At 66.0% G+C, this 55,383-nt stretch carries 54 protein-coding genes (1 of these 54 only partly in view); 25 read left to right on the forward strand and 29 right to left on the reverse strand.

Annotated features, from left to right (window positions below):
- On the forward strand, positions 1–1,245 hold a 1,245-nt coding region (locus tag Q0Q36_RS15835; RefSeq protein WP_293799204.1), incomplete at its 5' end, for a deoxycytidylate deaminase.
- Positions 1,245–1,757: a hypothetical protein gene (locus Q0Q36_RS15840; RefSeq protein WP_293799205.1), complete on the forward strand. Its 513-nt coding sequence runs from the start codon at positions 1,245–1,247 to the stop codon at positions 1,755–1,757. The genes Q0Q36_RS15835 and Q0Q36_RS15840, both read left to right, overlap by 1 nt.
- A gap of 139 nt (positions 1,758–1,896) precedes the next feature.
- Here the strand turns inward: Q0Q36_RS15840 and Q0Q36_RS15845 are convergent, their stop codons facing one another.
- Entirely contained in the window at positions 1,897–2,394 is a 498-nt protein-coding gene (locus Q0Q36_RS15845) for a GNAT family N-acetyltransferase (RefSeq protein WP_293799206.1), read from the reverse strand.
- Positions 2,395–3,076: 682 nt separating this feature from the next.
- Here Q0Q36_RS15845 and Q0Q36_RS15850 point away from each other — a divergent pair.
- Positions 3,077–3,409: a hypothetical protein gene (locus Q0Q36_RS15850; protein WP_293799208.1), complete on the forward strand. Its 333-nt coding sequence runs from the start codon at positions 3,077–3,079 to the stop codon at positions 3,407–3,409.
- Between the two features lie 175 nt (positions 3,410–3,584).
- Here Q0Q36_RS15850 and Q0Q36_RS15855 read toward each other — a convergent pair whose 3' ends face one another.
- The 5 genes from Q0Q36_RS15855 to Q0Q36_RS15875 all read right to left on the reverse strand — a co-directional run bounded on the left by Q0Q36_RS15855 (position 3,585) and on the right by Q0Q36_RS15875 (position 7,751).
- Positions 3,585–4,034, reverse strand: a complete 450-nt coding sequence (locus Q0Q36_RS15855) for an NUDIX hydrolase (protein ID WP_293799209.1) — start codon at positions 4,032–4,034, stop codon at positions 3,585–3,587.
- Positions 4,035–4,154: 120 nt separating this feature from the next.
- Complete coding sequence (gene nhaA, locus Q0Q36_RS15860) at positions 4,155–5,366, reverse strand: Na+/H+ antiporter NhaA (protein WP_293799210.1); 1,212 nt, start codon at positions 5,364–5,366, stop codon at positions 4,155–4,157.
- A gap of 83 nt (positions 5,367–5,449) precedes the next feature.
- Positions 5,450–5,836, reverse strand: a complete 387-nt coding sequence (locus Q0Q36_RS15865) for a cytochrome c family protein (protein ID WP_293799212.1) — start codon at positions 5,834–5,836, stop codon at positions 5,450–5,452.
- Between the two features lie 90 nt (positions 5,837–5,926).
- Positions 5,927–6,742: an alpha/beta fold hydrolase gene (locus Q0Q36_RS15870; protein ID WP_293799214.1), complete on the reverse strand. Its 816-nt coding sequence runs from the start codon at positions 6,740–6,742 to the stop codon at positions 5,927–5,929.
- Positions 6,743–7,043: 301 nt separating this feature from the next.
- A complete protein-coding gene (locus Q0Q36_RS15875; protein WP_265057700.1) occupies positions 7,044–7,751 on the reverse strand; it encodes a GntR family transcriptional regulator in 708 nt (235 codons plus the stop codon).
- Between the two features lie 244 nt (positions 7,752–7,995).
- On the opposite strand from Q0Q36_RS15875, the gene Q0Q36_RS15880 reads away from it, so the two are divergent.
- The 7 genes from Q0Q36_RS15880 to Q0Q36_RS15910 all read left to right on the forward strand — a co-directional run bounded on the left by Q0Q36_RS15880 (position 7,996) and on the right by Q0Q36_RS15910 (position 16,384).
- The gene (locus Q0Q36_RS15880) at positions 7,996–9,564 is read left to right on the forward strand and encodes an ABC transporter substrate-binding protein (RefSeq protein WP_293799215.1); all 1,569 of its coding nucleotides are present in this window, start codon (positions 7,996–7,998) and stop codon (positions 9,562–9,564) included.
- 188 nt (positions 9,565–9,752) lie between these two features.
- Positions 9,753–10,745 (forward strand): ABC transporter permease, encoded by a 993-nt coding sequence (locus Q0Q36_RS15885; protein WP_293799216.1) that lies wholly within the window; start codon positions 9,753–9,755, stop codon positions 10,743–10,745.
- The gene (locus Q0Q36_RS15890; protein WP_265057703.1) at positions 10,735–11,670 is read left to right on the forward strand and encodes an ABC transporter permease; all 936 of its coding nucleotides are present in this window, start codon (positions 10,735–10,737) and stop codon (positions 11,668–11,670) included. Before Q0Q36_RS15885 ends, Q0Q36_RS15890 begins: the two co-directional genes overlap by 11 nt.
- A 32-nt stretch (positions 11,671–11,702) precedes the next feature.
- Positions 11,703–12,899 (forward strand): amidohydrolase family protein, encoded by a 1,197-nt coding sequence (locus Q0Q36_RS15895; RefSeq protein WP_293799217.1) that lies wholly within the window; start codon positions 11,703–11,705, stop codon positions 12,897–12,899.
- Between the two features lie 38 nt (positions 12,900–12,937).
- Positions 12,938–14,401, forward strand: a complete 1,464-nt coding sequence (locus Q0Q36_RS15900) for an amidohydrolase family protein (RefSeq protein ID WP_293799277.1) — start codon at positions 12,938–12,940, stop codon at positions 14,399–14,401.
- Complete coding sequence (locus Q0Q36_RS15905; protein WP_293799218.1) at positions 14,398–15,387, forward strand: ABC transporter ATP-binding protein; 990 nt, start codon at positions 14,398–14,400, stop codon at positions 15,385–15,387. The genes Q0Q36_RS15900 and Q0Q36_RS15905 overlap by 4 nt, the downstream gene beginning before the upstream one ends.
- Positions 15,380–16,384: an ABC transporter ATP-binding protein gene (locus Q0Q36_RS15910; RefSeq protein WP_293799219.1), complete on the forward strand. Its 1,005-nt coding sequence runs from the start codon at positions 15,380–15,382 to the stop codon at positions 16,382–16,384. The genes Q0Q36_RS15905 and Q0Q36_RS15910 overlap by 8 nt, the downstream gene beginning before the upstream one ends.
- A 125-nt stretch (positions 16,385–16,509) precedes the next feature.
- Here the strand turns inward: Q0Q36_RS15910 and Q0Q36_RS15915 are convergent, their stop codons facing one another.
- Complete coding sequence (locus Q0Q36_RS15915) at positions 16,510–16,941, reverse strand: OsmC family protein (protein WP_293799220.1); 432 nt, start codon at positions 16,939–16,941, stop codon at positions 16,510–16,512.
- A 159-nt stretch (positions 16,942–17,100) separates the two neighbouring features.
- On the opposite strand from Q0Q36_RS15915, the gene Q0Q36_RS15920 reads away from it, so the two are divergent.
- On the forward strand, positions 17,101–17,397 hold the full coding sequence (locus Q0Q36_RS15920) for an antibiotic biosynthesis monooxygenase (RefSeq protein WP_293799221.1): 297 nt from the start codon (positions 17,101–17,103) through the stop codon (positions 17,395–17,397).
- A gap of 94 nt (positions 17,398–17,491) precedes the next feature.
- On the opposite strand, the gene Q0Q36_RS15925 is transcribed toward Q0Q36_RS15920, so the two are convergent.
- From Q0Q36_RS15925 to Q0Q36_RS15955, 7 genes are all read right to left on the reverse strand, one after another.
- Positions 17,492–19,150, reverse strand: coding sequence for an OFA family MFS transporter (locus Q0Q36_RS15925; protein WP_293799223.1), 1,659 nt, complete (start codon positions 19,148–19,150; stop codon positions 17,492–17,494).
- Between the two features lie 95 nt (positions 19,151–19,245).
- On the reverse strand, positions 19,246–19,503 hold the full coding sequence (locus tag Q0Q36_RS15930) for a formate dehydrogenase subunit delta (protein ID WP_293799225.1): 258 nt from the start codon (positions 19,501–19,503) through the stop codon (positions 19,246–19,248).
- Positions 19,500–20,342: a formate dehydrogenase accessory sulfurtransferase FdhD gene (gene fdhD / locus Q0Q36_RS15935; RefSeq protein WP_293799227.1), complete on the reverse strand. Its 843-nt coding sequence runs from the start codon at positions 20,340–20,342 to the stop codon at positions 19,500–19,502. Before fdhD ends, Q0Q36_RS15930 begins: the two co-directional genes overlap by 4 nt.
- A complete protein-coding gene (fdhF, locus tag Q0Q36_RS15940) occupies positions 20,329–23,211 on the reverse strand; it encodes a formate dehydrogenase subunit alpha (RefSeq protein WP_293799228.1) in 2,883 nt (960 codons plus the stop codon). The genes fdhD and fdhF overlap by 14 nt, the downstream gene beginning before the upstream one ends.
- 10 nt (positions 23,212–23,221) lie before the next feature.
- On the reverse strand, positions 23,222–24,781 hold the full coding sequence (locus tag Q0Q36_RS15945; protein ID WP_293799229.1) for an NADH-quinone oxidoreductase subunit NuoF: 1,560 nt from the start codon (positions 24,779–24,781) through the stop codon (positions 23,222–23,224).
- Entirely contained in the window at positions 24,778–25,254 is a 477-nt protein-coding gene (locus tag Q0Q36_RS15950; protein ID WP_293799230.1) for an NAD(P)H-dependent oxidoreductase subunit E, read from the reverse strand. The genes Q0Q36_RS15945 and Q0Q36_RS15950 overlap by 4 nt, the downstream gene beginning before the upstream one ends.
- Before the next feature lie 228 nt (positions 25,255–25,482).
- The gene (locus Q0Q36_RS15955; RefSeq protein ID WP_293799231.1) at positions 25,483–26,397 is read right to left on the reverse strand and encodes a LysR substrate-binding domain-containing protein; all 915 of its coding nucleotides are present in this window, start codon (positions 26,395–26,397) and stop codon (positions 25,483–25,485) included.
- Between the two features lie 209 nt (positions 26,398–26,606).
- Between Q0Q36_RS15955 and Q0Q36_RS15960 the strand changes: the two genes are divergently transcribed.
- Positions 26,607–27,638 (forward strand): LLM class flavin-dependent oxidoreductase, encoded by a 1,032-nt coding sequence (locus tag Q0Q36_RS15960; protein WP_293799232.1) that lies wholly within the window; start codon positions 26,607–26,609, stop codon positions 27,636–27,638.
- Between the two features lie 116 nt (positions 27,639–27,754).
- Here Q0Q36_RS15960 and Q0Q36_RS15965 read toward each other — a convergent pair whose 3' ends face one another.
- Positions 27,755–28,252, reverse strand: a complete 498-nt coding sequence (locus tag Q0Q36_RS15965; protein ID WP_293799234.1) for an Lrp/AsnC family transcriptional regulator — start codon at positions 28,250–28,252, stop codon at positions 27,755–27,757.
- A 228-nt stretch (positions 28,253–28,480) separates the two neighbouring features.
- Here Q0Q36_RS15965 and Q0Q36_RS15970 point away from each other — a divergent pair, with 228 nt between their 5' ends.
- The 5 genes from Q0Q36_RS15970 (at position 28,481) to Q0Q36_RS15990 (ending at position 34,089) form a co-directional block, all read left to right on the forward strand.
- Positions 28,481–29,740 (forward strand): 3-methyl-2-oxobutanoate dehydrogenase (2-methylpropanoyl-transferring) subunit alpha, encoded by a 1,260-nt coding sequence (locus Q0Q36_RS15970; protein WP_293799235.1) that lies wholly within the window; start codon positions 28,481–28,483, stop codon positions 29,738–29,740.
- A 4-nt stretch (positions 29,741–29,744) separates the two neighbouring features.
- Positions 29,745–30,761: an alpha-ketoacid dehydrogenase subunit beta gene (locus tag Q0Q36_RS15975; RefSeq protein ID WP_293799236.1), complete on the forward strand. Its 1,017-nt coding sequence runs from the start codon at positions 29,745–29,747 to the stop codon at positions 30,759–30,761.
- Positions 30,761–32,134 (forward strand): dihydrolipoamide acetyltransferase family protein, encoded by a 1,374-nt coding sequence (locus Q0Q36_RS15980; RefSeq protein ID WP_293799237.1) that lies wholly within the window; start codon positions 30,761–30,763, stop codon positions 32,132–32,134. Before Q0Q36_RS15975 ends, Q0Q36_RS15980 begins: the two co-directional genes overlap by 1 nt.
- Positions 32,135–32,143: 9 nt before the next feature.
- On the forward strand, positions 32,144–33,556 hold the full coding sequence (lpdA, locus tag Q0Q36_RS15985; RefSeq protein WP_293799238.1) for a dihydrolipoyl dehydrogenase: 1,413 nt from the start codon (positions 32,144–32,146) through the stop codon (positions 33,554–33,556).
- A gap of 125 nt (positions 33,557–33,681) precedes the next feature.
- Positions 33,682–34,089: a DUF983 domain-containing protein gene (locus Q0Q36_RS15990; protein WP_293799239.1), complete on the forward strand. Its 408-nt coding sequence runs from the start codon at positions 33,682–33,684 to the stop codon at positions 34,087–34,089.
- 14 nt (positions 34,090–34,103) lie between these two features.
- Here the strand turns inward: Q0Q36_RS15990 and Q0Q36_RS15995 are convergent, their stop codons facing one another.
- Positions 34,104–35,465, reverse strand: a complete 1,362-nt coding sequence (locus tag Q0Q36_RS15995) for a PLP-dependent aminotransferase family protein (protein ID WP_293799240.1) — start codon at positions 35,463–35,465, stop codon at positions 34,104–34,106.
- Positions 35,466–35,634: 169 nt separating this feature from the next.
- Here Q0Q36_RS15995 and Q0Q36_RS16000 point away from each other — a divergent pair, with 169 nt between their 5' ends.
- Positions 35,635–36,123 (forward strand): Lrp/AsnC family transcriptional regulator, encoded by a 489-nt coding sequence (locus tag Q0Q36_RS16000; protein WP_113587173.1) that lies wholly within the window; start codon positions 35,635–35,637, stop codon positions 36,121–36,123.
- A 12-nt stretch (positions 36,124–36,135) separates the two neighbouring features.
- On the opposite strand, the gene mgrA is transcribed toward Q0Q36_RS16000, so the two are convergent.
- From mgrA to Q0Q36_RS16015, 3 genes are all read right to left on the reverse strand, one after another.
- Positions 36,136–37,158 carry an L-glyceraldehyde 3-phosphate reductase gene (gene mgrA, locus Q0Q36_RS16005; protein WP_293799241.1) on the reverse strand — a complete coding sequence of 341 codons (1,023 nt, stop codon included), beginning with the start codon at positions 37,156–37,158 and terminating at the stop codon, positions 36,136–36,138.
- Between the two features lie 198 nt (positions 37,159–37,356).
- Positions 37,357–38,787 carry an aldehyde dehydrogenase family protein gene (locus Q0Q36_RS16010; protein ID WP_293799243.1) on the reverse strand — a complete coding sequence of 477 codons (1,431 nt, stop codon included), beginning with the start codon at positions 38,785–38,787 and terminating at the stop codon, positions 37,357–37,359.
- Between the two features lie 251 nt (positions 38,788–39,038).
- Entirely contained in the window at positions 39,039–39,476 is a 438-nt protein-coding gene (locus Q0Q36_RS16015) for an Lrp/AsnC family transcriptional regulator (RefSeq protein WP_293799244.1), read from the reverse strand.
- A gap of 128 nt (positions 39,477–39,604) precedes the next feature.
- Here Q0Q36_RS16015 and Q0Q36_RS16020 point away from each other — a divergent pair, with 128 nt between their 5' ends.
- Entirely contained in the window at positions 39,605–40,663 is a 1,059-nt protein-coding gene (locus Q0Q36_RS16020; protein WP_293799246.1) for an ornithine cyclodeaminase, read from the forward strand.
- Between the two features lie 3 nt (positions 40,664–40,666).
- Here Q0Q36_RS16020 and Q0Q36_RS16025 read toward each other — a convergent pair whose 3' ends face one another.
- Positions 40,667–41,545, reverse strand: coding sequence for a LysR family transcriptional regulator (locus Q0Q36_RS16025; RefSeq protein WP_293799247.1), 879 nt, complete (start codon positions 41,543–41,545; stop codon positions 40,667–40,669).
- Between the two features lie 19 nt (positions 41,546–41,564).
- On the reverse strand, positions 41,565–43,091 hold the full coding sequence (gene ilvA / locus Q0Q36_RS16030) for a threonine ammonia-lyase, biosynthetic (protein WP_293799248.1): 1,527 nt from the start codon (positions 43,089–43,091) through the stop codon (positions 41,565–41,567).
- Positions 43,092–43,282: 191 nt separating this feature from the next.
- On the opposite strand from ilvA, the gene ggt reads away from it, so the two are divergent.
- On the forward strand, positions 43,283–44,878 hold the full coding sequence (gene ggt / locus Q0Q36_RS16035) for a gamma-glutamyltransferase (protein ID WP_293799249.1): 1,596 nt from the start codon (positions 43,283–43,285) through the stop codon (positions 44,876–44,878).
- 173 nt (positions 44,879–45,051) lie between these two features.
- Here ggt and Q0Q36_RS16040 read toward each other — a convergent pair whose 3' ends face one another.
- From Q0Q36_RS16040 to pdxH, 5 genes are all read right to left on the reverse strand, one after another.
- Positions 45,052–45,297, reverse strand: a complete 246-nt coding sequence (locus Q0Q36_RS16040) for a hypothetical protein (RefSeq protein ID WP_291654587.1) — start codon at positions 45,295–45,297, stop codon at positions 45,052–45,054.
- A gap of 206 nt (positions 45,298–45,503) precedes the next feature.
- The gene (locus tag Q0Q36_RS16045; RefSeq protein ID WP_293799250.1) at positions 45,504–45,950 is read right to left on the reverse strand and encodes a TIGR02301 family protein; all 447 of its coding nucleotides are present in this window, start codon (positions 45,948–45,950) and stop codon (positions 45,504–45,506) included.
- Positions 45,947–46,426: an NUDIX domain-containing protein gene (locus tag Q0Q36_RS16050; protein ID WP_293799251.1), complete on the reverse strand. Its 480-nt coding sequence runs from the start codon at positions 46,424–46,426 to the stop codon at positions 45,947–45,949. Before Q0Q36_RS16050 ends, Q0Q36_RS16045 begins: the two co-directional genes overlap by 4 nt.
- Before the next feature lie 16 nt (positions 46,427–46,442).
- Entirely contained in the window at positions 46,443–47,213 is a 771-nt protein-coding gene (locus Q0Q36_RS16055; RefSeq protein ID WP_293799278.1) for an SDR family NAD(P)-dependent oxidoreductase, read from the reverse strand.
- A 19-nt stretch (positions 47,214–47,232) separates the two neighbouring features.
- On the reverse strand, positions 47,233–47,847 hold the full coding sequence (gene pdxH / locus Q0Q36_RS16060) for a pyridoxamine 5'-phosphate oxidase (RefSeq protein ID WP_293799252.1): 615 nt from the start codon (positions 47,845–47,847) through the stop codon (positions 47,233–47,235).
- 124 nt (positions 47,848–47,971) lie between these two features.
- On the opposite strand from pdxH, the gene Q0Q36_RS16065 reads away from it, so the two are divergent.
- From Q0Q36_RS16065 to fabI, 3 genes are all read left to right on the forward strand, one after another.
- Entirely contained in the window at positions 47,972–48,442 is a 471-nt protein-coding gene (locus Q0Q36_RS16065; protein WP_293799253.1) for an RT0821/Lpp0805 family surface protein, read from the forward strand.
- Positions 48,443–48,594: 152 nt separating this feature from the next.
- Complete coding sequence (locus Q0Q36_RS16070; protein ID WP_293799254.1) at positions 48,595–49,530, forward strand: DnaJ C-terminal domain-containing protein; 936 nt, start codon at positions 48,595–48,597, stop codon at positions 49,528–49,530.
- Between the two features lie 155 nt (positions 49,531–49,685).
- Positions 49,686–50,525: an enoyl-ACP reductase FabI gene (gene fabI, locus Q0Q36_RS16075; protein ID WP_293799255.1), complete on the forward strand. Its 840-nt coding sequence runs from the start codon at positions 49,686–49,688 to the stop codon at positions 50,523–50,525.
- 376 nt (positions 50,526–50,901) lie between these two features.
- Here fabI and folK read toward each other — a convergent pair whose 3' ends face one another.
- From folK to folP, 3 genes are read right to left on the reverse strand one after another with little or no spacing between them, the layout of a single operon-like run.
- Positions 50,902–51,417, reverse strand: coding sequence for a 2-amino-4-hydroxy-6-hydroxymethyldihydropteridine diphosphokinase (folK, locus tag Q0Q36_RS16080; RefSeq protein WP_293799257.1), 516 nt, complete (start codon positions 51,415–51,417; stop codon positions 50,902–50,904).
- Complete coding sequence (gene folB, locus Q0Q36_RS16085) at positions 51,407–51,781, reverse strand: dihydroneopterin aldolase (protein ID WP_293799259.1); 375 nt, start codon at positions 51,779–51,781, stop codon at positions 51,407–51,409. Before folB ends, folK begins: the two co-directional genes overlap by 11 nt.
- Entirely contained in the window at positions 51,778–52,620 is an 843-nt protein-coding gene (gene folP / locus Q0Q36_RS16090) for a dihydropteroate synthase (protein WP_293799260.1), read from the reverse strand. The genes folB and folP overlap by 4 nt, the downstream gene beginning before the upstream one ends.
- 140 nt (positions 52,621–52,760) lie before the next feature.
- Here folP and Q0Q36_RS16095 point away from each other — a divergent pair, with 140 nt between their 5' ends.
- Positions 52,761–53,357: a histidine phosphatase family protein gene (locus tag Q0Q36_RS16095; RefSeq protein WP_265057739.1), complete on the forward strand. Its 597-nt coding sequence runs from the start codon at positions 52,761–52,763 to the stop codon at positions 53,355–53,357.
- A 235-nt stretch (positions 53,358–53,592) separates the two neighbouring features.
- Positions 53,593–55,383, forward strand: partial view of a Pls/PosA family non-ribosomal peptide synthetase gene (locus Q0Q36_RS16100; RefSeq protein WP_293799263.1) — the 5' portion only. It continues 2,229 nt past the right edge of the window; only the first 1,791 of its 4,020 coding nucleotides appear in the window; it begins with the start codon at positions 53,593–53,595; its stop codon lies beyond the right edge, outside the window.

Genomic DNA, 55,383 nt, shown 5'->3' on the forward strand with positions numbered 1-55,383 from the left:
GCGCCGGCACAAACGCAGGCGCTCCACTGGATGGTTTTCTCACCGCCGTGCACAGAGATTGATGGGAAGCCAAGAGCTTACATTATTGACGCGCTTCGACACCCGGCAGAAGTGAAGCTTTTAAGAAAATTATATCAAGATGCTTTCTTTTTGGTGGGTGTCGTTTGCGATCCAGATGTAAGGGAAGCTAGGTTAATCAACGAGCTTTACGAATTTTCGGAAAGAGGTCAGACAGCCACAAAAGACGCTGTAGTCTCTTTCATGGAGAGGGACGCTGATGCACCCGAGAAACACGGGCAGCACGTTCTTGACACATTTCATGAGGCTGATTTTTTCGTAGATAATTCTGAGAACTCTTCTGGAGGAGCTCAGAATACACATATGAACGAATCTTTGAGGAGGTTTGTGGATTTAATTATATCTGATCGTGTTATTCGTCCCAGCGTTTCTGAGACTGCAATGTATCACGCACATGCGGCAAAACTTCAGAGCGCCTGTCTTTCTCGTCAAGTCGGCGCTGCACTTATTGACGATGGTGGCAATATTATCGCCGCCGGAACAAATGAGGTCCCTAAAGCTGGGGGTGGGGTCTATGGCGAAGTTGACGATCTGTCCGGCGATGATGAGCGGTGTGTGTTTAGGGCAAGCAAATATTGCAGTAACAATAGAGAGCAAAATGATATTATAACCGATCTTTTTGATAAGTTTCCATCCATGCTGGATGGGAAGACGAGGGAAGACGCATTCGCTGCGGTTCGAAGCACTAAAATCGGTGGTCTCATCGAGTTTAGTCGAGCGGTTCACGCTGAGATGGATGCTATTATATCTGCTGGGCGTATTGGGGTTTCGACTGTAGGTTCTCGGCTCTATGTTAGTACGTTTCCGTGCCATTATTGTGCGCGACACATAGTAACGGCTGGTGTTTTTGAGGTTCATTATATCGAGCCATATCCTAAAAGCCGCGCGTTGGCCCTTCATTCAGATTCCATAACTGTTGATCGTAAGGAGTATGAGGATATAAATCAGAAGTCTAACGAGAAAAAAATTGGAAAAAGGAAGGTTTTATTTACTCCATTTGTTGGAGTTTCGCCCCGAATGTATGCGGTAATGTTTCTGAAGGATCGCGATTATAAAAATAAACTTACGGGAGAATATTTCCTTGGCAAGCCGGACTGGGGTGGTCAGGCCGAGGTTTTTCAGGTACACTACTCAGAGTTGGAAGAACAATTGGCGGCGGTCGAGTAATGGGGCGAGAATCTATTGGTATAGTAGATTTTTCTACTACATTTAACGACCGAGATCTTGATTCTGCTGAAGCTTTGCCTCAGCAGCTTTCGTTGTTCGACTGCTTTCCGCAGAAGGTTGTGACTTTTATGTCGATGCATGAAATGCATGGATCGACTTTTTTTCGTGTTCTCGACCAGGCTGATCGACCAATTATTATCGATATTCGTGGTTATCCTTTTTTTGATATGGGCGGTGTGAGGCGAGATATAGTATCGTCTTATTTTGCCAGAAATAATTATCCGTATAAACATGCTCCGATTAGCATGATTAGAGGAAATGATAGTAGGGATAGGTGGAATATGAGAAGTAAGGTTGTAGATATATTTAAGGATATGGATAGATTTTTTGATATCGAAAGTAAATTTGCTTTGATGCTGGTTGATAATTTTGAAGATGCGCTCATGATGATCAGTTATGCAAAAAGTATAGACTCAATTTCTAGGGATTATCGATTTTCTGTTGTGCGTTAATTTCTCTGATCTAGAGAAGGGTAAGGATTTCCACGACCGCCCCTTCCGCTCTAGCTTACGCCTTGCGCGATTTCGATCGCTTCCTGCTCGATGCGCGGTGAAGATCGGAGCGGTTCGGGAGCCTTTGGCTGGTCTGCCCTCAACCCCCGTCGAAAGCCGCGTGGTAGCGCACCGTGCCGGCCGGTAGCGCTGCGCCGAAACCGAGGCGCATGAAGTACTCCTGCGGCACGCCCTCCAGCACCAGCGCGGGATCGTTGGCGAAGCCGAAGCGGCCGTAATAGGCGGGGTTGCCGAGCAGGACGCAGCCGGCGGCGCCCATTTCGCGCAGGCGCCGCAGGCCCTCGCGGATCAGGCCCGAGCCGATGCCGCCGCGCTGCCGGCCCGGCTTCACCGAGACCGGCCCGAGCCCGAACCAATCGCATTCCGCCCCGTCGATCGTCACCGGCGAGAAGGCGACATGGCCGACGATCTCTCCATCTTCGACGGCGACGAGCGAGAGCGTCAGTGCTCCGGCCGCGCGCAGGCCGTCGACGATCGCCGCTTCGGTACCGCTGCTATGCGGCGCCGTCGCGAAAGCCTCCGTGGTCAAGGCGCGGATTGCATCGGTATCGGCGGGCTGTTCGGGTCGGATCGACATGCTGTCTCCTCTGGCGACGTTATGCCATGCCGATGTCCCGGCGGGGAGCTGCATGGGATCTGCCGTCATGCTCGGGCTTGTCCCGAGCATCCACGTCTGGATACGCCTTGGATGCGCGAAGACGTGGATGGTCGCCACAAGGGCGACCATGACGGGCAGCGCTCCCTCAGCGAAAACTTATCCCCGCCTCTTCAACCACGCCTATCCTGGGCTCACCTCACCCCGAGGGGCGGCCATCCGGAGGCATGCTGCATGGCGGGGTGGGGGCGGCGCCCTGCGGCCGGGTTTGCACCCCGGACTCGGGAGGCTGCGGGAACCGCCCTGGGGGTACTATGGCCCCTGCGCGAGGAGCCTCGCTAGGAGAGGCGGCGCGGCGGTGGCAAGGCGGCAGGCTCGCGACGACCCGTTGAGGGAAGCTGGCGCGTCCTGTCCGTCCGCGATCGACGCTCCGCCCAACGGAAGCGCGGCCCGCAGCTTTCAAGAACGCCGACAAGCGGAGCGCCACGGGGCGTGCGGATGGTGGCTCAATCCATCCGCGCCGCATCCTGGCTCAACGGAAGCGGCCGATACCCCGCGCCTCGCGGCGCTCCGCTGCCCCTCGTCATCCACCAACGCCCGCGCGCGAGCCGGGCGGTCGAACACCCATGAGCTTTCACGCAGGCGCGCGATGCAGGAGCGGATCATGGCGAGGCTGAACTGGCAGACGCCGGAGCAGGCGCAGTGGCAGGCGGATTACGAGGCCCGGCGGGCCCGGCAATATCGCAGCCTGGTGGACCGGCTGGAGATCTGGGCGTTCTGCCCGCGCAAGGGCTGCCAGCGGCAGAACAGCTGCGGCAACGAGCGGCCGTCGCTCTGTCTGAGCGCCTTCTTCGTGACGATGCCCGAAGATCTCAAGCAATATGTCCGGCTCGTGATCACCGCCCGGAGCGCCGGCGCGAGCCCCGCCGACGCCGATCGGATCGCCTGCGAGCGCATGATCGCTGTCGACGGCTGCACGCCCTTCGACGGGCTCTGATACGCGGGCGCTGAGAGTGTTCTGGAAACCTCCACAGCCCTCATCCTGAGGAGCCATTTCGTCAGAAATGGCGTCTCGAAGGAGGTTCCAGGAGGCTCGGATGCCCACTGGAATATCCTTCGAGACGCCGCTATCGCGGCTCCTCAGGATGAGGGCTGTGTTTCCACGCGGTCGCTCAGGCCGCGACGGCGAGCTGCGTGTCGAGCTTGCGGATGGCGGTGCTGAGCTCGGGCTCGTCGACGAGATCGGCGGCATCGGCGAGCTTGAACCAGTGCAGGTCGCGCTGGTGCTGCTCGGCCCAGCTGTCGAGCTGCCTCTCGACCTCGAGCAGGTAGAGCTTCACCTCGCAGAGCGCGAAATGGTCGCTCATCCGCTTCCAGTAGGTGTAGCGCCCGGCCGGCTTCTCGCTGACGCGGCCGACGACGCCGGCCTCCTCATAGGCCTCGCGCGCGGCGGCGTCGCGGTCCTTGACGCCCTTCATCGGCCAGCCCTTGGGCACGATCCAGCGGCGCGTGGTGCGCGAGGTCACGAGCAGGATCTCGGTCGAGCCGTCGGCGGCCTGGCGGATCGGCATGGCGGCGATCTGCGACCGCTTCTCCCCCGGTTTCCGCTTGGCCTTCTTCATCGCCGCTGAACGCTCCTGTTCCCCTGCACATTCGTCCGGACTCGAATCACAGATGTTCGCCGGAGCGAATAAATATTGCATCGATTTGCCGAAATGGAAGAGGCGTTCCGCGGAATCGCATCAGGTCTTCGTTTCGCGCATGCCTTGGTTGTGGACATCTTCCGGTTGCGCGAGCCGCAGCAGCAGCCAGCCACCGATGCCGGAGAGCAATGAGCCGGCGAGCACGCCGATCTTGGTCTGGTCCTGCAGCGCCTCCGAGGCGGGGAAGGCGAGCAGCCCGATGAACAGGCTCATGGTGAAGCCGATGCCGCAGAGCAGGGCGATGCCGTAGAACTGCGTCCAGGAGGCTTTCGCAGGGAGGTCGGCGAGCCCGGCGCGGATCGCGAGCCAGCCGAAGCCGAAGACGCCGATCTGCTTGCCGAGGAACAGCCCGAGCATGATGCCGAGCGGCACGGACTGGCCGAGCGTCGCGAGGCCTAGCCCGGCGAAGGAGACGCCGGCATTGGCGAAGCCGAAGATCGGGATGATCAGGAAGGCGACATAGGGGTGCAGGCCGTGCTCCAGCCGGTGCAGCGGCGAGGAAGCGCTGTCGGGCTTGGCGGGCGAGGGCGTGAGCGGGATTGTCAGTGCCAGAGCGACGCCGGCCAAGGTGGCATGCACGCCGGATTTCAGCGTGAAGTACCAGAGCGCCGCGCCCAGCAGCAGATAGGGCGCAAGCCTGGCCACGCCGAGCCGATTGAGTGCGACGAGCGCGGCGAGCGTCGCGGCGGCAAGGCCGAGACACAGGCCGGAAAGCTCGGCGGTGTAGAAGATCGCGATGATGATCACCGCGCCGAGATCGTCGAGGATGGCCAGCGCCGTGAGGAAGATCTTGAGCGAGGCCGGCACGCGCGAACCCAGCAGCGAGAGCACGCCGAGCGCGAAGGCGATGTCGGTGGCGGCGGGGATCGCCCAGCCGCGCAAGGTCTCCGGCGAGCCGAGATTGAAGCCGACATAGACCAGCGCCGGCGCGATCATGCCGCCGAGCGCAGCGAAACCGGGCAGCACGCGGCGGCTCCAGCTCGAGAGCTGGCCGTCGAGCATCTCGCGCTTGATCTCGAGGCCGACGAGCAGGAAGAACACCGCCATCAGCGCGTCGTTGATCCAGTGCAGGACCGAAAGCCCGAGCACATAGCTCTTGAGAAGGCCGAAATAGAGCGGTGCCGCCGGCGAGTTGGCGACGAGGAGGGCGAGCGCCGCGACGACCATCAGGACGATGCCGCCCGCCGCTTCGCCGTGCAGGAAGTCCCGCAAGGCGGAAAGGGGTTTCGTCCGGGTCGCGGGCGCGGCCATCAAGCTCTCCTTCGTCGATCAGACGCAAAGAGATACGACAGGCCGCCGCCGAGGACCAAGTTTGCCGGTGACGCAGCCCGGATTCAGAGCTTCTTGCCGTCCTTGTCGAACTGCTTGAGGAAGGCGGTCAGGTCCTTGATCTCCTTCTCGCCCTTGATACCGGCGAAGATCATCTTGGTGCCCGGGATCTTGGCCTTGGGGTCCTTGATGTACTCGGCGAAGGTCGCCTCGTCCCAGGTCAGGCCGGAGCCCTTGTTGGCGGCCGAGTAGCTATAGCCCTCGACGGCGCCGGAATGCCGGCCGATCAAGCCGTTGAGCTCGGGCCCGACGAGATTGCGCGCGCCCTCGCCGATCTGGTGGCAGGCACGGCATTTGGCGAAGGAGCGCTCGCCCGCGGCGGCGTCCTGCGCCGCGGCCGGCTGCGCGAGGAGGGGAAGGAGGAGGACAAGGCCGGAGAGAATGGCTCGCATGATCACGTCTTTCGACTTGGAGGCATTCTCAGCTTAGCGTCGAGTCGCATGGCGATGGCATGAGCCATTTCGCCGCGCCGGCGAGCTCTTTCAGAGTTCGCCGATCCATTCCGCCACGGTCGCGGTGAAGGCGTCCGGCCGCGAGATCGGGAAGAGATGTCCGCCGGTTTCCATGATCGCGCGGCGGCAGCCGGGCAGGGCGGCGGCGAGCGCCTCCTGGTGGTAGACGGGTACGACCATGTCGTCGCGCGTACCGAGGATCAGCACCGGCATCATCAGCGAGTCGATATCGGCCGTGCCATCGAAGGCGAGCAGGGCGTCGAGGCGCTCGCGGGCGATCGTCCGGGCATGCTCGCTCACCGGCGCGGCCTCGATCGCGGCGTCGTAGATGTGCCAGTTGGCTTCGATCCAGCGCGGCTGGTAGCCGCTGAGCACCGAGGTCGCGGCATAGGCATGGGGGTCGCAGCCGAGGATGGCGCGCCGCGCACCGAAGACGGCGTTGAGATAGCGGCCGGATTTCAGCCAACTCGCGCTCAGGATCAGGCCGTCGAGCCGGCCGGGCGCGAGTTTGGCGATCGCCTGCGCGATACAGCCGCCGGTCGAGTGGCCGAGCACGACAGCCCGTGAGACGCCGGCCGCGTCGAGCACCGCGAGGCTGTCCTGCGCCAGCGTTTCGATGGTGCAGGGCGCTTCGCCGCGCGTGCTGGCGCCGATGCCGCGCTGGTCGAAGCGGATGACCTCGAAGGAGCGCGAGAGCGTCGCGGCGATGTCGCTCCAGAAGGCGGCGCTGCCGCTCAGCCCGCTGACGAGCAGCAGCGGCTGGCCGTGCCCTTCCTTGAAGGCGTGCAGCGTGGCGCCGTCCGGCGTCTCGATCTTGAAATCGACGATGTCAGTAGTAGCCGTCATGCATCACCTTGCGGATGGAGATGCCGAATGCCGTGCTGCCGGCGCGTGATCCCGCACATGGCCCCATCCTCCCTTACATTGGGTCGCCCACCCGATCGTTCGGTCTTGATGTGGCCGATCTGATTGCTTCGTGGCAGGATGGCGCATCGGCACCGCCCTCGCCATGGTCTGAGCGCAGGGGGAGCAATGTTCTTGACGCAGATCAAATAGACCAAAGACTAATTGGCCTGCGTCTGGTGCATGTCTTTGCGTGCCGTTTGGCTGGCCGTCCCGCTATCGTCTTGTGCGGTCACGCAGGTTGTCAGGACGGGTTGAGGCCTTCGCTGAGGGCATAAGGCGCGAGCACGTCGCGGATGTCGCGTTCCACGCGCGGGGTCAGCAGCGCGCGGGTGACCACGGCCCGCAGATGGTGGTCCATGAGGTCGGCGGCGCGGGCGGCGTCGCCGGCACGCAGCGCGTCGATCAGCTGGCGATGTTCGGAGACGGCGCATTCGCTCGAATGCGGGCGTCCATAGATCGCCAGGATCAGCGAGCAGCGCGAGGAAGCCTCCTGCACATAGCGCAGCAGCAGCGCATTGCCGGTCATCTTGGCGAGCTTGATGTGGAATTCGCCGGACAGGCGGATCGATTCCGGCCCGTCCTGCTCATGCGCCTTCTCCTCCTGGCGGACATGGGCTTCCAGCTCCGTGAGCTGGGCGGAGGTGATGCGCCCGGCCAGGCTTTCGGCGACGAGCCGCTCGAGGCCGCGTCGGACCTCGAACACGTCGCGCGCCTCTTCCAGTGTCGGATAGGCCACCGAAGCACCGCGATTGGGCTTGAGCTCGACGAGGCCCTCGACGGCCAGTCGTCCGAAGGCTTCGCGGACCAGGGTGCGACTGACGCCGAGTTGTTCGCCGATCGAATCCTCGGGCAGCTTCATGCCCGGCTTCAGGGCCTGTTCGATGATGGCGCGTCGCAGCGCCCGATAGACGGATTCGGCGCGCAGAACCGGGGCTCGCTTCTCACCCATCGTGGCTTTCCCTCGTGCAGGGACGGTGTTGTCCGGAGGTGTCAATGTCACGATAGCGGTCTCCGCGCCAGTTTCCCCTTGTGTTCAATAATCGCATACAATACGATTGTTATATCGTATGCAAGTATGCCTTATAATCGCACACGAAAGTGGCGCGCAAAGCGCCAGGTGCATAACGGGACGGCAAAAAGCGATCGAGACTCGGCGAGGCCCGCAGGCGCGCCAGCGAAAAGGGGAGAAGTCGATGAAGAAAGCCTGGTTGCTGGCGGCCGTTGCCGCCTTTGCGCTTACGGGCGCGGCGGAAGCCAAGACGCTGAAATGGGGCGCGCCACGCGAGATCGCTTCGCTCGATCCCTATTCTTACGGCGAGACCTTCACGCTTTCGGTTCTGAACCATGTCTATGAAGGGCTGGTGCGCTATACCGGCGACCTCAAGATCGAGCCGGCGCTGGCGGAATCCTGGGAGACGGTCTCGCCGACGGTATGGCGCTTCCATCTGCGCAAGGGCGTCAAGTTCCACAATGGCGATACGTTCTCTGCTGACGACGTCATCGCGTCGTTCGCGCGTGTCTCAGACCCGGATTCGCCGCTGAAGGGCAACCTGCCGGCCTACAAATCCTCGAAGAAGATCGACGACTACACCGTCGAAGTCGAGGTCGACGGCCCCTATCCGCTGCTGCTCAACGATCTGACCAACATCTTTATCTTCGACAAGAAGTGGCTGGAGGCGAACAACGCTCTCAAGCCGACCGATTTCGGCAAGGGCATTACCGGCTATCCGACCGATCACACCAACGGCACCGGCCCCTTCATCATCGAGAGCCGCCAGCCCGACGCCAAGACGGTTTTCGTCAAGAATCCGAATTGGTGGGACAAGCCGCAGCACAATATCGACCGCATCGAGTTCGTGCCGATCACTTCGGCAGCGACCCGCGTCGCGGCGATGCTGTCGGGTGAGATCGACTTCACCAATGTCGCGCCGCTGCAGGACCTGCCGCGCCTGAAGGCCTCGCCTGAGGTCAAGGTGTTGCAGACCAACGAGCTGCGCTCGGTGTTCTTCGCCTTCAACATGACGGACAAGCTCATCGAGAGCGACGTCAAGGACAAGAACCCCTTCAAGGACCTTCGTGTCCGCGAGGCGCTCTATCGCGCCATCGACATCGATGCGGTGCAGAAGCGCGCCATGCGCGGCCTCTCGCGCAATACCGGCGCGCTCGTCGCCCCGGCGATCCCCGGCTACGATCCGTCGCAGGACGAGCGTCCGCCCTTCGATCTGCCGGGCGCCAAGAAGTTGCTCGCCGATGCCGGCTATCCCAACGGTTTCTCCTTCCAGCTGAACTGCCAGAGCGATGCGCTGGTCAATGAGGAGGAGTTCTGCCAGGCGGTCGCCTCGATGTGGTCGCGGGCTGGCTTGAAGCCCAATCTCAGCATGGCGCCGCGCAGCCAGCAGGGGCCGAAGCGCACCCGCGGCGAATATGATGTGGAATCCTTCGGCTGGGCCAACGAGCCGATGATCGACGCCTATTCCCTGCTCGTGCAGGTCATTCACACCAAGAGCGGCACGGGCGGCGTCTTCAACACGGGCGGCTGGGGCAATGCCAAGATGGACGCGCTGATCGACAAGGCCGGCGTCGAATTCGATACGGGCAAGCGTATCGAGCTGATGAAGCAGGTGCTGAAGATGGCGAAGGATGACCACATGTTCATCCCGCTGCATCAGCAGCCGATGGCCTGGGCGATGCGGACGAGCGTCGAGAACGTGGTGCAGGCCTCCGACAACAAGCCGCGCCTCTGGCTGACCAAGCTGAAGTGAGGCTGAGGCGGATGCCATCATTCCGGGGCGCTGCACGGCAGCGAGCCCGGAATCCATGAACGCAAGTGGTGCCGCCGCAGTGATGGCGGCACCGTTTCATGGATTGCGGCGGCATTCATGGCTTCCGGGCTCTTCGCTGCGCGAGGCCCCGGAATGGTGTCAAGATTTTCGAGACCGGAGAGCACCCTATGCCGGCCTTTCTCCTCAAGCGTCTTCTGAACGCTGCGGGCGTCATGCTCGCCGTGGCGTTCCTGGCCTTCCTCTGCTTCCGCTTCGTCGGCGATCCCGTCGATCTGATGCTGAACGAGCAGGCTAGCCAGCAGCAGCGCGACGAGCTGCGGACCCGCCTGGGCCTCGACAAGGGCTTCGTGCTGCAGTTCGCGACCTTCGTGAAAAACGCCGCGCAAGGTGATTTCGGCATCTCCTATCGCAATCAGAAGGACGTCTTCTCGCTGATCTCGGACCGCTTCCCGGCGACTTTCGAGCTCGTGCTGGTCGCGACCTTCCTGTCGCTCTTCGTCGGCATCCCGCTCGGGGTCTACACCGCGATCCGACGAGAAAGCCTGCCAGCCAAGGCCTTGCAGTTCATTTCGGTGCTGGGTGTCTCCCTGCCCAGCTTCGCGCTCGGCATCCTCTTCATCCTGGTCTTCTCGGTGACGCTGCAATGGCTGCCGGCCTTCGGCCGCGGCGAGGTCGTGCAGATCGGCTGGTGGAGCACGGGCCTGCTCACCGCGTCGGGCCGCAAGGCGCTGATCCTGCCCGGCATCACGCTCTCGCTCTTCCAGATCACGCTGGTGATGCGCCTCGTCCGCGCCGAGATGCTGGAGACGATGCGGACCGACTTCATCCGTTTCGCCCGGGCGCGCGGGCTGCCGTCCCGTGCAGTCCATTTCGGCCATGCGCTGCGCAACTGCCTGATGCCGGTCATCACCGTCACCGGCTTGCAAATCGGCAATCTGATCGCCTTCGCGCTGGTCACCGAGACGGTGTTCCAGTGGCCGGGCATGGGCATGCTCTTCGTCCAGGCGGTGACCTTCGTCGATATCCCGGTGATGGCGGCCTATCTGATCGTCGTTTCCTTCATCTTCGTTACGCTCAACACGCTGGTCGACCTGACCTATGCCTGGGTCGATCCGCGCCTGCGCGAGGACGCGCTGACGGGAGGCGCAAATGCCCGCTGACACCGTGAAAACCCCCGGCCGCCTGCGCCGCTTCCTCGACAGCGACATCGGCTGGAGCTTCTGCCACACGCCGGTGGCCTGGCTCTCGGCGCTGGTGCTGGTGCTGCTTGTCCTGACCGCGCTCTTCGCCCCGCTGATCGCGCCGCAGAACCCCTTCGATCTCAGCCAGATCTTCATCGACAAGGCCGAGATTCCGCCGATCTGGCAGGAGGGCGGCGAATGGCCCTTCCTGCTCGGCACCGATCCGCAGGGGCGCGACGTGCTCTCGGCCATCCTCTACGGCTCGCGCGTCTCGCTGATCATCGGCTCCGCGGCGGTGATGGTCTCGATGCTGGTCGGCGTCTCGATCGGCCTCTGCGCCGGCTTCTATGGCGGGCGCGTCGACAACCTCCTGATGCGCGTCGGCGATACCGTGCTCTCGATCCCGACGCTGCTGATGGCGATCCTGGTCTCGGCGATCTTCCGCGAGATGCTGCCGCCGGCTCTGCGCGAGCCCTTCTCCGCCGTGGTGCTGGTGCTCTCGATCGCGCTGACGAGCTGGGTCCAGTACGCCCGCACCGTGCGCGCGCTGACCATGGTCGAGCGCCGCAAGGAATATGTGCTGGCCGCCCGCATCATCAAGGTGCCGGCGACGCGGATCATGGGCCGCCACATCCTGCCCAACACGATGACGCCGGTGCTGGTTTCCGCGACGCTGAGTCTCGGCCTCGCCATCCTCTCGGAGGCGACGCTCTCCTTCCTCGGCGTCGGCATGCCGATCACCCAGCCCTCGCTCGGCACGCTGATCCGCATCGGCAACCAGTACCTGTTCTCCGGCTCCTGGTGGCTCGTCGTCTTCCCCTCGCTCCAGCTCGGTCTGATCGTGCTCTCGGTCAATCTGCTCGGCGACTGGCTGCGCGACGCGCTGAACCCGAAGCTGCGCTGACCATCATAAGAAACCACGAGGATACGCCTGCGATGACTGCCTCTCTCCTCATCCGCAATGTCAGGCCGAATGCCGGGCCGGCACTCGACATCCTGATCGAGAACGGCCGCATCAGCCGGATGGCGAAGGACATCGCCGCTCCTGCCGGCGTGACGGTCGAGGATGGCCGCGGCGACATCGCCATCCCCGGTCTGGTCGAGGCCCACGCCCATCTCGACAAGAGCCTCTGGGGCATGGCCTGGTACGTCAACGAGGTCGGCCCGAAGCTGCTCGACAAGATCGACAACGAGCGCGAGAGCAAGAAGCGCCTCGATCTCGATCCGGCCCGCCAGTCGGCGCGCCAGACCGTCCAGTCCTCGACGATGGGCTCGACCCATACCCGCAGCCATGCCGATGTCGACACCGAGCTCGGGCTCTGGGGCGTCGAGGGCATCATGAAGACCCGCGAGGACTACGCGGACATCATGGACATCGAGCTCGTCGCCTTCCCGCAATCGGGCCTGCTGCGCCGTCCGGGCACGCTGGAATTGATGCATGAGGCGATGAAGGCCGGCTGTGAGATCGTCGGCGGCCTCGATCCCTGCGCCATCGACCGCGACCCCAAGGGCCATCTCGATGCGATCTTCGGGCTGTGCCAGACCTATGGCCGCCCGCTCGACATCCACCTGCACGAGCCCGGCGAGATGGGCCTGTTCTCGCTCGACCTGATCATAGAGCGCACCCGCGCGCTCGGCATGAAGGGCAAGGTCACCGTCAGCCACGCCTTCTGCCTGGGCACCGCGCCGGAACTGGTCGATCCCGTGATCCCGCAGCTCGCCGAGCTCGATATCGCGATCATGACCACGGCGCCGGCCCGCAACACCGCGCCGGCCGTCAAGAAACTGCTCGATGCCGGCATCCGCGTCTGCTCGGGCTCGGACGGCATCCGCGACACCTGGGGCCCCTATGGCAATGCCGACATGGTCGAGCGCGCCATGTTCATCGGCCTGCGCAACAATTTCCGCCGCGACGACGAGGTCGAGCTGGGCTTGCACGTCTGCACCACCGGCGGCGCCCAGGTGATGGAGATCGCCGATTACGGCCTCGCCGAGGGCAAGATCGCCGATCTCGTCATCATGCCCGGCCAGAGCCTGACGGATATCGTCGTGACCCGTTCGCCCAAGCGCCGCGTGATCAAGCGCGGCAAGATCGTCGCCCGTGACGGCGTTTCCGTGAGGACTGCCCCGTGAGCCTGCAAGCCAAGAAGCGGCCCGAAGGCCGCATCCTGATGACCGCGCGCTGGGTCGTCGGACACAAGGACGGCCGCCATCGCCTCTACGAGAACGGCGAAGTGGTGTTCGAGAACGGCGAGGTCGTCTTCGTCGGCCATGGTTTCCCGGGCGAAGTCGCCCGTCGCATCGATTACGGCCATGCCCTGATCGGGCCGGGCTTCGTCGATTGCGACGCGCTCTCCGACCTCGACACCACCATCCTCGGCTATGACAACCAGCCGGCCTGGAAGAAGGGCCGCGTCTGGCCGCGCAGCTATCTCGAGGCCGGCCCTTACGAGATGTATACGCGCGAGGAACTGGCCTTCCAGAAGCGCTATGCCTTCTCCCAATTGATCCGCAACGGCATCACCACCGCGCTGCCGATCGCCTCGCTGTTCTACCGCGCCTGGGGCGAGACGGTGCAGGAATTCGAGGATGCGGCCGAAGCGGCTGCCGATCTCGGCATGCGCGCCTATCTCGGCCCGGCCTATCGCACCGGCAATCAGGTCGTCGAGAGCGACGGCCGCGTCGTCACCTATTACGAGGAGGAGCGCGGCCTCGCCGAACTCGACGCGGCCATCGACTTCGCGAAGCGCCATGAGGGCGAAGCCGGCGGGCTGATCCGCGCCATGTTCGCGCCGGACCGCATCGAGACCTCGACGGCCGAGTTGCTGCGCCGCACGTCCGCCGCCTCGCGCGAGCTCGACATTCCCGTCCGGCTCCATTGCTGCCAGTCGAAGATCGAGTACGACCTCGTCCTCGCCCAGCACGGCATGAGCCCGCCGGAATGGCTGGAGAGCCTCGGCTTCCTCAACGAGCGCTGCCTGCTGCCGCATGGCACCGTCGTCTCCGGCAGCCGCCTGATCGACCGTCCCGGCCGCGATCTCGAGATCATCCGCGATTCCGGCGCGAGCATCGTGCATTGCCCGCTCGTCTCGGGCCGGCACGGCAACAGCATCAACCATTTCGGCAGCTATCGCGCCATGGGCCTGAACATCGCCATGGGCACCGATACCGCCCCGCCGGACATGGTGATGAACATGCAGACCGGCATGATCCTCTCCCGCACCATGGCCGGCAATGTCGGCGCCGTGCGCTCCGAGGATTACTACGACGCCGCGACCATCGGTGGCGCGGATGCGCTGCAGCGTCCCGATCTTGGCCGCCTCCAGCCGGGTTCGCGCGCCGACATCACCGTCTTCGAGTTCGACCGGCCGCATAGTGGGCAGGTCATCGACCCCATCCAGACGATGATGCTGACCGGCCATGGCCGCGATTTCGCGACGGTGGTGATCGACGGCCGCTTCGTCATGGAGAACCGGGCGATCCCCGGCCAGGACGAGGCCGCCGACAATGCCCGCGCCCAGAAGCAGTTCGAGGGCGTGATGGCGCGCTATCCCGAGCGCACGCTCGGCCACCCGCCGATGAGCGAGATATTCTCGTCGAGCTACGCGATCGAACGCAGCGAGGCCTCTGCATGAACGCCCCCGCCGCCCAGCCTCTCCTGTCCGTCCGCGACCTGCGCATCGTCTTCGATGGCCGCCACGGCCCGTTGACCGCGCTGGACGGCGTGTCCTTCGACATCGCGCCGGGCGAGATCCTCGGCATGGTCGGCGAGTCCGGAGCGGGCAAGTCCCTGACCGGCACGGCGGTGATCGGCCTGCTCGATCCGCCGGGCCGCATCGCCGGCGGCGAGATCCATCTCGCCGGCCAGCGCATCGACAACCTCCCGGCGGAAGCGATGCGCAAGCTGCGCGGCCGGCGCATCGGCGCGATCTTCCAGGACCCGCTGACCTCGCTGCACCCCCTGCTCAAGGTCGGCGACCAGCTCGTCGAGACCATCCTGACCCATCTGCCGGTCAGCCGGGCGGAGGCGCGCAAGCGTGCGCTCGATCTGCTCAAGGAGGTCGGCATTCCCGCCGCCGAGACGCGGATCGACCATTTCCCGCACCAGTTCTCCGGCGGCATGCGCCAGCGCGTCGTCATCGCGCTCGCGCTCTGCGCCGAGCCCTCGCTGATCATCGCCGACGAGCCGACGACCGCGCTCGACGTCTCGATCCAGGCGCAGATCACCACCTTGCTGAAGCGGCTCTGCCGCGAGCACGGCACGGCGATCATGCTGGTCACCCACGACATGGGCGTCATCGCCGAGACCGCCGATCGGGTTGCGGTGATGTATGCCGGCCGCATCGTCGAGATTGGCCCGGCCGAGGGGGTGACGCGTCGGCCGAGCCATCCCTATACGGCCGGCCTGATGGCCTCGATCCCGAGCGTCCATGCCCGTCACGAGCACCTCAACCAGATCGACGGTGCCATGCCGCGCCTCAACGCCATCCCGCCGGGCTGCGCCTTCAACCCGCGCTGCGGCAAGGCGGAGGCCTTCTGCCGCGAGCACAAGCCCGGCCTGCCTCTGGCCGGGCATGCTGCCGCCTGCCATTTCCCCCTGAAGGAGGCGGTCCATGCTTGACCAGGCAGCGACGCTCGCCTCGGCCCGGGTCGCCGGCGACGACATAATCCTCGATGTCGCCGCGGCCTGCTGCCGCTTCGACGTTTCGGCGCCGGCCCTGTCGCGGCTGTTTTCGCATGAGCCGCGGCGCATCCTGCGCGCGGTCGAGAACGTCTCCTTGACGGTCCGGCGCGGCACCACCTTCAGCATCGTCGGCGAGTCCGGCTGCGGAAAATCGACGCTCGCCCGCATGGTCGTCGGCCTCCAGCGCCCGACCGAGGGCAAGCTGAGTTTCCGCGACATCCGTCGCGCTGACGGCACGATCGGTCCGCCGCGCGTGCAGATGATCTTCCAGGACCCCTATGCCTCGCTCAATCCGCGCTGGCGTGTCGGCGACATCATCGCCGAGCCGATCCGCGAGCTGAAGCTCAGGTCGGACGAGGCGGCGGTCCAGCAGCGCGTCGGCGATCTGCTGGAAGTGGTCGGCCTGTCGCGCACCGATGCGAGCCGCTATCCGCACGCCTTCTCCGGCGGCCAGCGCCAGCGCATCTCGATTGCGCGTGCGCTTGCGACCGAGGCCGATTTCCTCGTCTGCGACGAGCCGACCTCGGCGCTCGACGTTTCCGTGCAGGCGCAGATCCTCAACCTGATGGTCCGGCTGCAGAAGGAATTCGGGCTGACCTATCTTTTCATCAGCCACAATCTCTCGGTCGTCCGGCACATGTCGGACGATCTTGCGATCATGTATCTCGGCCGTTTCGTCGAAGCGGGCCCGGCCGAGCAGGTCTTCACCCGGCCGCAGCACCCCTATACGCGCCTGCTGCTCGACACGATCCCCGATGTCGAGCAGCCGAACCGGGAGCGCCGGCCGATGTCGGGCGAGGTGCCCAGCCCGATCAGCCCGCCTGCCGGCTGCACCTTCAACCCGCGCTGTGCGCAGGCCGCCGACCGCTGCCGCGTCGAGCGACCGGAGCTGCGGCAATTGGGCGGTGTCGAGGTGTCCTGCCACTTCGCCTGAGGCGAATGGCCCGCTCCGTCATGGTCGGGCCTGTCCCGACCATCCACGGCTTCCCTGGCCGAAGGCGGTGTTCAAGACGTGGATGCTCGCCACAAGGGCGAGCATGACGGTGTGGACCGTGGCTCTCAGTCGATCAGCGTCGCTTCCAGTGTGATCGGCGCTTTGAACAGCTTGGAGACCGGGCAGCCGGCCTTGGCCTTACCGGCCAGCGACTCGAAGGTCGCCTGGTCGGCGCCGGGCACCTTGCCTCTGAGCGTCAGGTGGATCGCGGTGATCGCGTAGCCGTCGTCGAGCTTGTCGAGCGTCACCCGCGCCGTGGTGTCGAGCGCATCGGCCTTGAGATTGGCCTCGCCGAGGATCAGCGAAAGCGCCATCGTGAAGCAGGCGGCATGCGCAGCGCCGATCAGCTCCTCGGGATTGCTGCCGGGCTTGCCCTCGAAACGGCTGGCGAAGCCGTAGGGGTAGGCATCGAGCGCCTTGGTCTCGGTCGAGATCGTGCCCTTGCCGTCCTTGATGCCGCCTTCCCAATGGGCCGCGCCGGTCTTGTTGATCGCCATGATCTGTCTCCCGTTCTGGTTTCGGAGGGCTATCCTGCTTCCGGAAAGCTACCTTTTGACAACGGCCCAGCGCCTGCCGGGTTCATCGGCATATGAGCGCGACGAGGACAGGAACGTTGAATTGCCGTAAGGTCATCGTTCCGAACGCTGGAGGCTGCCATGACTGCATTCAATGCCGTTCGTTTCAAGGTGAAGCCGGGGATGGAGGCCGCTTTCCTCGATGCCCACCGCAATGTCGCCGCTGACTGGGCTGGCCTGCGGCATGCGAACATCATCGCGGCCGGCGAGGGGCGCTACTGCATCATCGCGGAATGGGAGAGCATGGACGCGATCGCGGCGGCGCGGCCGCAGATGATCGCCACGCTCAACGGCTTCCGCCACACGCTCGATGATCTCGGCGGCGGGCTCGGCGTCACCGACCCGATCGCGGGTACAGTTGCGTTGTCGCTGAAATAGAGCCCGCTGCTCCGTAAGACCGAACGCTTCGCTGCAAGAGAAAGGCCCGCACCGATCGCTCGATGCAGGCCCTCTGATCGTCTGATGTCGCTGCTTAGCGGAACAGCGCCAGCGACTTCGACAGCGTGATCCAGACGCCCCAGGCGATCGGCAGGCCGACCACGGCCCAGGCGAGGAGAGCCGTGCCGTCGAAGCCGCCCTTGCCGATGCCGTAGGAGCCGTAATGAGTGGTCGCGCTGGCATTGGCAGTCCGGGCCTGAAGCGCGGCGACCTCGGCATCCTTCATGAACCATTTGGCCGCGACGGGGCGGACCAGCAGGTTGCAGAGGAAACCGAGCACCAGCATGCCGGCGAGGATGTACATGGTGCGGTCATAGACCTGCGCGCGCGGCACGCCGGCATTGATCTGCGCCTCGCGGATATAGTTCACCACGACAGGGCCGATGATGCCGGCGGTCGACCACGCCGTCAGCAGGCGGCCATGGATGGCGCCGACGAACTGCGTGCCGAACATGTCGGCGAGATAGGCCGGCACCGTCGCGAAGCCGCCGCCATACATCGACAGGATGATGCAGAAGAAGCCGACGAACAGCGCGAGCGAACCGGCATGCGCCGCCCAGGGCGAGAGCGCGTAGAGCAGGATGCCGAGCCCGAAGAAGGTGGCATAGGTCAGCTTGCGGCCGAGCTTGTCCGAGAGCGAGGCCCAGAAGAAGCGGCCCGCGATGTTGAACAGCGAGAGCAGGCCGACGAAGGCCGCCGCGATCGTGGCGATCTGCGTCTTCTGCCCGGCGTCGAGCGCGGAGAAACCGATCTCCGGCTTGCCGATCAGCGAGCCCGCGAAGATCTCCTGCAGCATCGGCGAGGCCATGCCGAGCACGCCGATGCCGGCCGAGACGTTCAGCGTCAGCACCGACCAGATCAGCCAGAACTGCGGCGTCTTGTGCGCGTTCTTCAGGTGGACATGGCCGGAGGTGATCATGGCGTTCTGGGTCGCGGGCGGCGTCCAGCCTTCGGGGCGCCAGTTCGCCGGCGGCACGCGATAGCCGAAGGTGCCGGCCATCATGAAGACGAAATAGATCGCAGCCATCGCGACGAAGGTCTGCCAGACGCCGACCGAGGCGGGCGTCTTGAAAGTGTTCATCAGCATGTCCGCCAGCGGCGAGCCGATCATCGCACCGCCGCCGAAGCCCATGATCGCCATGCCGGTCGCCATGCCGCGCCGGTCCGGGAACCATTTCACCAGGGTCGAGACCGGGGAGATGTAGCCGAGGCCGAGCCCGATGCCGCCGATCACGCCGGAGCCCAGCCACATCAGCCAGAGCTGGTGCGTGTAGACGCCGAGCGCCGAGATCAGCAGGCCGCCGCACCAGCACAGTGTCGAGACGAAGGCCGCCCTGCGCGGGCCGACGCGCTCCAGCCAGCCGCCCCAGATCGCGGCCGAGGAGCCGAGCAGCACGAAGAACAGCGTGTACATCCAGCCGAGATCGGCGACCTTCCAGTCGCAGGCGGTGGTGAACAGCGAGCCGACCAGGCCGATATCCGCTGCGCAGGCGACGGGCTTGGTGATGCCGATCGCCTGGCTCAGCGGCAGCCAGAACACCGAGAAGCCATAGGCCATGCCGATGCACAGATGGATGCAGAGCGCGGCCGGCGGCACGAGCCAGCGGTTGAAGCCTGCCTTGGCGATGGTCCTTTCGCGGTCGAGCAGCCCGATGCCGCCTCCGACCTGTCCGACATCCTGTGCGACACTCATTCCCCGGTTCCTTTCCCCATGGCTTCGCCGTTCGGGCCGGGTAGGCTCCCGGCTCGTTGTCATCTCTTGCCGCCGGCAAAACCGGCGTCGGGCTGCTAACCTCCGCGCCCCGGCCTGATCTGCGGCAGCGCGTGCCTCAACAGGGGCGTGAGGTCCTCCGGCCGGTCGGCGAAGGCGGCGAGGAAGTCCCCGCGCATGCGTCCGGTCCAGAACTGGTTGATGTGGTCGGCGACGGAGTGCGCAGCCTCCGCCTCCGGATAGGCCTTGAAGAAATCGGCGATCTGCCCGGCCATGCGCCGGAGCTTCTCGACGTTTTCGGCGTGGTGATCGGTGGTCAGCCCAGCCTCCGTCATCGGGCGATCGTCTCGGTTTCCGGCGCGAGCGCACCGGTGAAGACGATGCAGCCGTCGCGGCGCGCCACAGCGGCAAGAGTCAGGCCGAGATGCTTCGCCCGCTCGATCGCGAGCGAGGTCGGCGCCGAGATCGCGACCAGCGTGCCGGCGCCGAAGATCGCGGCCTTCTCGACCATCTCGAAGGAGGCGCGGCTGGTGACGAGCAGGAAGCCTTCGCCGGCATCCGCCCCGGCGCGTAAGCGGGCCCCGATCAGCTTGTCGAGCGCGTTGTGGCGGCCGACATCCTCGCGCACGGCCAGGATCGCGCCCGAGGCATCGCACCAGGCGGCGCCATGGACGGCGCGGGTGAGCTGGTTCAGCGGCTGGTGCTTGTCGAGCGCTACGAGAGCAGTCTCGATCGCGGCGGCTGATACGGCGCGGGAGGCCCGCGTCGCTGCATCGGCCATCGGGATTTCCTCGATCGTCTCGACGCCGCAGAGCCCGCAGGAGGTGCGGCCCGAGAGATTGCGCCGGCGCGCCAGATGTTCGCGGAAGCGGCCGGGCGCGAGCTCGACGGTGACGATGACGCCCTCGTCCTTCGGCTCGACGGCGATGCCGCGGATCTCGTCCGCGCCGCGCACGATGCCTTCGGTCAGGCTGAATCCGGTGACGAAATCCTCAAGGTCGGACGGGCTCGCCATCATCACCGCATAGGGCATGTTGCCGTAGACGATGTTGATCGGCGTCTCGACCGCGACCTCGATCTCGCGCACATCCTCCTGCGCTGTGCCGAAGCGCAGCGGCTGAGCCGTGACGGCGGCCGAGGCCGGCGGCTGGGCTTCGCGGTTATTCGGCGGCATCAGGCAGGCGCTCCGCGATCCGGCGCAAGGTCACGTCCTCCTCGAAATTCTTCTCCTGCCAGGCGGAATACGCGTTGGTGCGCCGGACCTCAACGGCGGTCACCTTGTATTCCGGGCAGTTCGTCGCCCAGTCCGAATAGTCGGTGGTGATGACGTTGGCGCCGGTCTTGGCATGGTGGAAGGTCGTATAGACCACGCCCGGCTGCATGCGCTCGGAAATCACCGCCCGGAGCGCGATATCGCCCGAGCGACTGGCGAGCGCGACGAGATCGCCGTCGCGGATGCCGCGGCTCTCGGCGTCGAAAGCGTGGATCTCCAGCACGTCCTCGTCATGCCAGGCGCCGTTCTCGGTGCGCCGGGTCTGCGCGCCGACATTGTATTGCGAGAGGATGCGCCCGGTGGTGAGGAGCAGCGGGAAGCGTGGCCCCGTCCGTTCGTCGGTCGGGACGTATTCGGTAATCATGAATTTGCCCTTGCCGCGCACGAAGCGATCGACATGCATCAAGGGCGTGCCGGTCGGGGCTTTGTCGTTGCAGGGCCACTGCACCGAGCCGAGCTTGTCGAGCTTGTCATAGGAGACGCCGGCGAAGCTCGGCGTCAGCCGCGCGATCTCGTCCATGATCTCGCTAGGATGGCCGTATGCCATCTCGTAGCCGAGGGCGCGGGCCAGATCGATCGTGACCTGCCATTCGTCCTTGCCGGCGAGCGGCGCCATCACCTGCCGCACGCGGTTGATGCGCCGCTCGGCATTGGTGAAGGTGCCGTCCTTCTCCAGGAACGAGGCGCCCGGCAGGAAGACATGGGCGTATTTCGCCGTCTCGTTCAGGAAGATGTCCTGGATGACGACACATTCCATCGAGGCGAGGCCCGCCGTGACATGCTTGGTGTTCGGGTCGGACTGGGCGATGTCCTCGCCCTGGACATAGAGGCCCTTGAACGTGCCCTCGACCGCCTCGTCCAGCATATTGGTGATGCGCAGGCCCTGCTCGGCATCGAGCGGCACGCCCCATAGCATCTCGAAGACTTGCCGGGTCGAATCGTCGGAGACGTGGCGATAGCCGGAGAACTCGTGCGGGAAGGAGCCCATGTCGCAGGAGCCCTGGACATTGTTCTGCCCGCGCAGCGGATTGATGCCGACGCCGTCGCGCCCGATATTGCCGGTCGCCATGGCGAGATTGGCCATCGCCATCACCGTGGTCGAGCCCTGGCTGTGCTCGGTGACGCCGAGCCCGTAATAGATCGCGCCATTGCCGCCGGTGGCATAGAGCCGCGCCGCGGCGCGCACATCGGCTGCGGACACGCCGGTATACTGCTCGCTCATCTCCGGCGAGTTCTCCTCGCGGGCGACGAAGCGAGCCCAGTGCTCGAAATCACCGAGATCGCAGCGCTCACGCACATAGGCTTCGTCGATCAGCCCTTCGGTGACGACGACATGGCTGAGCGCATTGAGCAGCGCGACATTGGTGCCGGGGCGCAGCGGCAGGTGGTAATCCGCCTTGATATGCGGCGACTGCACCATGTCGATCCGGCGGGGGTCGGCGACGATCAGGCGGGCGCCCTCGCGGATGCGCTTCTTCATCCGCGAGGCGAAGACCGGGTGTCCGTCGGTCGGGTTGGCGCCGATGACGAGGATGACGTCGGATTTGGCGACCGACTTGAAATCCTGCGTGCCGGCCGAGGTGCCGAGCGTCGTCTTCAGCCCGTAGCCGGTCGGCGAATGGCAGACGCGGGCGCAGGTATCGACATTGTTGTTGCGGAAGGCGGCGCGCACCAGCTTCTGGACGAGGAAGACCTCTTCGTTGGTGCAGCGCGACGAGGTGATGGCGCCGACCGATTCACGACCGTACTTGGCCTGGATGCGCTTGAACTCGCTGGCGGCGTAATCGATCGCCTCTTCCCAGGAGACCTCGCGCCAGGGGTCCGTGATCTTCGCTCGGATCATCGGCTTGGTCATGCGGTCGGTGTGGGTCGCATAGCCCCAGGCGAAGCGGCCCTTCACGCAGCTATGGCCCTCGTTCGCCTTGCCGTCCTTGAAAGGCACCATACGGATGACGCGGTCGCCCTGCATCTCCGCCTTGAACGAGCAGCCGACGCCGCAATAGGCACAGGTCGTGACCACCGAATGCTCGGGCTGGCCATGCTCGATGACCTTGTTCTCCATCAGCGTAGCGGTCGGGCAGGCCTGTACGCAGGCGCCGCAGGAGACGCATTCGGACCCGAGGAAATCGGTCGGCCCCGCCGCGACGCGCGAGTCGAAGCCGCGCCCCGTGATCGTCAATGCGAAGGTGCCCTGCACCTCCTCGCAGGCGCGTACGCAGCGATTGCAGACGATGCATTTCGAGGGGTCGTAGGTGAAATACGGGTTCGACGTATCCTTGGCGAGCCAGTTCTCGTTGGCAAGCCCGTCTGACCCCTTGGCGAAGACGTGGTTCTCGCCCTCGTAGCCGTAGCGCACCTCGCGAAGGCCGACCGCGCCGGCCATGTCCTGCAATTCGCAATCGCCATTGGCCGAGCAGGTCAGGCAGTCCAGCGGGTGGTCGGAGATATAGAGCTCCATCACGCCCTTGCGCAGGCCGGAGAGATTCTCCGACTGGGTGCGCACAATCATTCCGTCTTCTGCCGGAGTCGTGCATGACGCGGGCGTGCCGCGCCGCCCCTCGATCTCGACGAGGCAGAGCCGGCAGGAGCCGAAGGGTTCGAGCGAGTCGGTGGCGCAGAGCTTGGGGATCTTGGTTCCCAGGCTCATCGCGGCCGCCATCACGGAAGTGCCGGTCGGCACCGTGACGCTCTGGCCATCGATGGTCAGCGTCACCGTCTTCTCGGAAAGCCGGATCGGCGTGCCGTAGTCGATTTCCTTGATCAGGGCCATCTCAGCCTCCTCACTCGGCCGCCAGAGGCAGCGGAGGACGGTCGAAATCCTCGGGGAAATGGTTCAGCGCGCTCAGCACCGGCATGGGGGTCAGGCCACCCATCGCGCAGAGCGAGGCGTCGGTCATCAGCTTCGAGAGATCGCGCAGCACGGCGATGTTCTTCGGCACCTCGGTGCCCGCCATGATGCGGTCCATCACCTCGACGCCGCGCGTAGCCCCAATGCGGCAGGGCGTGCACTTGCCGCAGGATTCCTTGGCGCAGAACTCGAAGGCGAAACGGGCCTGCCGGGCCATGTCGACGCTGTCGTCGAAGACCACGATACCGCCATGGCCGAGCATGGCGCGCATGGAAGCTAGCGCCTCGTAATCCATCTGCACGTCGAGCTGTTCGGCCGTGAGATAGGCGCCGAGCGGCCCGCCGACCTGCACGGCCCGGATCGGCCGGCCCGAGAGCGTGCCGCCGCCCATGTCCTCGATGATCTCGCGGAGCGTGATGCCGAAGGCAAGCTCGATCAACCCGCCGCGCCTGACGTTGCCGCCGAGCTGGATCGGCAAAGTGCCGCGCGAGCGACCCATGCCGTAATCGGCATAGGCCTGCGCGCCATGGTCCAGGATCCACGGCACGGCGGCGAAGGAGAGCACATTGTTGACGACGGTCGGCTTGGCGAACAGGCCTTGCAGAGCCGGCAGCGGCGGCTTGGCCCGGACGATGGCACGCTTGCCTTCCAGGCTCTCCAGCAGCGAGGTCTCCTCGCCGCAGATATAGGCGCCGGCCCCGAGCCTGACTTCGAGATGGAACGCGTGCTCCGAACCCATCACCGAGGCGCCGATCAGCCCGGCCGCTTCAGCTTTCACGATAGCGCGCTGGAGCGTGCGATGAGCATGCGGATATTCCGAGCGCAGATAGATATAGCCGCGCGTCGCCCCGACCGCGATCGCGGCGATCGTCATGCCCTCGATGGTGAGATAGGGGTCGCCTTCGAACAGCATGCGATCGGCGAAGGTGCCGCTATCGCCCTCGTCGGCATTGCAGACGATGTATTTCTGCGTCGCAGCGGCGTCGTGGACGGTCTTCCACTTGATGCCGGTCGGGAAGCCGGCGCCGCCACGGCCGCGCAGGCCCGACGCCTTCACCGCCTCGACGATCTCGCCGCCGGTCAGGGCCAGCGCCTTCTCCAGCCCCTTGAAGCCGCCATGGGCGCGGTAGTCTGCAATCGAGAGCGGATCGATGACGCCGACGCGCTCGAAGGTGAGGCGCTGCTGGCGCTTCATCCAGTCGAGCTCTTCGGTCTTGCCCAGGCGCAAGCCATGCGCGCCGCCTGAGACGAAGCCAGCGTCGAACAAGGCGGCGACATCCTTTGCCGCGACCGGCCCATAGGCGATGCGACCTTCCGCGCTCTCGACCTCGACCATTGGCTCCAGCCAGAGCATCCCGCGCGAGCCGTTGCGGACGATCTCGACGGCAAGCCCACGCGCGGCAGCTTCGCTGGCGATAACCTGCGCGACGGCTTCCGCGCCGACCGACAGGGCGGCGGCGTCGATGGGAACGAAGATGCGGACGGCGCTCATGAATGCGCCCTTCCGTGCTGGCAGAGCCCGGCGATGCGGGCGGCGTCGACGCGCCCGATCAATTCGCCATCGACCAGGGCGGACGGCCCGAGCGCGCAATTGCCGAGACAATACACCGTTTCGACCACGGCGTCGCCGGCATGGTGGTCGTCGACCGCGATACCATGCGTGCGGGCAAGCTCGTCGACGACGCTCTCGCAGCCCAGCGCCTGGCAGGCTTCAGCACGGCAGAGCTTGATGATGCGCGCCGGCTGAGGAGCGGTCTTGAAGTCGTGATAGAAGGAGATCGCGCCATGGACCTCGGCGCGCGAGAGGTTCAGCGCCTCGGCGATCAAAGGCACTGCCTGCGGGTCGACATAGCCGAACTCGTCCTGCAGGGCGTGCAGCATCGGCAGCGTGGCGCCTTCCAGATGCGCCAGCCCGGCGACGATCATGCGTGCGCTGTCCTGATCCCAGGCCGGATAAGCCGCCATCTTTCCTCCGTCAGGTCCGGTTCGCCGGACGCTCGTTAAGGGGAGGGTGGTTGAAACTGGAATGATTTCAAATCGTTTCTTTCGAATGTGTGATAGTTTTTATCTATCAAGATGCGCGATATGGGTTCGTGTGTGCCAATCCGGAAGCTCGTTGGGCTCCAAAAACTCGTCGGCGCAGCCATTTTGCGCTGCACAATGCTGCGTCGCTTCTAAGACGATAGGCGAAGGCTATCGTATAATGGGCCGGCGAGGCAGACCGGCATCGGCGACCGGCTTCGTCATCATCAGCAGGTTGCGCGCGAGCGGCGCCACGGGCTGTCGGTCCGCGACGATCAGGCCGATCGTGCGTTGTGCCTCGGGCTCGACCAGCGACAGCGCCTTCGTGCCGAGCGGCACGCCGAAGAACTCCAGCAATTGCAGCGAGACGATGCTGGCGACGCCCTGGATGCCGGCATGCGAACAGAGGTTGAAGATCGAGTTGGTCTCGATGGACGGGCGCGGCGCGGTGCCGACCGAGCGGAAGATGCCGTCGATGATGCGCCGGTTCTGCATGTCGCCGGTGAGCAGGCAGAGCTTCTGTTCGGCCGCTTCGGCCCAGGTGATCGCGTCGCGCGCGCCGAACGGCCCGTCTTCGCGCGTCAGCAGCACATAGGATTCCTGGTAGATCGGCTTCGAGATCACCCGGTCGAGCGGCTCGTTGTCGAGGTAGGTCAGGCCGACATCGAGCTCGAAATCGTCGATGCCCTGCTGGATTTCCTGCGAGGTCAACGACAGCACGGTCAGCGACACCGCGGGATAGCGCTCGGAGAACGGCGCGGTGATATGGGCGATCATCGGCAGCGCGGTCGGGATCGCGCCGAGCCTGATACGGCCGGAGACGCCCTCGCGCAGTTCGGCGATCGAATCCTTCATCACCTCGGCCTCGGCCAGGATGCGCCGGGCATGGGCGAGCACGACCTCGCCCTCCTTGGTGAAGCCCTGGAAGCGCCGCCCGCGCTCGACGATCATCACGCCGAGCTCCTCCTCGAGCTGCACGATCGCGGCCGAGAGCGTCGGCTGCGAGACATGGCAGGCCTCGGCCGCGCGGCGGAAGTGCTTTTCGCGGGCGAGCGCGTCGAGATAGACGAGTTGGCGAATGATCATGGCGTCGTGTCGGCTGCGGTATCGGTCACCGCCGGCGCGAGCATCGGCAGCTTGCGCGGGCGATGCAAGCGCGGCGGTTGCATTCCTGCAAACAACCTGTTGCTGGAGCGGCAACGCCTGGAGAATTGCGCTGCGGCAATCCCGACCCTAACTCCCGGAGGCCGGGATGGCCGGCAGGCAACAGGCCGCCTCGCGGCCTCGGGATGATCATGGCACAGGAACTGGAATTCGGGCTCGACACCTTCGGCGACGTCACCAACGGGGCGGACGGCAAGCCGCTGCCGCATGCGCAGGTGATCCGCAATCTCGTCGAGGAAGCCGTCCTGGCCGACGAGATCGGCATCGATTTCATCGGCGTCGGCGAGCATCACCGTGCCGATTTCGCGGTGTCCTCGCCGGAGACGGTGCTGGCCGGCATGGCCACGCGCACCAGCCGGATCAAGCTCGGCTCGGCCGTGACCGTGCTGAGCTCGGACGATCCGATCCGCGTCTTCCAGCGCTTCTCGACGGTCGATGCGCTCTCGAACGGGCGCGCCGAGGTCATCCTGGGCAGGGGCTCCTTCACCGAGTCCTTCCCGCTCTTCGGGCTCGACCTGCGCGATTACGAGAAGCTGTTCGAGGAGAAGCTCGACCTCTTCGCCGGCCTGCTGCCGCAGGAGCCGCTGACCTGGCAGGGCTCGATCCGCCCGCCGCTGAAGGATCAGCTGGTCTATCCGCCGGTGGAGAATGGTCCGCTCAAGACCTGGATCGGCGTCGGCGGCAGCCCGGAATCGGTGGTGCGCGCGGTGCGCTACGACCTGCCCTTGATGCTCGCCATCATCGGCGGCGACCCGCTGCGCTTCAAGCCGTTCGTGGACCTTTACCACCGCGCCTATGGCCAGATCGGCAAGCCGGCGAAGCCCGTCGGCGTGCACTCGCCGGGCTATGTCGCGGCGACCGACGAGCAGGCCAGGGAGGAGTTCTTCCCGGCCTTCAAGGCCAACCGCGACCGGATCGGAGCCGAGCGCGGCTGGCCGCCGATGAGCCGCGAGGATTTCGAGCAGGAGGTCGCGCGCGGCTCGCTCTATCTCGGCGCGCCCGAGACGGTGGCCCACAAGATCGCCGCGACGGCCAAGGGGCTGGGCATCGCCCGCTTCCAGCTCAAGTACAGCGCCGGCCCGCTGGAGCATGAGAAGGCGATGGAGTGCATCCGGCTCTACGGTGAGAAGGTCGTGCCGCTGGTGCGGGAGATGCTGGCTTAAGGGCTCCGTCACATCGTCATGGTCGGGCTTGTCCCGACCATTCACGTCTTCATTCCTCCAACGCGGGTTCAAGACGTGGATGCTCGCCACAAGGGCGAGCATGACGGTGGCGGCGACTATCCCACCACCTTCAGCGGATCGACCGACAGCGTCCGCTTCAGCGCCCTCAGTCCGAACGTCGTCCGCGTCTGGCGGACGCCGGGAATGCGGTAGATCGTTCCGCGCAGGAAGCGCTCGTAATGGTCGGTGCCGCTGACCACGACCTTGGCGAGATAGTCGTATTCGCCGGTGACGAGATGCGCCTCGACCACCTCCGGCGCCCGACTCAGCGCTTCGCCGCACTGGTCCAGCACCTGATCGTCATGCTTGTCGAGCGTGATCTCGACGAAGACGATATTGTTGTAGCCGAGCGCCTTGTGGTCGAGCAGCGCGACATATTTCTCGATCGCACCGGACTCCTCCAGGCGCTTCACCCGCGTCCAGCAGGGGGAAGGCGAAAGCCCGACCTTCTCGGCCAGCGCCTGCGTCGTCAGCCGCCCGTCATCCCGCAACGCAGCGAGAATCTTGCGATCGATCAGATCGAGAGCAGGACCGTTCTGGCTCTTTTTGTTCATCGGGTGATCATTCTGAGAATTGGCTATATTGCAGTCGTTTCTTCTGCCTGATTTCGCCCTTGTCGGCAAATTCGGAATGAACCTCCGAACCGTCCCCGCTAGCGTTGGTTGCAAGGGGAACGATCGCCGGCCGGCTGTGCGTCCTGCTGCATCTCTGAAGAGCGCCACAGGCGCTTGCGGGATGCGCGCGAAGGCGAAATGCTGGTGGCGTAAGGGATGGAGGCGCTCATGAGCAGCGACAAGTCAGGCCAGGCGCCGGCAGCAACCCAGCCACTGCAGTTCCATGTCCCCAAACCGGCGAGCCGTCCGGGCGAAAAGCCGGACTTCTCCCATGTCGTGATCCCGAAGGCCGGTTCCGTCGCGCGCCCGCCGGTCGATGTCGATCCCAAGGACATCCGAGATCTCGCCTATTCGATCATCCGCGTGCTGAACCGCGAGGGCGAGGCGGTCGGCCCCTGGGTGCCGGACCTCTCGCCCGAGGATCTGGTTCGGGGCCTGCGCCACATGATGACGCTGCGCAGCTTCGACGGGCGCATGCAGATGGCCCAGCGTCAGGGCAAGACCTCGTTCTACATGCAGCACACCGGCGAGGAGGCGGTGAGCTGCGCTTTCCGCATCGCGCTCGGGCCCGGTGACATGAACTTCCCGACTTATCGCCAGGCGGGCCTGCTGATCGCCCATGACTACCCGCTCGTCGACATGATGTGCCAGATCTATTCGAACGAGCGCGACCCGATGAAGGGCCGGCAATTGCCGGTGATGTACTCCTCCAAGGAGAACGGCTTCTTCTCGATCTCGGGCAATCTCGCGACCCAGTTCGTCCAGGCGGTCGGCTGGGCGATGGCCTCCGCGATCAAGAACGACACCCGCATCGCCGCCGCCTGGATCGGCGACGGCTCGACGGCGGAATCGGATTTCCACGCAGCCCTCGTCTTCGCCTCGACCTACAAGGCGCCGGTCGTGCTCAACGTCGTCAACAACCAATGGGCGATCTCGACCTTCCAGGGCATTGCGCGCGGCGGCTCCGGCACTTTCGCGGCGCGCGGCCTCGGCTTCGGCATCCCGGCCTTGCGCGTCGACGGCAACGACTACCTCGCGGTCTATGCGGTCGCGCAATGGGCGATCGAGCGGGCGCGCCGCAATCTCGGGCCGACGCTGATCGAATACGTCACCTACCGCGCCGGCGCCCATTCCACCTCGGACGATCCGTCCGCCTATCGTCCCAAACACGAATCCGACGACTGGCCGCTGGGCGACCCGCTGATCCGGCTGAAGCAGCATCTGATCGCGGTCGGTGCCTGGTCGGAGGAGCGCCACAAGCAGGCGGAGGCCGAGATCCTCGCGACCGTCATCGCGGCGCAGAAGGAGGCCGAGAGCTTCGGCACGCTGCATTCCGGCGGCAAGCCCTCGGCGCGCGACATCTTCGAGGACGTCTATGCCGAGCTGCCGCCGCATCTGCGCCGCCAGCGCCAGCAGATCGGAGTCTGACGCGATGGCCAGGATGACGATGATCGAGGCGATCCGTTCCGCCATGGACGTCTCCATGGGCCGTGACGACGATGTCGTGGTCTTCGGCGAGGATGTCGGCTTCTTCGGCGGCGTCTTCCGCTGCACCCATGGGCTGCAGCAGAAATACGGCGTCTCGCGCTGCTTTGACGCGCCGATCAGCGAATCCGGTATCGTCGGCACGGCGATCGGCATGGCGGCCTACGGGCTGAAGCCCTGCGTCGAGATCCAGTTTGCCGACTACATGTACCCGGCCTACGACCAGATCGTCTCCGAAGCCGCGCGGCTGCGCTATCGCTCGGCCGGCGACTTCACCTGCCCGATGGTGATCCGCATGCCGACCGGTGGCGGCATCTTCGGCGGCCAGACCCACAGCCAGAGCCCGGAAGCGCTCTTCACCCATGTCTCGGGGCTGAAGACCATCGTCCCCTCCAATCCCTACGACGCCAAGGGCCTGCTGATTTCGGCCATCGAGGACCCCGATCCGGTGATCTTCCTCGAGCCGAAGCGGCTCTATAACGGCCCCTTCGACGGCCATTACGATCGGCCGGTCACGGCCTGGTCGAAGCATGAGCTCTCCGAGGTGCCGGATGGCCACTATACCGTGCCGCTCGGCAAGGCGGTGACGCGGCGCGAGGGCTCGGCCGTCACCATTCTCGCCTACGGCACCATGGTCCATGTCGCTTTGGCGGCGGCCGAGGACACCGGCATCGATGCCGAAGTCATCGACCTGCGCACCCTCGTCCCGCTCGATCTCGAAGCGATCGTCGCTTCGGTCGAGAAAACCGGCCGCTGCATCGTGCTGCATGAGGCGACGCTGACGTCGGGGTTTGGCGGGGAGCTGGCCGCGCTGGTGCAGGAGCACTGCTTCTACCATCTGGAGGCGCCGGTGATGCGCGTCACCGGCTGGGATACGCCCTATCCGCATGCGCAGGAATGGGACTATTTCCCCGGGCCCGCCCGCCTCGGACAGGCGCTGCGCGACATCATGGAGGCACGCTGATGGCCGAGCGCATCATCAAGCTGCCGGATGTCGGCGAAGGCATCGCGGAAGCCGAACTCGTCGAGTGGCACGTCAAAATCGGCGACATCGTCCGCGAGGACGACCTGATTGCGGCCGTGATGACCGACAAGGCGACGGTCGAGATTCCCTCGCCGGTCGAGGGCGAGGTGACCTGGGTCGGCGCCGAGGTCGGCGACACCGTCGCGATCGGCTCGGCTCTGGTGAAGCTCAAGGTCGCGGGCGAGGGCGAGCAGGCCCCCGACACCGCGACTGGCAATCTCAGCCCTCATCCTGAGGAGCCGCGCAGCGGCGTCTCGAAGGATGTTCCAGAAGGTTCCCGAGCCTCCACGGCCATCCTTCGAGACGCCGTTCCCAAGGGAACGGCTCCTCAGGATGAGGGCTCGCGGAGTGGTCCGCGTGCGCCCGCCAAGCCAGTTGCCCCACCTCCGCCGCCGAAGCCGGCCCGCGCCTCTGCCGCCCCCGCCCAGCGCCGCGCGCCGGGCGAGAAGCCGCTGGCCTCGCCGGCCGTGCGCCTCAAGGCGCGCGAGGCCGGGATCGATCTGCGCCAGGTGCCGGGCACTGGCCCGGCCAACCGCATCACCCATGAGGACATCGACGCCTTCCTGCTGCGCGGCCCGGAGCCGGCCCGTGGCGGCGGGCTCGTCGAGCAGAGCGCCGTCACCGAGGTCAAGGTCGTCGGCCTGCGCCGCCGCATCGCCGAGAAGATGGCGCTGTCGAAATCGCGCATCCCGCACATCACCATCGTCGAGGAGGTGAATGTCTCAGCCCTGGAGGACCTGCGCGCGACGCTGAACAAGAAGCCGACGCCGGAGCGGCCGAAGCTGACGCTGCTGCCCTTCCTGATGCGGGCCATGGTCAAGGCGCTCGCCGAGCAGCCGGCGTTGAACGCACTCTATGACGACGAGGCCGGCATCGTGCGCCAGCATGCCGCGATCAATATCGGGATCGCCACGCAGACGCCGACCGGCCTGATCGTGCCTGTGGTGAAGCATGCCGAGGCGCGCGATCTCTGGGGCTGCGGCATCGAGCTCGCCCGCCTCGCCGAGCGCGGCCGGCAGGGCAACGCGACCCGCGACGAGCTGACCGGTTCGACCATCACCATCACCTCGCTCGGCGCGCTCGGCGGCATCGCGACGACGCCGGTGATCAACTACCCGGAAGTCGCCATCGTCGGCGTCAACAAGATGGTCGTGCGCCCGGTCTGGGACGGCACGACTTTCGTGCCGCGCAAGATGATGCACCTCTCCTCCAGCTTCGACCACCGCGTCATCGATGGCTGGGACGCCGCCGTCTTCGTGCAGCGGCTGAAGGAGCTGCTGGAGAACCCGGCCACGCTCTTCGTGGACATCTGAGGGCGCGCCATGACGGACATCACCTGCAAGCTCCTCGTCATCGGCGCCGGCCCCGGCGGCTATGTCTGCGCCATCCGCGCTGGCCAGCTCGGCATCGACACCGTCATCGTCGAGAGCACCAAGCTCGGCGGGTCCTGCCTCAATGTCGGCTGCATTCCCTCCAAGGCGATGATCCATGTCGCCGAGGAGTTCGAGAAAGCCGCGGAAGCCGCTGCCGGCAAGACGCCTTTCGGCCTGACCGCGGCCGAGCCGAAGCTCGACCTGAAGCAGGCGGTGGCCTGGAAGGACGGCATCGTCCAGCGCCTTAACAACGGCGTCGCCGGCCTGCTGCGCAAGGCCAAGGTCAAGATCGTCCATGGCAAGGCCCGCTTCCGCGACGGCAAGACCGTCGTGGTCGAGACCGAGACCGGCCCGAAGACGATCCAGGCCGAGGCCATCGTCATTGCGACCGGCTCGGCCCCGGTCGAACTGCCCTTCCTGCCCTTCGGCGGCAACGTGATCTCCTCGACCGGCGCGCTGGCATTGACCGAGGTTCCGAAGCGCCTTGTCGTGGTCGGCGGCGGCTATATCGGGCTGGAGCTCGGCACCGCCTTCGCCAAGCTCGGCGCCAAGGTCACGGTCGTCGAGGCGCAGGACAAGATCCTGCCGCTCTACGATGCCGAGCTCACCGGCCCGATCTCCAAACGCCTGACCGCGCTCGGCGTCGAGGTGCTGACGGGCGCCAAGGCGCTCGGGCCGACGCCCAAGGGCGCCGCGCAGAAGGGTGACGGCCTGCGCATCGAGACGGCGGACGGCAAGGAGCGCAGCCTGCCGGCCGACAAGATCCTGGTCACGGTCGGCCGCAAGCCGGTGACCGACGGTCTCGGGCTCGAAAATCTCGTGCTCGACATGGATGGCCGCTTCATCCGCATCGGCGAGCGCTGCGAGACCGCGATGCGCGGCATCTATGCCATCGGTGACGTCACCGGCGAGCCGATGCTGGCGCATCGCGCCATGGCGCAGGGCGAGATGGTGGCGGAGATCGTTGCCAGCCTGCCGCGTGCCTGGGACAAGCGCGGCATCGCGGCGATCTGCTTCACCGATCCCGAAATCGTCTCGGTCGGCCTCTCGCCGGATGAGGCCAAGCGGGCCGGGCACGAGCTGAAGATCGGCCAGTTCCCCTTCGCCGCCAATGGCCGGGCCATGACGCGCCATGGCGAGGCCGGCTTCGTGCGCGTCGTCGCACAGGCCGGCAGCGATCTGGTGCTCGGCATCCAGGCGGTCGGGCAAGGCGTCTCGGAATTGTCGGCTGCCTTCGGGCTCGCGATCGAGATGGGCGCGACCTTGCAGGACATTGCCGGCACGATCCACGCCCATCCGACCCTGGGCGAGGCCTTCCCGGAGGCCGCAATGAAGGCACTCGGTCACGCGCTGCATATCTGAGCGCTGCCCGCGACCGATCCGCGCAGGCAGCCAGCTAAGATGCATACAATCTTGACATTGTCTGCATCGAGAGCGATCTGAGGGGCGACGCCGAACGAGCGGCGCCGTCCTGAGGAGATCATTCCATGTCCGGCGAGCACTGGCCGCCACTCTCTCCGCTCAAGACCGGCCTGCGCGGCCGCTGCCCGCGCTGTGGGCAGGGCAAGATGTTCGAAGGCTTCCTGAAGCTGAAGCCGAAATGCGAGAATTGCGGCCTGGATTATTCCTTCGCCGATCCCGCGGATGGTCCAGCCTTCTTCGTGATGATGTTCGTCTGCATCCCGGCCGCGGCCTTCCCGCTCTGGCTGGAATTGACCTACAACCCGCCGACCTGGGTGCATCTGGTCACGACGCTGCCGCTGATCCTGCTGACCTGCATCCCGCCCTTGCAGCCGCTCAAGGGCTGGCTGGTCGCCTCGCAATATTTCCACAAGGCCGAGGAGGGCCGGCTTGCCCGTCCGGTGCCGCAGGATAAGCCGGTCGCTTCAAGCTGAGCTCATCGGCGCGCTCAGCCTCCGTCGCGGATCAATCCGGCGAGCAGGCTGAGTGCTTCCGCCAATCGCGCTCGCTCGGGGATCGCGCCAAGCGCGATCCGGATCGCATCTGGCGCCACGCCAGCCGAACTGAACGCATCCGCAGCCATCACGCCGAGCCCGGCCTCGCGAGCCCGCTCGATCAAACGGTCGCGCGCCCAATGTGCAGGCAGAGGCTGCCAGGCATGCAGGGCATATGGGTGGGCCTGCATCGTCTCGGGCAAAATCTCTCTCGCCAGCGACTGCCGCTCGGCCGCCTCGCGCCGCACGCCTTCCAGTAGATCTCTCGCTACGCCGATCTTGACCCAATGCGCAGCGAGCGCCGTCAGCAGAGGTGCGGGCATCAGGGCCGTCGCGCGCAGTGCGGCAAGGAAGGGGGCGCTGTCGACCCCTTCCGGCATGACGACGAAGGCTGTGCGCAGGCCGGGCGTCAGCACCTTCGACAAGGTCGCGATATGCCAGGTCCGCTCCGGCGCCAGGGCGGCAAGAGGCGCGGGCGCGTCCCCCGCGAGCAGGCTGTAAGGGTCGTCCTCGATCAGGATGAGATCGCGGCGCCGAGCGACCGCGACAAGCTCCTGCCGACGCTGTTCCGGGATCGTGATGCAGGTCGGATTCTGCAATGTCGGCGTCAGGGCGAACAGCTTCGCCTTCGAACGACCAGCAGCTTCGTCGAGTGCGTCGGGCAAAGGACCGTCGGCATCATCGGCAACGGGCACCATCGAAAGCCCGCGCTGCCGCGCCGCGCCGATCAGGCCAGGATAGGTCAACGGCTCCGTCAGGATCGTGTCGCCGGGTCGGGCCAATAGCGAGAGCAGGGCATTGAGCCCTGTCTGGGCACCGGACGCCACGGCGATACGCTGCGGCGGAACCGCGCCCATCAGGGGCGCGAGCCAGGCCGCGCCGGCCGCGCGCTCGGCCAGCGAACCCGCGCCGCCATGATAGTTCATCAGCTGGTCGGCATCGCTGCGCGTCAGGATCTCGGCGATGCCGCGCTGCATCAGTTCGCCAAGCCGCAAGCCCTTCGGCGCCGGCGGGATGGTCATGCTGAGATCGAGCGGCGGCCCTTCCTGCTCCTGCCGTGCCGAGATGAAGGAGCCACGCCCCGTCACGGCATCGATCAGCCCGCGTTCTCGCGCCTCGCCGAAGGCGCGCGTCACCGTGGTGAGGTCGACCGCGAGATGCTCGGCCAATTTACGCTGTGGTGGTAGGCGATCGCCTGGCCGGAGCAGCCCGCTTGCGACGGCCTGCTCAAGCTGAGCGACGATCTGCAGGTAGCGCGGCCCTGCAGTCGGATCGAGCTGGCCGGTCCAGTGAAGCCCGTCATCGCTGTCGGCCATCGCCAAGTTGATTTCCATACATTCGTTGGATTGTAGGTATCGCATAGCGCGGCTCGCTGGTTCGCACCAGAGGCATGACGTCTCTGCCATTCGCCGTCGCGGAGATGCTGGTGGTGGCGGGCTTCCTCTCCTGTCATAGAGCGATTTCAGCCGGGACCGGAGACAAGGCATGGCACGCCTGCGCCTCGATGCGCTCGACCGCAAGATCATCGCGGAATTGCAGATCAATTCGCGTCTCTCGGTGCAGGATCTGGCCGAGCGCGTGGGTCTTTCCGCCTCGCCCTGCGCGCGGCGCATCCGCATCCTGGAGGAAGCCGGCGTCATCACCGGCTATGCCGCGATCATCGACCAGACCAAGGTCGGCCTGCCGATCAGCGTCTTCGTCTCGATCAAGCTGGAGCGCCAGCGCGAAGACGAGCTCGATCGCTTTTCGCAGGCGGTGGCCCGCTGGCCCGAAGTAGTCGATTGCTACCTGATGACCGGCCAGCGCGACTACTTGTTGCGCATCGTCGTGCGCGACCTGCCGGCCTATGAGCGCTTCCTCAAGGACAAGCTCACCCGCCTCGACGGCGTCGCCTCGATCGAGTCGAGCTTCGCGCTCGGCCAGGTGAAGCGCTCCAGCGCCTTGCCGATCGCGGCGGTGCCGGAGGAGGATTGATCGCAGCGAGGTTTACCGCTCCGCCGAAGCCGCCCAGATATTGATGCCGCCATCGACGGCGTGCCTGTCGATCGCCGCCAGCTCCTCAGCCGAAAACTCCGGGTTCTTCAGCGCCGCGACGCAATCCGTCACCTGCTCCGGCCGGCTCGCGCCGATCAGGGCCGAGGTCACGCGCCCGCCGCGCAGTACCCAGGCGATTGCCATCTGGGCGAGGCTCTGCCCACGCGCCGCTGCGATCTCGTTCAGCGCCGCGATGCTCCTGAGATTGGCTTCGCTGAGGAAGCCGTCGCGGAAGGAGGGCGCCTTTTTGTCGGCGCGGCTGCCGGCCGGCACGCCCTTCAGGTACTTGTCGGTCAGCATGCCCTGTGCCAGCGGTGAGAACATGATCGAGCCGATCCCCTCGGCATCGAGCGTATCGAGCAGGCCGTCCTGCTCGATCCAGCGGTTCAGCATCGAATAGCTCGGCTGGTGGATCAGGCAGGGCGTGCCGAGCCGGCGCAGGATAGCGACCGCCTCCTGCGTGCGCTTCGAATTGTAGGAGGAGAGGCCGACATAGAGCGCCTTGCCCTGGCGCACGACAGCATCGAGCGCGCCCATCGTCTCTTCCAGCGGCGTATTCGGGTCGAAGCGATGCGAATAGAAGATATCGACATAGTCGAGCTTCATCCGCTTCAGGCTCTGGTCGAGGCTGGAGATCAGGTATTTGCGGCTGCCCCATTCGCCATAAGGGCCGGGCCACATCCGGTAGCCGGCCTTGGTCGAGATCACCAACTCGTCGCGATAACCCGCGAAATCCTGGCCGAGAATCTCGCCGAAGGCGGTCTCGGCCGAGCCGGGCGGCGGGCCGTAATTATTGGCGAGGTCGAAATGGGTGATGCCGAGGTCGAAGGCCGTGCGGCAGATCTCGCGCATATTGGCGAGGCTTCCGGTCTCGCCGAAATTCTGCCAGAGGCCGAGCGAGAGCGCCGGCAATTGCAGGCCGCTGCGGCCGCAACGGTTGTAGCGCATCGCGTCGTAGCGGTTCGGATTGACCATGGCTCAAGCCTCTCAATCGATTGAAACGGGAACAAAATGAAAGCCCGGTGGCGTTTGGTCCACCGGGCCTCGTTGTCGCAGGAAGCTCGCCGTCATGCTCGCCCTTGTGGCGAGCATCCACGTCTTGAACACAGCCCCTCAAGAGCGAAGACGTGGATGGTCGGGACAAGCCCGACCATGACGACACAGCGAGATGCCTTACGCAGCCGCGTAGCCGACCGTGCCCTTGATCTCCAGGAACTCCTCGAGGCCGAAATCGGCGTATTCGCGACCGTTGCCGGACTGCTTGTAGCCGCCGAAGGGCGCGCCGGCGTCCCAGGCCGGGTAGTTGATGTAGACATTGCCCGAACGCATCTGCGCCGCGATGCCGCGAGCGCGCTCCTGCGAGCCGGACTGGACATAGGAAGCCAGGCCGTAGGGCGTGTCGTTGGCGCGCGAGACGACCTCGTCGTCGCTCTTGTAGGGCAGGATCGAGAGCACGGGGCCGAAGATCTCCTCGCGGGCGATGGTCATCTCGTCGGTCACGCCGCCGAACACGGTCGGGCGGACATAGTAGCCGCGATTGAGGCCCTCCGGACGGCCCGTGCCGCCGGTGACGAGCGTCGCGCCTTCCTTGATGCCGGCCTCGATCAGGCGCTGGATCTTGTCGTACTGGACCTCGCTGACAACCGGGCCCAGGAAGACGCCATCCGCCGAGGGAGCGCCGACCTTGAGTGGCTCGGCCACCTGCTTGGCGATGGCGAGCGCCTCCTCGTGCAGCTTCTCCGGCACGAACATCCGGGTCGGCGCGTTGCAGGACTGGCCGGAGTTGCGCATCACGCTCTCGACGCCGAGCTTCACCGACTTCTTCAGGTCGGCATCATCAAGGATGATGTTGGCCGACTTGCCGCCGAGCTCCTGGTGCACGCGCTTGACGGTATCCGCCGCCGCCTTGGCGACGAGGATGCCGGCGCGCGTCGAGCCGGTGAAGGAGACCATGTCGACGCCGGGATGGCGCGAGATCGCCTCGCCGACCGTCGGGCCGTCGCCGTTGACGAGGTTGAACACGCCCTTCGGCACGCCGGCCTCTTCCATCGCTTCCGCGAAGATGATGGCGTTGAGCGGGGCGATCTCGGAGGGCTTCAGCACCATGGTGCAGCCGGCGGCGAGCGCGGGCGCGACCTTGCACATGATCTGGTTGAGCGGCCAGTTCCACGGCGTGATCATGCCGACGACACCGATCGGCTCCTTGGCGATCAGGGTGGTGCCGCGCAGCTCCTCGAACTCGAAGTTCTCGAGCGTCTCGATCATCTTGGCGAGATGGGCGGTGCCCATCGCGGCCTGCGCGCGGTGCGCCAGCTCCTTCGGCGCGCCCATCTCGCGCGACAGGATGTCGGCGATGGCGTCGTAGCGCTTCTTGTAGGCCTCGGCGAGGCGGCGCATCAGGGCGAGGCGCTCGGCCTTCGAGGTCTTGGCGAAAGCCGGGAAGGCGGCGCGGGCCGCGGCGACGGCCTTGTCGACATCGGCCTGCTCGCCGAGCGCGATCGTGGCGAAGACCTCTTCATTGGAGGGGTCGATCACGCCGAGCGTGCGGTTGCCCGACGGCTTCACCCACTGGCCGTCGATATAGAATTCGAGCTCATGTGCCATGGTCTGGTCTCCTGCCTTAGTCTTGGCTCGGGCGCACGAACAGCCGGCCGGAAAGCGACCGGTGATCCACGCTCCAAGCGGGAACTGTGGGTGTCCGACGCGAGCGGGCGGCCTTGTGCGATCATGCATCGCCGGCCGCCACCAACGCTGTATCTGACGAGGCATAACGTTAGGGGGCGGATGCCCGCCTGTCACGGGGCGCCACGCTGCATTTGCGGATGGCGGCCATGCAGCGGCGCTTCTTGTAGGCGCTAGAGCCGCGCCTTGACGCTGCGCGGCGTCGCCAGCAGCAGGCTGGTCTCGCTGTTGGTGACGCCGGGGATCATGCGGATGCGGCGCAGGACCTGATCGAAGGCGATCAGGTCCGAGGTGCCGAGCTCGACGACAAGGTCCCAGTTGCCGTTGGTGGTGTGGATGCTGGAGACCTCGGTGAAGCCGGAGAGCGCGTCGATCACCGAATCCGCCGCCTGGCCGGCGATCTCGATCATGGTGATGCCGCGTACCGGCAGGTCGATCGCGTCCGAGCGCAGGATCACGGTGAAGCCGATGATCTCGCCGGACTGCTCCAGCTTCTCCAATCGCGCGCGGACGGTCGCCCGCGTCAGGCCGAGATCGGCGGCGAGGTCCGAGATGCTGCGCCGCCCGTCATGGCGCAGCAGGGTGATCAGCTTGCGATCGAGATCGTCCATTGTTCGAAATGGATAGATCGCTTTGCCGTTTCGATCAATCTTGCTCCCGATCTGGTCGTTTTGGCTTCTTTCGCCTGCCGCCGAAAACGAGGACAATGGCTCCTTCAACGAGAACAGCGCGGGGACCCATGATTCAGCAGCTCAACGTCGTGCCTTTCGTCAGCGTCGACCACATGATGAAGCTGGTCCATGCGATCGGTATCGAGCGGATGCTGTCCGAGATCGCGGGCTATATCGAGGATGATTTCCGGCGCTGGGAGATCTTCGACAAGACGCCGCGCATCGCCTCGCACAGCCTGGAAGGCGTGATCGAACTGATGCCGACCAGCGATGGCAAGCTCTACGGCTTCAAATACGTCAACGGCCACCCGAAGAACATGAAGGCCGGCCTGCAGACGGTCACCGCCTTCGGCCTGCTCTCGGATGTCGCGACCGGCTATCCCGTCCTGCTCTCGGAGATGACCTTCCTGACCGCGCTGCGTACGGCGGCGATGTCGGCGGTTGCCGCGAAACATCTCGCCCCGAAGAACGCTGCGACCATGGCGATCATCGGCAATGGCGCGCAGTCCGAATTCCAGGCCTTCGCCTTCCGCGCCATCCTCGGCATCGAGAACCTGCGGCTCTACGACGTCGATCCGGCTGCGACCGAGAAATGCGCCCGCAACCTCGCGCGGCACGGCTTCAGGATCACCCGCTGCGCGACCGCGATGGAAGCGGTCGAGGGCGCCGAGATCGTCACCACCGTCACCGCGGACAAGCAGTACGCGACGATCCTGACCGACAACATGGTCGGCGCCGGCATCCATATCAACGCGGTCGGCGGCGACTGCCCCGGCAAGACCGAGATTCATCGCGACGTGCTGCTGCGCTCCTCGATCTTCGTCGAGTATCCGCCGCAGACCCGCATCGAGGGCGATATTCAGCAGCTCGACGCCGATCATCCGGTCGAGGAACTCTGGAAGGTCATCACGGGAGCAGCGCAGGGGCGCACCGATGCCCGTCAGATTACGATGTTCGACTCGGTTGGTTTCGCGATCGAGGATTTTTCGGCGCTGCGCTATGTCTATGAGCGCATCCGCGAGGCCGGCACCTATGTCGATCTCGACCTGATCGCCGACCCCGACGATTCCCGCGATCTCTTCGGCATGCTGATGCGCGCCGCGCCGAATTCGGCCGCCGCAGCCTGAGCTTCAACCGGCCTGACTGAGCGCGAGGAACGTCGCCGCCGCCTTGGCGAGGTAGCGTTCCTTGTGGCGCAGCGCGAGGAAGCGGCGCTTCGGCAGCGGCAGCGCCACGGTCGCAAGCCGGCCGGCGGCAATCGCGTTGGCCGCGACGAGGCGCGAGATCGCGGTCGCCCCCGCGCCGGAGGCAACGGCGGCACAGATCGCTTCGTTGGATGGCAATTCCAGTGCCACGGCGAGATCGTCCGCGGCGAGGCCGAGCGCCGGCAGCGCCGCCTCGAACATCGCACGCGTCCCCGAGCCCGCTTCGCGCAGGACCCAGGCACCCTGCGAGAGTTCTTCGGGGGAGGGAGGAGTCTTCGCCCAGGGATGGCCGGTGGGCACGACGATGACGAGTTCGTCCTCGTCGACCTCGGTCATGTCGAGGGAGGGGTCGTCGATCTCGCCCTCGATGAAGCCGAGATCGGACAGGCCGTCGCGGATGGCGGCACTGACCGTCTCCGTGTTGCCGATCGCGAGCGAGACGGCGATGCCGGGATGGTCTCGGCGAAAGCGCTGGATCAATGGCGGCAGCCAGTAATTCGCCACGGTCTGGCTCGCCATCAGCGCAAGCGAGCCGCGTGCCAGCCCCGAGAGATCGGACAGCACGGCTTCGGCCGCCGCGGCCCGCGCCAGCACCGCGCGCGCCTCGATCATGAAGAGCTTGCCGGCCTCGGTCAGGGCGATGCGCCGGCCGATCCGGTCGAACAGCTTCGTCGCGTAGCGCGCCTCCAGCGTGGTGATCGCGGAGCTGACCGCCGACTGCGTGAGATTGAGGGCGCGCGCGCCTTGCGTCAGGTGCTCGCGTTCGGCGACGGCGACGAAGATGCGAAGCTGTTCAAGCGTCATGCTTCCACCTTAAGCCGATTCACGGCGCCGGCATCTCCGCCAGGAACGAGAGATAGGCCGGGTTGTCGCTCTCGCTCCAATAGGGATAGCCGAGCGCATCGAGCCGCTTGGCGAGCTGGCCGCGCTGCGCCGGCGGGATCTGGATCCCGGCGAGGATGCGGCCGTAATCGGCGCCGTGGTTGCGGTAGTGGAACAGCGAGATGTTCCAGTCGGCCGAGAGGCTGTTGAGGAACTTCAGCAGCGCGCCCGGCCGCTCCGGGAACTGGAAACGGAAGATCAATTCGTCGCCGAGCCCCGGCGCCTTGCCGCCGACCATGTAGCGGATATGAAGCTTGGCGAGCTCGTTATCGCTCATGTCGAGCACGGGGTAGCCTTGCTCGGAGAGCATTGCGATGATCTGGCGCTTCTCGGCATCGCCCTCCGAAAGCTGCACGCCGACGAAGATGCGGGCGGCCTTGGGGTCCGAGTAGCGGTAGTTGAACTCGGTGATCGCGCGCCGGCCGAGCAGTTCGATGAAGGCGCGGTAGGCGCCGGGCCTTTCGGGGATGGTGACCGCGAGCAGCGCCTCGCGGTGCTCGCCGATCTCGGCCCGTTCGGCGATATGGCGCAGCCGGTCGAAATTCATGTTGGCGCCGCTGTTGATCGCGATCAGCGCGCCGGTGCGCTTCGTCCCGCGCGCCGCATAGGCCTTGAGGCCGGCGAGGCTGACAGCGCCGGACGGCTCGGCGATGGCGCGGGTATCCTCGAAGATATCCTTCACCGCCGCGCAGATCTCGTCGGTCGAGACGGTGACGACCTCGTCGAGCAGTTCGCGGCAGAGCCGGAACGTTTCCTCGCCCGCCTGCCGCACCGCGACGCCGTCGGCGAAGAGACCGACCTGATCGAGGATTACCCGCTCGCCCGCTGCGATGGCGCCGGCCATGGAGGCGGCGTCTTCCGGCTCGACGCCGATCACCTTGATCTCCGGCCGCAGGAACTTGGCATAGACGGCGACGCCGGCCGCGAGCCCGCCGCCGCCGATCGGCACGAAGATCGCCTCGATCGGGTCGGAATGCTGGCGCAGGATTTCCATACCGACCGTGCCCTGGCCAGCGATGACATCCGGATCGTCATAGGGATGGACGAAGGTCAGGCCCTTCTCTGCTTCGAGCTTGCGGGCATGGCCATAGGCCTCGTCGAAATTCTCGCCATGAAGCACGACGCGCCCGCCGAGGCTGCGCACCGCCTGCACCTTGATGTCCGGCGTGGTGCGCGGCATCACGATGGTCGCCTTGATGCCGAGCTTCTTCGCCGCCAGCGCCACGCCCTGGGCATGGTTGCCGGCCGAGGCGCAGATCACGCCACGCTCGGCCTCGACCGCGGTAAGCCCGGCGATCTTGTTGTAGGCGCCGCGCAGCTTGAACGAGAAGACCGGTTGCAGGTCCTCGCGCTTCAGCAGGGCGCTGCCGCCGAGCCGGGCGGACAATCGCGGCAGCGGATCGAGCGGGCTTTCGATCGCGACGTCGTAGACGCGCGCGCCGATGATCTTGCGGATGTAGTCTTGCATGGCCGGCCCGTCCTTCGAGCGCGGCGATAGTCCGATGTGCGGCTATGTCAACCGCGATGGCTGCGTGCGGCGAGGGGCGGGCGGTATCGGCCATGCGCCGGGCGGGATTGCCAAGCCCCCGGCCGGCGCGCCAAAGCGTTGGGCGAAACAAGGCGCCGCGCAGCGATGGCGTAGCAGAGGTGGAGACGAGCATGAGCTGGGGCGTTCGCGATTTCATGGTGCCGGGCCGCCCGGTTGCGGTCGGCGATCGCGGCATGGCGGCGACCTCGCATCCGGCCTCGACGCTGGCCGCCGTCGATATTCTGCGCAATGGCGGCAATGCTATCGACGCCGCCATCGCGGCGGTTGCCGTCCAGGCGGTGGTCGACCCGCATATGACCGGCATCGGCGGCGACTGCTTCGCAATCTATGCTCCGGCCAATGGCAAGATGGTCGCGCTCAACGGCTCGGGCCGCTCGGCCGCCAAGGCCGAGCTCGGCTGGTTCCTCGGCCGGGGCATGACCTCGATCGCGGCGGATTCGCCCCACGCCGTCACGGTGCCCGGCGCGATCGATACCTGGTGCCGCCTCGTCGCCGACCATGGCAGCAAGAGCCTCGACGAGATCTTCGCAGCCGCGATCCGCGCTGCGGAAGAAGGCTTCGTGGTCACGCCGCGCGTCGCGCTCGACTGGGCCAAGGCACGCGGACGCATCGAGAAACACGGCCTCGGCAATGCCGTCTATCTGCCGGGCGGGAACCCGCCGGCCGTCGGCGACAAGATGGTCCACCCCGCGCTCGGCAACATGCTGCGCCGCGTCGCCCGCGAGGGTCGCTCGGCCTTCTACGAGGGCGAACTCGCTGAGGACATGGTCTCCGTGCTCAACGCCGCCGGAAGCCTGATCAGCCTCGAGGATTTCGCGGCTTCCAAGCCGGATTATGTCGATCCGATCGGCGCCGATTATCGCGGCCACCGCCTCTGGGAATGCCCGCCGAACGGCCAGGGCATCGCGGCGCTGCTGATCGCCCGCATCCTCGAAGGCTTCGATATGAAGGACGGGAAGCTGAGCGAGGCCGATCGCATCCATCTCCTCGCCGAGGCCAGCAAGGCCGCCTATCGCCAGCGCGATGCGTTGGTCGCCGACCCCATTGTGAGCCCCTTCGACACCGAGGCCTTCCTGTCGGACCAGTTCGTCGGCCGCATCCGCCAGCAGATCAGCCTGGAGAAGGCGGCGGCGCCCGAAGCCTTCGACATGCCCCTGCACAAGGACACGATCTATCTCTGCGTCGTCGACGGCCAGGGCAACATGGTGTCCTTCATCAATTCGCTGTTCTCCGCCTTCGGCAGCGGCATCTATGCGGCCAAGGCCGGCGTCATGCTGCAGAACCGCGGCTCGGGTTTCCGCCTGATCGAGGGCCATCCCAACGCTATCGCGCCGCGCAAGCGCCCGTTCCACACGATCATTCCGGGCATGCTCGCCAAGGACGGCAAGCCGATCATGCCGTTCGGCGTCATGGGCGGCCAGTATCAGTCGACCGGCCATATCCATTTCCTCTCCGGCATCCTCGATCGCGGCTTCGATCCACAGCAGGCCTCTGACGCGCCGCGCAGCTTCGCCTATGACGGCAAGCTCTCGCTGGAGACGACGATCCCGGCAAGCGTCGCCGCCGATCTCAAGGCGCGCGGCCACGACGTGGTCTGGTCCGAGGAGCCGCTCGGCGGCTGCCAGGCGATCTGGGTCGATCACAAGCGCGGCGTGATGTTCGGCGCCTCCGATCACCGCAAGGACGGCTTTGCGCTGGCGGTGTGACGCCGCCCGTATTGCATGAAAACATCCGTCACTCCGGGGGCAAACCTGGGGTGACGGCGATTGATGTGGGGAAGGGCGCCTGCGCAGCGATGCCATTCGGCGAAAGCGCAGCCGCTCTGGCAACTATCGAAGCAATGCCAGTTGGGTCGGCAAAGGCGCGTTGATGCGCCGCGTCAGTGACGCGTGCCGCAGGTGAAGGCGCCGCAGCGGATCTTGTCGGCCAGCGTCTCGGCGAAGGTCGCGGTCGCGTCCTCGCCATACGTTTCGACCAGCGTGCGCAGGGCCGCGAACAGGGCGGCATGGGCCATGGCGTCGGAATCGAGCCCGTCCTGCTGCGCCTCGTTGAAGGCGTCCTCGACATAGCCATAGGCAACGCGGCGGACGTCGCCATGGTCCTCGGCGAGATTCGGGTCGAGCATCGTGTCGTCTGGCTGGATCGGCATCGAAACGGGACTCTTGAGCCTTCTATCTGACGCGAATCGCGGCGGTTCTGCCCCGGATCGCGACGGTTGGGCGATGCTCAAGACATAAGCCGTGCCAGAGCGGCACGCTACCGCGCAGTTTAAGAAAGGTTAACGCGACCGGCAAAATCCGGTGGAAGACGCGTTAGGGCAACAGCTGTTGCCTATCCGCCATAGCGGCCGGCGAGCGCCCGCGACAGTTGTTCGCCCTCGGCTGCGAGCCGGGAGGACGCTTCCTGGCTGGCGTCGGTACAGGAACGATGCGTCAGGGAGTAGGCTTTGAAGCCGCGGTTGAAGGCTGCGGTCAGCCGGTCGCGGCGCTGCGGCGTCCGGCCCTCGGCTTCGATCAGCGCGGCCATGCGCGCGCGCCAGTCCTGCGCCTCCCGCCCGCCGCAGAGCGTCCGGAGATAGGCGAGCGAGCCCATGATCTCGGATAATTGCAGGAGCTGTGGCTCGTAGGGCGGGCCTGCCGGTTCTGGAGCGGGTTGCTCGGCCGGCTTGACCGCGGGAGGCTTCGCGGCCGGTTGCTGCGGCCGCTGCTGCGCTTCCGCCGGAATCGGCAGCAGGAGCAGGGCGGCCAGAAGCGCCGGATAGCGAAGCCGAGCTCTCATGCGGGCACACCCGCTGCGAAAATCTGATGGGCGCGGCGCAGCACGTCGCCGAGCTCGCGCGTGGTGGCGAGACCGCCGAGCTTGAGCGGATCGGCCCACATCACGGCGCCGGCTTCCGGCCCCGTTCGCGGCTCGCCGGAGAGCCATTCCCCGACGAAGGAAGCGACGACGAAATGATGCGTTACCGCGCCCTTCGAATCGCGGCCGAATATCTCGACATGGCGGTTGAAGCGAAGGATGCGGGCGGCGACGCCGACCTCTTCCTCCAGCTCGCGCAGGGCTGCCTCTTCAAGCGTCTCGCCGGCCTCGACCTTGCCGCCGGGCAGGGACCAGAGCTGATCGGCTGGTGGCTTCGTCCGCGTCGCCAGCAGGACCTTGCCGTCGCGGAAGACCGCGACGGAGGCCGCCAGCACCGGTCGTGCTGCAGCCCGGCCGGGTGTCGGGAAGCGGATGACCTGGCCGCCGTCTTCGTTCATGCCAAGGGCTCACGCATCAAACGTGCTGCCCGCCATTGATGTGCAGCTCCGAACCGGTGACGTAGCTCGAAGCGTCCGTGCACAGGAAATAGATCGCCTTGGCGACCTCGTCGGGCTTGCCGAGGCGCTGCATCGGCAGCGTCGCGACGATCTTTTCGGTGCCGGGCGACAGGATCGAGGTGTCGATCTCACCGGGCGAGATCGCGTTGACGCGCACGCCGAGCGGACCGAAATCGGCGGCCATCTCGCGGGTCAGGCTGGCGAGCGCCGCCTTCGAGGTCGCATAGGCCGCCCCGGCGAAGGGGTGGACGCGCGAGCCGGCGATCGAGGAGACGTTGACGATCGCGCCCTTGGCGGCGGTGAGCTCGTCGAGAAGGCCGCGCGCCAGCATGATCGGCGCGAAGAAATTGACCTGGAAGACCTTGTGCCAGTCGTTGAAGGAGGTGGTGGCGGCGCCGAGACGCTCGCCCTTCGGCCCCTTCGGCGAGATGCCGGCATTGTTGACCAGCGCGTGGAGCTTGCCGCCCTCGACGGCCAGCCGCTTCTTGATCTCCGCGATGCCGCGCATCGTGTCCTCGGGGTCGCCGAGATCGATCTGGACATGGTCGTCGGCGCCCGACGGCCACGGGCATTTGTCGGAAAAGGCCTGGCGCGAGCAGGACAGGATGCGCCAGCCCGCCATGGCGAACTGCATCACTGTGGCATGGCCGATGCCGCGGCTCGCCCCGGTCAGCAGCATCACCGGGCGCTTGCCGGCCTCGGTCTTCGGGAAATCGAACTTGGGCATCGCCATGGGGCAGGTGTCCTCAGGGGTAGAAGCGGGTCTTCGTCCAGGGCGCGTCGGACGCGTCGCGTCGGAAGATGATGCGGTCATGCAGGCGGAAGGCGCCGTCGCGCCAGAACTCGATATAGGTCGGCGTGATGCGAAACCCGCGCCAATAGGGTGGGCGCGGAATCTCGCCGATGCCGAATTTCAGCGTGTAGCTCGCGACCGCCTTCTCCAGCGCGAAGCGGCTCTCCAGCGGGCGCGACTGCTGTGACGCCCACGCGCCGATGCGGCTGTCGCGTGGGCGAGACTGGTAATAGGCATCTGATTCAGCGTCGCTGACGAGCGCGACATGGCCGCGGATGCGGATCTGCCGGCGCAGGCTCTTCCAGTGGAACAGGGCGGCCGCCTTGGGCTGGCCGAGCAGCTCCTGCCCCTTCTGACTCTCCGTATTGGTGTAAAACACGAATCCGTCCGGTCCGTGGCCTTTGAGCAGCACCATGCGGCTGTTCGGCATGCCTTCGGCATCGACAGTGGAGAGCGCCATGCCGGTCGGGTCGTTGGGCTCCGATTTCGTGGCCTCGTCCAACCACTTCTGGAACAAGGTGAAAGGCTCGTTTTCCTCGGTGAAGTCACCGCTCGTTAACGGTTGCACGTTCTAATCCTCGGGTCGTTGAAATGGGCGTTGGGCGAGCGCAGAAGTGATCCGGGTTCGGGCGGTTGGTCTATATAGGGCAGGGGCAGGGGCGTTCCAAAGCCTCAACCATTGCGCAGCCCCCATGCGCCCGCTGGCTGCCGCCGTGCTGCTGGCCGTGTTCAGCGCGGGCTGCTCGGTTTCCTTCCCGATTCTCGGTCTGTCCAGCAAGAGCGAGGACGAGGTCGCGGCGACCTCGGCGATGACGACCTCCTCGGTCCTGCCGGCGCGCGGTGGCGATCGGGCCGGCCCGTTCCACGGTTTGGCCTCCGAGCTCGGACCGGAGGACATGCGCCGCGCCGATGGGGCGATGGGCGTGGCGCTCGACCCGCAGGGCAATGGCGCCGCGGTCTCCTGGGACAATCCCCAGAGCGGCATCAAGGGCTCCTTCATCCCGGTCGGTGGCCCGTTCCTGCGTTCCGACGAGATCTGCCGCGCCTTCATCGCCAGCGTCCAGACACAAACCCAGCCGATCAAGCTGCAGGGCACCGCCTGCCGTCCCTCCGGCGGCGATTGGGTGGTCAAGGATATGGGTCCCTGGAAGGGCCTGAGCTGAGCCTTCCCACGCCGCTTGCCTTGCCGTGAAGCCGGGTGCAGAACGGCTCCGAATAGGTGTTGCGTACACGCCACACCGCCCCCACATAGGGCGAGACGGACGGCTGGCGGCTTCGGCGCTGGCCGTTTGGTTTTGCGTGAAAGAGGTTTTGGATGCGCGATCCCTATCAGGTTCTGGGCGTCGCCCGCGGCGCGAGCGATGCGGAAATCAAGAAGGCTTTCCGCCGCCGCGCCAAGGAGCTGCACCCGGACCGCAACCGGGACGACCCCAAGGCGCAGGATAAGTTCTCCGAGCTCAACGCCGCCTATGAGATCGTCGGCGACGAGGCCAAGCGCAAGCAGTTCGACCGCGGCGAGATCGATGCCGAGGGCAAGCCGCGCTTCCAGGGCTTCGAGGGGATGGGCGCCGGCCGCGGCGGGCGCAGCGGCGGCTTCGAGTTCAATTTCGGCCAGGGCGGCGGCCACCCCTTCGGCGGCCGCGGCGGGCCGGGCGGCGGCGCGGGCGATGCCGGCTTCGACGCCTCCGACATCTTCTCTTCGCTCTTCGGCGAGGCCGGTCGGCGCGCCCGCGGCAAGCCCGAGCCGCAGAAGCCTCCGGAGCAGAGCTTTACGCTCGAAGTCACGCTGGCGCAGGCCGCGACCGGAGGCACGCGCCGGGTCAAGCTGCCGGGGGGACGCGAGGTCGAGATCACCATTCCCGAGGGGGTGAGCGACGGCAAGGTGATGCGTCTGCGTGGGCTCGGGCAGACCGATCCGTTCTCCGGCGAGACCGGCGACGTGATGATGACCATCAAGATCAAGCCGGATTCCCGCTTCATCGTCGATGGCAACGATCTGCGCACCCGCGTCGCGGTGCCGCTCGCCAAGGCGGTGCTCGGCGGGCCGCTGCATGTGCCGACGTTGACCGGAGCCGTCGAGATGAACATCCCGCCGCTGACCGGCACGGTCAAACAGTTCCGCCTGCGCGGCAAGGGCCTGAAGGGCGAGAAGGGCGTCGTCGGCGATCTCTTCGTCGCCATCGATATCGAGATGCCGGCGAGCGATGCCGAGCTGACGGCGTTGATGAAGGCGAGGGACGGGGCGAAGTAAGCCGGCTGGACCGCTCGCGCGACGGAAATCGGGTCGTGCGGGCTCCGGATCGCGTCTCTATGCGTGATTCAGCCGTGGAGGCGGGCATCAAAGCGGTTCCCGTTTTCCTGCGACTGTTCTAAGAGACCTGCTCGTCATTCATCTGCGGGTCTCCCATGCCTGATTCCAACGCCGTTTCGCCGACCGCCAATCTCCTCAAGGGCAAGCGCGGGCTCGTGATGGGCGTCGCGAACAACCGATCCATCGCTTGGGGCATCGCCAAGGCGGCGGCGGATGCCGGCGCGGAACTGGCCTTCACCTATCAGGGAGATGCGCTGAAGAAGCGGGTCGAGCCGCTGGCCAAGGAACTCGGCGGCCATGTCGTCGGCCATTGCGACGTCACCGACGGCGCCACGATCGATGCGGTCTTCGCCGAGGTCGAGAAGCTCTGGGGCAAGCTCGATTTCGTCGTCCACTGCATCGCTTTCTCCGACAAGGACGAATTGACCGGCCGCTATGTCGAGACCAGCGAGGCGAATTTCTCCAAGTCGCTGCTGATCTCCTGTTATTCCTTCACGGCGATCACCCAGCGCGCCGAGAAGCTGATGCCGGATGGCGGCTCGCTGCTGACCCTGACTTATTACGGCGCCGAGAAATGGATGCCGCATTACAACGTCATGGGCGTCGCCAAGGCCGCGCTGGAATCGAGCGTGCAATATCTCGCTGCCGATCTCGGCCCCTCGAAGATCCGCGTCAACGCGATCTCGGCCGGCCCGATCAAGACGCTCGCTGCCTCCGGCATCGGCGATTTCCGCTACATCCTGCGCTGGAACGAGTACAACTCGCCGCTGCGCCGGACGGTCACCATCGAGGAGGTCGGCGAGACCGCCGTCTTCCTCGTCTCCGACATGTCGCGCGGCATCACCGGCGAGATCATGCATGTCGATGCCGGCTACCATGTCGTCGGCATGAAGGTCCCGACCGCGCCGGACATCTCCCTCGACAAGGGCGAGTGAAAGGCGATGGGCGGCTCACCTGAAAAGCCGCCACGCTCGGGTTGGGCCGAAGACTCCGCACGTCTTGCCGCAGAGCAGGACGACGGTCTGGTTTGGCCCGAATTTCCCAATGACGAGGATTCTGTCCTGACTTGGGAATGCCTGGGCTTGTCCGTGGCGACGGAAACGAATCTCCAGGCTCAGCGAAGCGCTGACTGAAGGGCCGTTATAAAGGCCCGCCGATTGCTTACAAATGCACCGTCATCCCGGGCTTGACCCGGGATCCATCGGAGGGCTCCGGAGCTCGACGATGGATCCCGGATCGGTGCCGCTATGCGGCTCGTCCGGGATGACGCCCTGTTCGTCAGTGATCAGCACGCCTTGGCCGTGGCACGGCTCACGCCGCCAGCAAATCCTTCAACCGATCCGTCGCGACCTCGTCACGGCGGATCGTTTCGTCTGTGGCGGCCGCCAACAGCTCGGTGACGCTGCGTCCGCCGATCAGGCGCCGCGGCATGATCTCGGCCAACGGCGTCAGCACGAAGGCGCGCTCGGGGATGCGCGGATGCGGGATCTGCAGGCGCGCCTGGTCGATGATCGCATCGCCATAGGTCAGGATGTCGATGTCGAGCGTGCGCGGCCCCCAGCGCTCGCGGCGCTCGCGGCCGCCGGCGCGCTCCAGCTCCAGGCAGAAGGCGAGCAGGTCCGCCGGTTGCAGCGAGGTCTCGACCAGCGCGGCCATATTCAGGAATTCCGGCTGGTCGGTCTTGCCCCAGGGCGGCGTGCGATAGATCGAGGACAGCCGGCCGAGCGTGACGTCCGGGTGCGCGCGCAGGCCCTTCAGCGCCGCGGCGAAGGCCGCGACGGGGTCGCCGATATTGCCGCCGAAAGCGAGTGCGGCTTCAACCTTCACGCTGGAACCTCAGCTGGATGCCGACCGAGCCGAGCGTTGCGGGGATCGGCGGGGCGGGCTTGCGCAGCGTGACTTCGACGCTCGTGATAGGAGGGAAAGCGTCGAAGATCGCGAGTGCCACGGCCCGCGCCGCACCTTCCAGCAGATGGTAGCGCTGAGCCGTGAAGGCCTCGGCGACGATCGCGACGGCGCGGCCGTAATCGACGGTGTCGGCGAGCCGGTCGCTGGCGGCGGCGGCGCGCAGGTCGGCGTCGAGCACGAGGTCGAGCACGAAGCGCTGGCCGAGCCGCTCCTCCTCCGAGAAGAAGCCGTGATAGGCGTAGATATCGAGTTTCTCGATCAGGATGCGGCCGGTTTCGCTCACAGGTCTGCTTTCATGCTGTCTTCGATGGCCGCCCAGGTCTTGAGCGCGTCGATATGCGGGGCGACGTCATGGGCGCGGATGATGGCGGCGCCGCGGCTCGCGCCATAGAGATGCGCGGCGATGCTGGCGGCGAGCCGCTCGGCCGGGACCTCGCGGCCGGTGATGCGTCCGAGCGTCGATTTCCGGGAGGCGCCGAGCAGGATCGGGCAGCCGAGCACGGCGAGCCGGTCGAGATGGCGGATCAGGTCGAGATTCTGCCTGACCGTCTTGCCGAAGCCGATGCCGGGGTCGACGACGATCTGGCTTTGCGGCATGCCGGCCTGCGTCGCGATTGCGATCGAGCGTTCGAGGAAGCGCAGGACGTCATTGAAGATGTCGAGCGAAGCGTCGATGATCTCGCGGTTGTGCATCAGGATGATCGGCGCGCCGGCACGCGCCGCGACCTCGGCGATGCGCGGGTCGCGCTGGGCGCCCCAGACGTCGTTGACGATCGAGGCGCCGGCTGCGATCGCCGCTTCCGCGACATCGGCCTTGTAGCTGTCGATCGAGATCGGCGTGTCGATCCGTGCCTTCAGTCCGGCGATGACCGGCAGCACGCGTCCCATCTCGGTCGCTGCGTCGACGGCTTCATGGCCCGGCCGGGTCGATTCGCCGCCGATATCGACGATGGCAGCACCTTCGCTGGCGAGACGCATCCCGTGGGTGACGGCCACCTCGGCATTCGCCAGCAGCCCGCCATCCGAGAACGAATCGGGCGTGATGTTGACGATGCCCATGACGAGCGGCGTCGCGAGAAGCGCGAGGCTGCGGCCGTCTGGCAAGGTGAGGGCAGGGGGCATGGGGTTCCGCCGATGATCGAGCAAGGGCGCTATACACAGGCCGTGTAAATTCGGCCACAGAAAGCGGCCGATTGTCGCCATCGGCGGAAAGCGCGGGCAAGAGCTTTGACCCTGCCGGTGGCAGCGTGCAGAAGCCCCGCATGGTCCCGCTCTCGCTGCCTCATCGCCTCATCCTCGTCCGCCATGGCGAAACCGACTGGAATCGGGAGGGCCGTCTGCAGGGCGGGCAGGACATTCCGCTGAACGAGCTCGGCCGCCGCCAGGCCGCGGAGGCCGCAGGCCGCCTGAAGGCGCTCGAGCCGGCCTATGCCGATCTCGACTATCTCTGCTCGCCGATGCAGCGGGCGCGCGAGACCATGGACATTCTCAGGCGCGAGCTCGCCCTGCCCGAAGGCGCCTATACCGTGGACGACCGCCTGCGCGAATTGACCTTCGGCGAGTGGGAGGGCTTCACCTGGCGCGACATCCGCAAGGCCGAGCGCGAGCAGGCACATCTGCGCGAGCGCGACAAATGGGGCTTCGTGCCGCCGGGCGGCGAGAGCTACCGCATGCTGGCCGAGCGCGTCAGGCCGGTGCTCGAGGCGCTCACGCGAGAGACGGTGATCGTCAGCCACGGCGGTGTGGCGCGTGCCGTGCTGGCCTTGATCGGCGCGGTGGCGCCGCGCGAGGCCTCGATGGTCGAGATCTGGCAGGGCAAGCTGCTCGTCGTCAGCGGGAACAAGGCGGATTGGCTCTGAGTTCGCAAGGGTGCAGCCGGCATTCATCGTCGGTTCACGGGTGATCTTGCAGGGAGAATATGCTAGCGACAGAGCGTGATGCGGCGGCCTGCCCGACCGGGGGGCTCATGCGGATGTCGCGTTGCGATGGCGACGATTCCGGTTTTATTCACGAGGTGCGTGATAAGGCGCCAGAGGACCGAAGGCAGGCTCTGCCGCGGTGTCAGCGACGGGCCTTTCAGCGCAGCGGGGCGCGATGAACGATATGACGAAGCTGCCGGCGGCGTCTGATGCGGCTGCCGCCAACCCTCTCGCCATGCTGGCCGGCGAGAAGCGCCCCGATCTGATTCGGGACGAGGTGCTGGCCGAGATCTTTGCGGCGACCGTCGCAGCTCGCCCCGACCATCCGGCCCTCACCGATCCCGAGCGCCGGCTGAGCTATGCCGAGGTCTGGGCTGAAGCCGGACGCCAGGCGCGCGGCCTTCATCTCGCTGGCATCGGCCCCGGCGACATGATCGGCCTGTGGATGCCGCGCGGCATCGATCTGCTCGTCGCGCAGATTGCGATCACGCGCGCGGGGGCGGCCTGGATTCCCTTCGATGCGGAGGCGCCGGTCGAGCGCATCGCGACCTGCCTCGACGATGCGCAGGCCAAGGGGCTCGTCACCTGCCCCGGTTGGGTTGCCCGCGCCGAGGATACCGGTCGCAAGGTCTGGACGCCTGAGACGCTCGCCGCCGGCTCTGACGGAACGGAGTCGCCGGCGCGTGCCGCCGGACTGACCAAGGAACACCCAGCCTATCTGATCTACACCTCCGGCTCGACGGGCACGCCGAAGGCGATCGTCATCAGCCATCGCAACATCTGCCATTTCCTGCGCTCGGGGAACGCGGTCTACGGCTTCGGGGCGGATGACGTCGTCTTTCAGGGTGCCTCGGTCGCCTTCGACCTGTCGATGGAGGAAGTCTGGACGCCCTATCTCGTCGGCGCGACGCTGTTCGTCGCTTCGCCGGAGATGATGGGCGATGCCGAGAAACTGCCGGCGATCCTGAATGGAGCCGGCGTCACCATCATCGATACGGTGCCGACGCTGCTCGGCATCCTGCCGGCCGACGTGCCTTCGCTGAAGCTGATCCTGCTCGGCGGCGAGGCGCTGCCGCCCGCGATCGTGCAGAAATGGTCGAAGCCGGGCCGGCGCATCCTCAATACCTACGGCCCGACCGAGGCGACGGTCGTGGCGACCGCCGCCGAGGTCGTCCCCGGCGAGACGGTTACCATCGGCAAGCCGATCCCGAACTACACGGCTTACGTCGTCAGCGAGGACCTGCATCTCGTCCATCCCGGCGAGCAGGGCGAATTGCTGATCGGCGGCCCCGGCGTCGCCAAGGGCTATCACGGCCGGCCGGAGCTGACGGCCGAGAAATTCATCGCCAATCCCTTCGCCGGCGTCGCGGGCGGGGACGATCCGATCCTCTACCGCTCGGGCGATGCCGTCAGCCTCGATGCCAACGGCAATATCGTCTTCCATGGCCGCATCGACGACCAGATCAAGATCCGCGGCTTCCGTGTCGAGCTCGGCGAGATCGAATCGAAGCTCGCCGACGAGCCGGGCGTCGCGCAGGCGGCGGTCGTGCTGCGCACCGACGACGGCATCGAACGGCTCGTCGCCTTCGTCGTCCCTGAGCCCGGCGTCGCGGTCGACGGCCCGGCACTGAGGGCCGCGCTGCGCGAGAAGCTGCCGCCTTACATGGTGCCCGCGCATTTCGAGGCGGCGGGATCGCTGCCGCGCATGGTCTCCGGCAAGGTCGACCGCAAGATGCTCAAGGCGGCGCCGCTGACGGCGCCGAGCGCCGATGGCGAGCAGGAGCCGCCGCGCAACGCGACGGAAGCTGTGCTGCTTGAGGCGGCCAAGCGCGTGCTCGGCACGGCGAGCCTGCCGCTGGAGGCCGATTTCTTCGTCGATCTCGGCGGCCACTCGCTGCTGGCGGCCCGCTTCATCTCGATCGTGCGCGAGACGCCGGCCTATGCCGGCATCACGCTGCAGGACGTC

The organism is uncultured Allobosea sp. (assembly GCF_945957345.1).
Classification (GTDB): Bacteria; Pseudomonadota; Alphaproteobacteria; order Rhizobiales; family Beijerinckiaceae; genus Allobosea.

Excerpts from the sequence above, each read along its gene's own strand:
- Q0Q36_RS15840 (WP_293799205.1), top strand. The coding sequence starts at position 1,245 with ATGGGGCGAGAATCTATTGGTATAGTAGATTTTTCTACTACATTTAAC.
- Q0Q36_RS15845 (WP_293799206.1), bottom strand. The coding sequence starts at position 2,394 with ATGTCGATCCGACCCGAACAGCCCGCCGATACCGATGCAATCCGCGCC.
- Q0Q36_RS15850 (WP_293799208.1), top strand. The coding sequence starts at position 3,077 with ATGGCGAGGCTGAACTGGCAGACGCCGGAGCAGGCGCAGTGGCAGGCG.
- Q0Q36_RS15855 (WP_293799209.1), bottom strand. The coding sequence starts at position 4,034 with ATGAAGAAGGCCAAGCGGAAACCGGGGGAGAAGCGGTCGCAGATCGCC.
- nhaA (WP_293799210.1), bottom strand. The coding sequence starts at position 5,366 with ATGGCCGCGCCCGCGACCCGGACGAAACCCCTTTCCGCCTTGCGGGAC.
- Q0Q36_RS15865 (WP_293799212.1), bottom strand. The coding sequence starts at position 5,836 with ATGCGAGCCATTCTCTCCGGCCTTGTCCTCCTCCTTCCCCTCCTCGCG.
- Q0Q36_RS15870 (WP_293799214.1), bottom strand. The coding sequence starts at position 6,742 with ATGACGGCTACTACTGACATCGTCGATTTCAAGATCGAGACGCCGGAC.
- Q0Q36_RS15875 (WP_265057700.1), bottom strand. The coding sequence starts at position 7,751 with ATGGGTGAGAAGCGAGCCCCGGTTCTGCGCGCCGAATCCGTCTATCGG.
- Q0Q36_RS15880 (WP_293799215.1), top strand. The coding sequence starts at position 7,996 with ATGAAGAAAGCCTGGTTGCTGGCGGCCGTTGCCGCCTTTGCGCTTACG.
- Q0Q36_RS15885 (WP_293799216.1), top strand. The coding sequence starts at position 9,753 with ATGCCGGCCTTTCTCCTCAAGCGTCTTCTGAACGCTGCGGGCGTCATG.
- Q0Q36_RS15890 (WP_265057703.1), top strand. The coding sequence starts at position 10,735 with ATGCCCGCTGACACCGTGAAAACCCCCGGCCGCCTGCGCCGCTTCCTC.
- Q0Q36_RS15895 (WP_293799217.1), top strand. The coding sequence starts at position 11,703 with ATGACTGCCTCTCTCCTCATCCGCAATGTCAGGCCGAATGCCGGGCCG.
- Q0Q36_RS15900 (WP_293799277.1), top strand. The coding sequence starts at position 12,938 with ATGACCGCGCGCTGGGTCGTCGGACACAAGGACGGCCGCCATCGCCTC.
- Q0Q36_RS15905 (WP_293799218.1), top strand. The coding sequence starts at position 14,398 with ATGAACGCCCCCGCCGCCCAGCCTCTCCTGTCCGTCCGCGACCTGCGC.
- Q0Q36_RS15910 (WP_293799219.1), top strand. The coding sequence starts at position 15,380 with ATGCTTGACCAGGCAGCGACGCTCGCCTCGGCCCGGGTCGCCGGCGAC.
- Q0Q36_RS15915 (WP_293799220.1), bottom strand. The coding sequence starts at position 16,941 with ATGGCGATCAACAAGACCGGCGCGGCCCATTGGGAAGGCGGCATCAAG.
- Q0Q36_RS15920 (WP_293799221.1), top strand. The coding sequence starts at position 17,101 with ATGACTGCATTCAATGCCGTTCGTTTCAAGGTGAAGCCGGGGATGGAG.
- Q0Q36_RS15925 (WP_293799223.1), bottom strand. The coding sequence starts at position 19,150 with ATGAGTGTCGCACAGGATGTCGGACAGGTCGGAGGCGGCATCGGGCTG.
- Q0Q36_RS15930 (WP_293799225.1), bottom strand. The coding sequence starts at position 19,503 with ATGACGGAGGCTGGGCTGACCACCGATCACCACGCCGAAAACGTCGAG.
- fdhD (WP_293799227.1), bottom strand. The coding sequence starts at position 20,342 with ATGCCGCCGAATAACCGCGAAGCCCAGCCGCCGGCCTCGGCCGCCGTC.
- fdhF (WP_293799228.1), bottom strand. The coding sequence starts at position 23,211 with ATGGCCCTGATCAAGGAAATCGACTACGGCACGCCGATCCGGCTTTCC.
- Q0Q36_RS15945 (WP_293799229.1), bottom strand. The coding sequence starts at position 24,781 with ATGAGCGCCGTCCGCATCTTCGTTCCCATCGACGCCGCCGCCCTGTCG.
- Q0Q36_RS15950 (WP_293799230.1), bottom strand. The coding sequence starts at position 25,254 with ATGGCGGCTTATCCGGCCTGGGATCAGGACAGCGCACGCATGATCGTC.
- Q0Q36_RS15955 (WP_293799231.1), bottom strand. The coding sequence starts at position 26,397 with ATGATCATTCGCCAACTCGTCTATCTCGACGCGCTCGCCCGCGAAAAG.
- Q0Q36_RS15960 (WP_293799232.1), top strand. The coding sequence starts at position 26,607 with ATGGCACAGGAACTGGAATTCGGGCTCGACACCTTCGGCGACGTCACC.
- Q0Q36_RS15965 (WP_293799234.1), bottom strand. The coding sequence starts at position 28,252 with ATGAACAAAAAGAGCCAGAACGGTCCTGCTCTCGATCTGATCGATCGC.
- Q0Q36_RS15970 (WP_293799235.1), top strand. The coding sequence starts at position 28,481 with ATGAGCAGCGACAAGTCAGGCCAGGCGCCGGCAGCAACCCAGCCACTG.
- Q0Q36_RS15975 (WP_293799236.1), top strand. The coding sequence starts at position 29,745 with ATGGCCAGGATGACGATGATCGAGGCGATCCGTTCCGCCATGGACGTC.
- Q0Q36_RS15980 (WP_293799237.1), top strand. The coding sequence starts at position 30,761 with ATGGCCGAGCGCATCATCAAGCTGCCGGATGTCGGCGAAGGCATCGCG.
- lpdA (WP_293799238.1), top strand. The coding sequence starts at position 32,144 with ATGACGGACATCACCTGCAAGCTCCTCGTCATCGGCGCCGGCCCCGGC.
- Q0Q36_RS15990 (WP_293799239.1), top strand. The coding sequence starts at position 33,682 with ATGTCCGGCGAGCACTGGCCGCCACTCTCTCCGCTCAAGACCGGCCTG.
- Q0Q36_RS15995 (WP_293799240.1), bottom strand. The coding sequence starts at position 35,465 with ATGGCCGACAGCGATGACGGGCTTCACTGGACCGGCCAGCTCGATCCG.
- Q0Q36_RS16000 (WP_113587173.1), top strand. The coding sequence starts at position 35,635 with ATGGCACGCCTGCGCCTCGATGCGCTCGACCGCAAGATCATCGCGGAA.
- mgrA (WP_293799241.1), bottom strand. The coding sequence starts at position 37,158 with ATGGTCAATCCGAACCGCTACGACGCGATGCGCTACAACCGTTGCGGC.
- Q0Q36_RS16010 (WP_293799243.1), bottom strand. The coding sequence starts at position 38,787 with ATGGCACATGAGCTCGAATTCTATATCGACGGCCAGTGGGTGAAGCCG.
- Q0Q36_RS16015 (WP_293799244.1), bottom strand. The coding sequence starts at position 39,476 with ATGGACGATCTCGATCGCAAGCTGATCACCCTGCTGCGCCATGACGGG.
- Q0Q36_RS16020 (WP_293799246.1), top strand. The coding sequence starts at position 39,605 with ATGATTCAGCAGCTCAACGTCGTGCCTTTCGTCAGCGTCGACCACATG.
- Q0Q36_RS16025 (WP_293799247.1), bottom strand. The coding sequence starts at position 41,545 with ATGACGCTTGAACAGCTTCGCATCTTCGTCGCCGTCGCCGAACGCGAG.
- ilvA (WP_293799248.1), bottom strand. The coding sequence starts at position 43,091 with ATGCAAGACTACATCCGCAAGATCATCGGCGCGCGCGTCTACGACGTC.
- ggt (WP_293799249.1), top strand. The coding sequence starts at position 43,283 with ATGAGCTGGGGCGTTCGCGATTTCATGGTGCCGGGCCGCCCGGTTGCG.
- Q0Q36_RS16040 (WP_291654587.1), bottom strand. The coding sequence starts at position 45,297 with ATGCTCGACCCGAATCTCGCCGAGGACCATGGCGACGTCCGCCGCGTT.
- Q0Q36_RS16045 (WP_293799250.1), bottom strand. The coding sequence starts at position 45,950 with ATGAGAGCTCGGCTTCGCTATCCGGCGCTTCTGGCCGCCCTGCTCCTG.
- Q0Q36_RS16050 (WP_293799251.1), bottom strand. The coding sequence starts at position 46,426 with ATGAACGAAGACGGCGGCCAGGTCATCCGCTTCCCGACACCCGGCCGG.
- Q0Q36_RS16055 (WP_293799278.1), bottom strand. The coding sequence starts at position 47,213 with ATGCCCAAGTTCGATTTCCCGAAGACCGAGGCCGGCAAGCGCCCGGTG.
- Q0Q36_RS16065 (WP_293799253.1), top strand. The coding sequence starts at position 47,972 with ATGCGCCCGCTGGCTGCCGCCGTGCTGCTGGCCGTGTTCAGCGCGGGC.
- Q0Q36_RS16070 (WP_293799254.1), top strand. The coding sequence starts at position 48,595 with ATGCGCGATCCCTATCAGGTTCTGGGCGTCGCCCGCGGCGCGAGCGAT.
- fabI (WP_293799255.1), top strand. The coding sequence starts at position 49,686 with ATGCCTGATTCCAACGCCGTTTCGCCGACCGCCAATCTCCTCAAGGGC.
- folP (WP_293799260.1), bottom strand. The coding sequence starts at position 52,620 with ATGCCCCCTGCCCTCACCTTGCCAGACGGCCGCAGCCTCGCGCTTCTC.
- Q0Q36_RS16095 (WP_265057739.1), top strand. The coding sequence starts at position 52,761 with ATGGTCCCGCTCTCGCTGCCTCATCGCCTCATCCTCGTCCGCCATGGC.